43 protein-coding genes are annotated in these 54,503 nt (G+C 49.8%); 15 read left to right on the forward strand and 28 right to left on the reverse strand.

The genetic code is table 11. The annotated features are described in order from the left end of the window. The 9 genes from ACYVGR_RS11960 to ACYVGR_RS12000 form a co-directional block, all read right to left on the reverse strand. A partial coding sequence (locus ACYVGR_RS11960) for a hypothetical protein (RefSeq protein ID WP_460956815.1) occupies window positions 1–3,456 on the reverse strand: 3,456 nt, incomplete at its 3' end. Between the two features lie 188 nt (window positions 3,457–3,644). Continuing rightward, window positions 3,645–6,560 carry a hybrid sensor histidine kinase/response regulator transcription factor gene (locus tag ACYVGR_RS11965; protein WP_460956897.1) on the reverse strand — a complete coding sequence of 972 codons (2,916 nt, stop codon included), beginning with the start codon at window positions 6,558–6,560 and terminating at the stop codon, window positions 3,645–3,647. A 401-nt stretch (window positions 6,561–6,961) separates the two neighbouring features. Beyond that, on the reverse strand, window positions 6,962–7,789 hold the full coding sequence (locus tag ACYVGR_RS11970) for a ligand-binding sensor domain-containing protein (protein ID WP_460956817.1): 828 nt from the start codon (window positions 7,787–7,789) through the stop codon (window positions 6,962–6,964). Between the two features lie 74 nt (window positions 7,790–7,863). Further along, the gene (locus tag ACYVGR_RS11975; protein ID WP_460956899.1) at window positions 7,864–8,148 is read right to left on the reverse strand and encodes an integrase core domain-containing protein; all 285 of its coding nucleotides are present in this window, start codon (window positions 8,146–8,148) and stop codon (window positions 7,864–7,866) included. Then, complete coding sequence (locus ACYVGR_RS11980; RefSeq protein WP_460956819.1) at window positions 8,078–8,284, reverse strand: hypothetical protein; 207 nt, start codon at window positions 8,282–8,284, stop codon at window positions 8,078–8,080. The genes ACYVGR_RS11975 and ACYVGR_RS11980 overlap by 71 nt, the downstream gene beginning before the upstream one ends. Next, the gene (locus ACYVGR_RS11985) at window positions 8,253–8,663 is read right to left on the reverse strand and encodes an IS3 family transposase (RefSeq protein ID WP_460956821.1); all 411 of its coding nucleotides are present in this window, start codon (window positions 8,661–8,663) and stop codon (window positions 8,253–8,255) included. Before ACYVGR_RS11985 ends, ACYVGR_RS11980 begins: the two co-directional genes overlap by 32 nt. A gap of 133 nt (window positions 8,664–8,796) precedes the next feature. Then, entirely contained in the window at window positions 8,797–9,030 is a 234-nt protein-coding gene (locus ACYVGR_RS11990; protein ID WP_460956823.1) for a transposase, read from the reverse strand. A gap of 1 nt (window position 9,031) precedes the next feature. Beyond that, the gene (locus ACYVGR_RS11995; RefSeq protein WP_460956825.1) at window positions 9,032–9,355 is read right to left on the reverse strand and encodes a DUF1016 N-terminal domain-containing protein; all 324 of its coding nucleotides are present in this window, start codon (window positions 9,353–9,355) and stop codon (window positions 9,032–9,034) included. Between the two features lie 288 nt (window positions 9,356–9,643). Next, window positions 9,644–11,329 carry a glucosidase family protein gene (locus ACYVGR_RS12000; protein WP_460956827.1) on the reverse strand — a complete coding sequence of 562 codons (1,686 nt, stop codon included), beginning with the start codon at window positions 11,327–11,329 and terminating at the stop codon, window positions 9,644–9,646. A 145-nt stretch (window positions 11,330–11,474) separates the two neighbouring features. On the opposite strand from ACYVGR_RS12000, the gene ACYVGR_RS12005 reads away from it, so the two are divergent. Genes ACYVGR_RS12005 through ACYVGR_RS12020 form a run of 4 tightly spaced genes read left to right on the forward strand, consistent with a single transcriptional unit; the run spans window position 11,475 to window position 17,716 of the window. Then, window positions 11,475–11,936 (forward strand): hypothetical protein, encoded by a 462-nt coding sequence (locus ACYVGR_RS12005; protein ID WP_460956829.1) that lies wholly within the window; start codon window positions 11,475–11,477, stop codon window positions 11,934–11,936. Next, window positions 11,837–12,487: a dienelactone hydrolase family protein gene (locus ACYVGR_RS12010; protein ID WP_460956831.1), complete on the forward strand. Its 651-nt coding sequence runs from the start codon at window positions 11,837–11,839 to the stop codon at window positions 12,485–12,487. The genes ACYVGR_RS12005 and ACYVGR_RS12010 overlap by 100 nt, the downstream gene beginning before the upstream one ends. Continuing rightward, complete coding sequence (locus ACYVGR_RS12015) at window positions 12,484–14,691, forward strand: alpha-amylase family protein (RefSeq protein ID WP_460956833.1); 2,208 nt, start codon at window positions 12,484–12,486, stop codon at window positions 14,689–14,691. The genes ACYVGR_RS12010 and ACYVGR_RS12015 overlap by 4 nt, the downstream gene beginning before the upstream one ends. Window positions 14,692–14,746: 55 nt before the next feature. Further along, a complete protein-coding gene (locus ACYVGR_RS12020) occupies window positions 14,747–17,716 on the forward strand; it encodes a PVC-type heme-binding CxxCH protein (protein WP_460956835.1) in 2,970 nt (989 codons plus the stop codon). Between the two features lie 47 nt (window positions 17,717–17,763). Here ACYVGR_RS12020 and ACYVGR_RS12025 read toward each other — a convergent pair whose 3' ends face one another. Then, complete coding sequence (locus ACYVGR_RS12025; RefSeq protein WP_460956837.1) at window positions 17,764–21,798, reverse strand: two-component regulator propeller domain-containing protein; 4,035 nt, start codon at window positions 21,796–21,798, stop codon at window positions 17,764–17,766. Between the two features lie 84 nt (window positions 21,799–21,882). On the opposite strand from ACYVGR_RS12025, the gene ACYVGR_RS12030 reads away from it, so the two are divergent. Further along, window positions 21,883–25,173, forward strand: coding sequence for a SusC/RagA family TonB-linked outer membrane protein (locus tag ACYVGR_RS12030; protein ID WP_460956839.1), 3,291 nt, complete (start codon window positions 21,883–21,885; stop codon window positions 25,171–25,173). An 88-nt stretch (window positions 25,174–25,261) separates the two neighbouring features. Beyond that, window positions 25,262–26,764 carry a RagB/SusD family nutrient uptake outer membrane protein gene (locus ACYVGR_RS12035; RefSeq protein WP_460956841.1) on the forward strand — a complete coding sequence of 501 codons (1,503 nt, stop codon included), beginning with the start codon at window positions 25,262–25,264 and terminating at the stop codon, window positions 26,762–26,764. Window positions 26,765–27,100: 336 nt separating this feature from the next. Here the strand turns inward: ACYVGR_RS12035 and ACYVGR_RS12040 are convergent, their stop codons facing one another. Beyond that, the gene (locus tag ACYVGR_RS12040; RefSeq protein WP_460956843.1) at window positions 27,101–28,066 is read right to left on the reverse strand and encodes a helix-turn-helix transcriptional regulator; all 966 of its coding nucleotides are present in this window, start codon (window positions 28,064–28,066) and stop codon (window positions 27,101–27,103) included. A gap of 112 nt (window positions 28,067–28,178) precedes the next feature. On the opposite strand from ACYVGR_RS12040, the gene ACYVGR_RS12045 reads away from it, so the two are divergent. The 9 genes from ACYVGR_RS12045 (at window position 28,179) to ACYVGR_RS12085 (ending at window position 38,287) form a co-directional block, all read left to right on the forward strand. Beyond that, window positions 28,179–29,036, forward strand: a complete 858-nt coding sequence (locus ACYVGR_RS12045; protein ID WP_460956845.1) for an SDR family oxidoreductase — start codon at window positions 28,179–28,181, stop codon at window positions 29,034–29,036. Window positions 29,037–29,047: 11 nt separating this feature from the next. Beyond that, window positions 29,048–29,473 carry a DUF6640 family protein gene (locus ACYVGR_RS12050; protein ID WP_460956847.1) on the forward strand — a complete coding sequence of 142 codons (426 nt, stop codon included), beginning with the start codon at window positions 29,048–29,050 and terminating at the stop codon, window positions 29,471–29,473. 46 nt (window positions 29,474–29,519) lie between these two features. After that, window positions 29,520–29,747 (forward strand): hypothetical protein, encoded by a 228-nt coding sequence (locus ACYVGR_RS12055; RefSeq protein WP_460956849.1) that lies wholly within the window; start codon window positions 29,520–29,522, stop codon window positions 29,745–29,747. After that, complete coding sequence (locus tag ACYVGR_RS12060; RefSeq protein WP_460956851.1) at window positions 29,732–30,361, forward strand: hypothetical protein; 630 nt, start codon at window positions 29,732–29,734, stop codon at window positions 30,359–30,361. Before ACYVGR_RS12055 ends, ACYVGR_RS12060 begins: the two co-directional genes overlap by 16 nt. A gap of 322 nt (window positions 30,362–30,683) precedes the next feature. After that, entirely contained in the window at window positions 30,684–31,592 is a 909-nt protein-coding gene (locus tag ACYVGR_RS12065; protein WP_460956853.1) for a helix-turn-helix transcriptional regulator, read from the forward strand. Between the two features lie 57 nt (window positions 31,593–31,649). Further along, window positions 31,650–33,383, forward strand: a complete 1,734-nt coding sequence (gene ilvB / locus ACYVGR_RS12070) for a biosynthetic-type acetolactate synthase large subunit (RefSeq protein ID WP_460956855.1) — start codon at window positions 31,650–31,652, stop codon at window positions 33,381–33,383. Between the two features lie 130 nt (window positions 33,384–33,513). Beyond that, window positions 33,514–33,711 carry a hypothetical protein gene (locus ACYVGR_RS12075; RefSeq protein WP_460956857.1) on the forward strand — a complete coding sequence of 66 codons (198 nt, stop codon included), beginning with the start codon at window positions 33,514–33,516 and terminating at the stop codon, window positions 33,709–33,711. Window positions 33,712–33,733: 22 nt separating this feature from the next. After that, complete coding sequence (locus ACYVGR_RS12080) at window positions 33,734–34,768, forward strand: GntR family transcriptional regulator (protein WP_460956859.1); 1,035 nt, start codon at window positions 33,734–33,736, stop codon at window positions 34,766–34,768. 21 nt (window positions 34,769–34,789) lie between these two features. Beyond that, window positions 34,790–38,287, forward strand: a complete 3,498-nt coding sequence (locus ACYVGR_RS12085; protein ID WP_460956861.1) for a VCBS repeat-containing protein — start codon at window positions 34,790–34,792, stop codon at window positions 38,285–38,287. Window positions 38,288–38,504: 217 nt separating this feature from the next. On the opposite strand, the gene ACYVGR_RS12090 is transcribed toward ACYVGR_RS12085, so the two are convergent. The 17 genes from ACYVGR_RS12090 to ACYVGR_RS12170 form a co-directional block, all read right to left on the reverse strand. Continuing rightward, on the reverse strand, window positions 38,505–39,053 hold the full coding sequence (locus ACYVGR_RS12090) for a bifunctional nuclease family protein (RefSeq protein ID WP_460956863.1): 549 nt from the start codon (window positions 39,051–39,053) through the stop codon (window positions 38,505–38,507). A 4-nt stretch (window positions 39,054–39,057) separates the two neighbouring features. Further along, window positions 39,058–39,276, reverse strand: coding sequence for a hypothetical protein (locus tag ACYVGR_RS12095; RefSeq protein ID WP_460956865.1), 219 nt, complete (start codon window positions 39,274–39,276; stop codon window positions 39,058–39,060). Then, window positions 39,276–39,923: an urease accessory protein gene (locus ACYVGR_RS12100; protein ID WP_460956867.1), complete on the reverse strand. Its 648-nt coding sequence runs from the start codon at window positions 39,921–39,923 to the stop codon at window positions 39,276–39,278. Before ACYVGR_RS12100 ends, ACYVGR_RS12095 begins: the two co-directional genes overlap by 1 nt. 88 nt (window positions 39,924–40,011) lie before the next feature. After that, window positions 40,012–41,130: an NHL repeat-containing protein gene (locus ACYVGR_RS12105; protein WP_460956869.1), complete on the reverse strand. Its 1,119-nt coding sequence runs from the start codon at window positions 41,128–41,130 to the stop codon at window positions 40,012–40,014. A gap of 75 nt (window positions 41,131–41,205) precedes the next feature. Next, entirely contained in the window at window positions 41,206–42,258 is a 1,053-nt protein-coding gene (hypE, locus tag ACYVGR_RS12110) for a hydrogenase expression/formation protein HypE (RefSeq protein ID WP_460956871.1), read from the reverse strand. Between the two features lie 103 nt (window positions 42,259–42,361). Next, window positions 42,362–43,462: a hydrogenase formation protein HypD gene (gene hypD, locus ACYVGR_RS12115; protein ID WP_460956873.1), complete on the reverse strand. Its 1,101-nt coding sequence runs from the start codon at window positions 43,460–43,462 to the stop codon at window positions 42,362–42,364. Beyond that, window positions 43,459–43,734 (reverse strand): HypC/HybG/HupF family hydrogenase formation chaperone, encoded by a 276-nt coding sequence (locus tag ACYVGR_RS12120; RefSeq protein WP_460956875.1) that lies wholly within the window; start codon window positions 43,732–43,734, stop codon window positions 43,459–43,461. Before ACYVGR_RS12120 ends, hypD begins: the two co-directional genes overlap by 4 nt. Next, a complete protein-coding gene (gene hypF / locus ACYVGR_RS12125) occupies window positions 43,712–46,051 on the reverse strand; it encodes a carbamoyltransferase HypF (RefSeq protein ID WP_460956877.1) in 2,340 nt (779 codons plus the stop codon). The genes ACYVGR_RS12120 and hypF overlap by 23 nt, the downstream gene beginning before the upstream one ends. Before the next feature lie 44 nt (window positions 46,052–46,095). Next, window positions 46,096–46,818, reverse strand: a complete 723-nt coding sequence (gene hypB, locus ACYVGR_RS12130; protein ID WP_460956879.1) for a hydrogenase nickel incorporation protein HypB — start codon at window positions 46,816–46,818, stop codon at window positions 46,096–46,098. Window positions 46,819–46,897: 79 nt separating this feature from the next. After that, a complete protein-coding gene (locus tag ACYVGR_RS12135) occupies window positions 46,898–47,239 on the reverse strand; it encodes a hydrogenase maturation nickel metallochaperone HypA/HybF (RefSeq protein WP_460956881.1) in 342 nt (113 codons plus the stop codon). An 81-nt stretch (window positions 47,240–47,320) separates the two neighbouring features. After that, window positions 47,321–48,817 (reverse strand): hypothetical protein, encoded by a 1,497-nt coding sequence (locus tag ACYVGR_RS12140; RefSeq protein ID WP_460956883.1) that lies wholly within the window; start codon window positions 48,815–48,817, stop codon window positions 47,321–47,323. A 9-nt stretch (window positions 48,818–48,826) separates the two neighbouring features. Then, window positions 48,827–49,132 (reverse strand): hypothetical protein, encoded by a 306-nt coding sequence (locus tag ACYVGR_RS12145; protein WP_460956885.1) that lies wholly within the window; start codon window positions 49,130–49,132, stop codon window positions 48,827–48,829. A gap of 93 nt (window positions 49,133–49,225) precedes the next feature. Continuing rightward, on the reverse strand, window positions 49,226–49,711 hold the full coding sequence (locus ACYVGR_RS12150) for a hydrogenase maturation protease (RefSeq protein ID WP_460956887.1): 486 nt from the start codon (window positions 49,709–49,711) through the stop codon (window positions 49,226–49,228). A gap of 101 nt (window positions 49,712–49,812) precedes the next feature. Next, window positions 49,813–51,408 (reverse strand): nickel-dependent hydrogenase large subunit, encoded by a 1,596-nt coding sequence (locus ACYVGR_RS12155; protein ID WP_460956889.1) that lies wholly within the window; start codon window positions 51,406–51,408, stop codon window positions 49,813–49,815. A 108-nt stretch (window positions 51,409–51,516) separates the two neighbouring features. Next, window positions 51,517–52,497, reverse strand: a complete 981-nt coding sequence (locus tag ACYVGR_RS12160; RefSeq protein WP_460956891.1) for an NADH-quinone oxidoreductase subunit B family protein — start codon at window positions 52,495–52,497, stop codon at window positions 51,517–51,519. Window positions 52,498–52,705: 208 nt separating this feature from the next. After that, entirely contained in the window at window positions 52,706–53,326 is a 621-nt protein-coding gene (locus ACYVGR_RS12165; RefSeq protein ID WP_460956893.1) for a TetR/AcrR family transcriptional regulator, read from the reverse strand. Between the two features lie 6 nt (window positions 53,327–53,332). Next, entirely contained in the window at window positions 53,333–53,692 is a 360-nt protein-coding gene (locus tag ACYVGR_RS12170) for a hypothetical protein (protein ID WP_460956895.1), read from the reverse strand. Window positions 53,693–54,503: the final 811 nt, after the last annotated feature.

Raw genomic sequence — 54,503 nt, forward strand, 5'->3', positions numbered from 1 at the left:
CTCCTGGAGTTTCATCAGCAACCCCTTGGTCTCTCCGGCCGCGAAGTTACCCTCCGGCATTAGGATGATGGGCGACAGATCGGGACCGGCCAGGGCTGTCACACTCACCAGCGCACTCTGGGAACAAATTCCGGTCGTGCCCACCAGGGTAAAGGTCTGCACCCCGGCCGTGGTCAGGCTGGCCGACAGGGCCGAGCCGGTGGTGGGGCTGGTCAGCAAGACCGTCGAAGGGGCGCTCCACTGGTAGGAGGTGGCTCCAGTGGCTGATAGGCTGACGGTCACCCCCACATTGGCCTGAGGTAAGGTCGCTCCCGCCGAAAGATTCGGCTCTGCACTGATCATTAGGGATGTAGTGACTGCGCTGGAAATACCGTAGGTACTGACGATCAGGGTAAAAGTCTGGGTACCGCTGCCAGTAGCGGTCAGGGACAGACTCAGGGCGGAAGAACTGGACGTACCGCTGGTGGTGCTGCTGCCGTTGGTGAGGGTGTAATTGTAGCTACCCGTCAGGTTGCCGATGCTGGCGGAGAAGCTGGTCCCACTCCCCACACAAATAGTGGCCGGACTGGCGATAAAGCCCGAAAGACTAATTCCGGTAAACGCGAAGAAATAGGCAGAACCCGCATTGGTAAGTGTATTGGCTCCGGTAGCATCTTTATCGTCCTGGTAGGCTCCCACCACAATTTGATCTTCACTGATGGCCACTGAGCGCCCAAACTGATCACCCAATCCCCGATCAGCAGCCACCAGCTTTTTGACCTGCCCCCAGTTATCGGTTCCTCCCTGATTTCGATTGAATACATAGGCCGAACCCGAATTACTGAGTGAATTGCCTCCCGCTGCATCTTTAGAGTCTCCATTGGCTCCCACCACAACCGTTCCCCCGCTGATATTGACCGAAACACCAAAATAAGTATTGATGGCCCGGTCCGAAGCCACCAGTTTTTTAACCTGACCCCAATTGTCAGCACCGCCCTGGTTCTGGCTAAACACATAAGCCGCACCCGCAACCGTGAGCGTATTGCCCCCTGCTGCGTCCTGGCCGTTCTGGTAAGCACCTATCACAATCGTACTACCGCTGATGCCCACTGACTGACCAAAATAATCATTGGCTCTCCGGTCAGCAGCCACCAGCTTTTTCACCTGGCCCCAGTTATCGACTCCCCCCTGGTTCTGGCTGAACACATAGGCTGAACCCGAATTACTAAGCGTATTATCTCCCGTAGCATCCTGGTCTTCCTGATTGGCCCCCACCACAATCAGACTTCCACTGATGGCCACCGCAACCCCAAACTGATCATTAATGGCCCGATCCGAAGCTACTAGTTTTTTAACCTGACCCCAATTGTCAGTGCCGCCCTGATTCTGGCTGAATACATAGGCCGAACCCGCACCGCTCAGCGTGTTGCCTCCTGTAGCGTCCAGATCGGCCCCACTATCGCCTACCACAATCAGACTGCCGCTGATGGCCACCGAAAAACCAAACAGGTCATTGGCAGCCCGGTCCGAAGCCACTAGCTTTTTGACCTGTCCCCAATTGTCAGTACCGCCCTGGTTCTGGCTGAACACATAGGCCGAACCCGCACCGCTCAGTGTATTCCCTCCCGCAGCATCTTCATCCTCCCCGTAGGCACCCACCACAATGTTATTGCCGCTGATGGCTACTGCACCGCCAAAAAAATCATTGGCGTCCCGGTCAGCAGCTACCAGCTTTTTGATCTGGGTCCAGGTGCCATTCTGGCGTTTGAGCACATAGGCCGAGCCTGCATTGAGTAAAGGCTGCCCACTGCTGGCATCCATATAATCCTGATAAGCCCCCACTACCGCATAATCGCCATCGATGGCGACTCGATAGCCATAGGCCATAGTACCAAAATAATCATTCAGGATTACTTTCTGTACCTGTCCCCAGTTGTCAGTCCCCCCCTGGTTCTGGCTGAATACATAGGCCGAGCCCGCATTACTCACCGTATTGCCTCCCGCTACATCTTCATCTTCCAGATAGGCCCCCACCACGATGGTACCACCACTGATGGACACCGAAAACCCAAAATAATCACTGGCAGCCAGGTCAGCAGCGACCAGTTTTTTGACTTGTCCCCAGTTGTCCATCCCCCCCTGATTCTGGCTGAATACATAGGCCGAACCCGCATCATTCAATCTATTCCCCCCGGCAGCGTCTTCATCTTGCCAGTAGGCCCCCACCACGATGGTGTTGCCACTAATACTCAACGAAATACCAAACAGACCAAAAGAAGTTCGGTCAGTAGCCATCAGTTTTTTGACCTGCCCCCAGTTGTCGATGCCCCCCTGATTCTGACTAAATACATAGGCCGCCCCCGAATTACTAACTGTATTTCCCCCCATGGCGTCTCCATCGTTAAGAATGGCACCAATCACTACAAGGCTACCGCTAATGGCCACCGAAAAACCAAAGTTATCCCCACCTTGCCGATCAGTGGCTACCAACTTTTTAACCTGCCCCCAGTTATCGCTCCCTCCCTGATTCTGACTAAATACATAAGCTGATCCGGCATTCGAGAGCGTATTGCTTCCCGCAGCATCTTCAGACTCCTGATAGGCACCCACCACAACGGTACTGCCACTGATAGCCACCGAGTACCCAAAATAATCATTGGTAGCCCTGTCGGCAGCGACCAGCTTTTTAACCTGCCCCCAGTTATCCGCCCCCCCATGGTTCTGGCTGAATACATAAGCCGAACCCGCTTCGAACACCATATTGCCACCCGTTGCATCCTGGTCTTCCTGATAGGCACCTACCACAATCAGACTTTCGCTAATACAGACTGACCTGCCAAACCGATCATTGGCTCCTCGATCAGCAGCCACTAGTTTTTTAACCTGCCCCCAGTTGTCAGTTCCTCCTTGATTCTGGCTGAATACATAAGCTGAACCAGCCTCACTAAGGAAATTACCCCCCGCAGCATCGTGGTCTTCCTGAGAAGCACCTACCACAATCAGGCCACCACTGATGGCCACCGAAACGCCAAAGGCATCTCCATCTCCCCGGTCAGTGGCTACCAGCTTTTTAATCTGGGACCAGATACCATTCGTCCGTTTAAACACCAGGGCCGATCCCGCATTACTAATCGGATTGCCCCCCATTGCATCTTCATCATCCCCGAGCGCTCCTACCACGGCATAGTCGCCATCAATAGCGATCGAATAGCCAAAATTATCACCAGCCGACCGACCTAAGGATGTAAGTACTCGTCGGTCCGATGCCGCCGTTTTAATAATCTGGTTCCAGTTCTGTGCCAGTAACGGTTTTGATAATAAAAGCAGAAACGCCACTTGCCAGAAAACTCGCTGGCAAGTGGCTCCAAAGGAGTACCAGATAGCCACCTGGCAGGTAGTGTCCGGTTGGTTTGAGAAAAAAAATCTGGCCCGAAAAAGGCCAACCCAATGGGTTTGTTGTGAGTAGAAACGGTTCATAAACGGATCAGAGGCTTGTGCTGGTTGTAGCCCATTTAGACTACCTCAAAACTCCCGTCTATCCCACCTTCGCTATTAATCCATTTTCGACATTCTTTTGCTCATTTTGGACATTCTACCCTATATCACAAAAAAATAGGCCCCATTTGGGGCCTGAATGAAACGAAAAAACCAAAAATAGCGCCTTATCAGGTCTTAGCCTGATCGTCGACATAGGCAGAGGGTAGTACACCAAATTTCTCCTGAAAGCTTCGGGTAAAGTAGGAAAGGCTTTCAAAACCGACCTGATAAGCGGCTTCGGAAACACTCAGTCGGCCCTCCTTAATCAGCTTGGCCGCCCGCTCTAATCGATAGTTTCGGATAAACTCTACGGCCGTTTGACCTGTTAGGGCTTTCAGCTTGCGTACCAATTGGCGCTGACTCAGATTCAGCCGTTCGCAGAGTTGTTCAACATCGAAATTCTGGTCGGTCAACTGGGCTTCCACAATAGCCTGAACACTCTGTAAAAAAGCGTCTTCCTTTCTGACCCGTTCGTCATTCACCCGAGCTACAGTGGGCGTCAATCCCAGTCGCTCCTGAAAGTACTGTTCCAGTCGTTCGCGTTGCCGAAGCAGGTTTCGGACACGTACCTGAATTTCGACCTGATTGAAGGGTTTGGTCAGGTATTCGTCGGCTCCTAGCTCAAAGCCTTCGATGCGATCTTCGATAGTCGCTTTGGCCGTCAGCATGATCACTGGAATGTGGCTGGTTGCTGTCTGTGATTTCAAGGCCCGGCAAAAGCCAAAGCCATCCAGCCGGGGCATCATCAGATCACAAATTACCAGATCAGGAATCGATTCCGTAGCCATATCGAGCCCCTGCTGCCCATCGCCCGCTTCCAGAATCTGGTAATCCTGCTCGAAAATCCCACGCACATAGGTACGAATGTCGGGGTTGTCGTCGATAATCAGCAGAACGGGTTCCGATGCTGCCGTCTGCTTACTTTCCAGTCCCTGTTTCACATCACCCTGCGGAGCTAGTCTGACGTTATTCTCCGGTTCTGCGCCATCTGTCGGTTGATCGTATGCGTTCACTGCACGCTGCCGAAAATCAGCTTCTTTCTGGCTATCTGATAGTTGTCTAAACTCCGATGCATCAATCGGTTTTAGCGGTAACTCCATTCGGAACGTCGTGCCCACTCCTTCCGTACTGTCGACCGAAATAGTGCCGCCCAGCACCTTTACCAGTTCTTTGACCAGCGATAGGCCGATGCCCGTGCCTTCGTACGAGCGATTCACCTGACCATCGACCTGATAGAACCGATCGAAAATGCGAGACAATTTCTCCCACGCAATGCCAATGCCTGTATCCTTGACCGAAATAGAGACTCCACCGTGTTGATAGGCCACCGCCATCAAAACATGCCCCCCTGATGGCGTAAACTTGAAGGCGTTCGACAACATATTGGTGACAATTTTTTCCAGTTTATCCTGATCGTACCAGGCCCAATAGTTTTCTACCTCCTGCCGAAACACAAACTCAATCTGGCGACTCTCGGCTAACGAAGTAAATGAACTGGCCATAAACCGCAGAAAGGTTGCTACATCGCCCGAAACCAGCTCTGGTTTTAATTGCCCGGCTTCCAACTTACTTAAATCCAGCAACTGATTAATCAAACCCAATAACCGGGTAGCGTTTCGTTTTAGCAGCGAAAACCGGGTATCGAAGCTAAACTCCTTAGCCATTTGTTCGAGAGGCCCAACAATTAAGGTTAAGGGGGTTCGGATTTCGTGGGAAATATTGGTAAAGAACTGGGTTTTCAGGGTATCCAGTTCGGCCAGTCGGCTGGCCTCCTGCTGCTCATAAAGCAACTGCTGATGGAGCAGCAGGCGTTGTCGCTGAAACCGATAAAGCTGCCAGAAAACAATGGTCAGCAGGATCATATAACTCAGATACGCCCACCACGTCCGGTAAAACGGGGGGTGTATGCGAATTGGCAAGGTCACCGGATCGCTCCAGACTTCACCGTCTGTGGAGCCCATTACGGTCAGCGTGTAGTTTCCATCCGGCAACTGGGCATAGTTGGCAAACCGATTGGTTCCGGCTTCCACCCACTCATGGTCTATACCGTCGAGCCGGTATCGGAATCGATTTTTCCCCACGTTGGTATAATCCATTACGGCAAACTCGAACGTCAACAGATTCTGGTCATGTTTCAGGTCCAGTTCGTGCGTGTACTCAATACTCTCCGACAAGATCGACGAGGGATCGCCTGCTGCTACTACCTTATTATTCACGTTCAGGCCGATAATCGTCAGTTTAGTTCGCTGGTTGCCACGCCCTTGCAGGTCCGACGGACGAAAGCGAGTTAAGCCATTTACCCCACCGAACAGCAATTCTCCCGTTGCGCTTCTGAAAAATGAACTGGTATTAAATTCATCATCCTGCAAGCCATCGGCCTTGGTATAATTTCGAAACGCCAGGGTTTGGGGATTGAATCGCGATAGTCCTTTGTTGGTACTGAGCCATAGATTTTTGCGGTCATCGTTCAAGATACCATACACCACTTTGTTGGGTAAGCCCTGGGCTTCGGTAAAATGCGTAAACTGGCCGGTTTGCTTATCGAGCCGCTCGAGTCCTCCGCCTTTGGTGCCAACCCATAAATACCGGGCAGGCTCATTCGGGTCATTAGCCAGACTTGATACAAAATCATTACTCAGACTTTGCTGGTTGGTGGTTGAGTTTTTGTAGTGGGTATAGGTAGGTTTTGTGGGCAGATGCTCGGCTTTAATCAGCCCCTGTTGCGTACCGATCCAGAAGGTGCCATTGGGCTCGCGAAACAGGGCATAGGTTTCGGTTTCGTGGTTGCTGCCCGATAAGTAGCTGAAAACCTTGAACGTTTCGGCTTTGGGATCAAAGCACAGTAGTTTTCCTTTCATGGCGCCCATCCACAATTTACCGTCGGGGGCTTCCAGCATTTGGTTCGCCCAGTAACCAAAATCAATTCCGGCCGGTAACGGATACTTCTTGAGGAGGTTCCAGTTGTCGGAAAACTTGAGGAGGGCTGGCTTGTGGGTTTGAAAATTGGTATGCGATACCCAGAAAAAGCCCTGGTGGTCCTGCATGATGTAGGATTGCCTTCGATCGGCTTCGGGCAGTTTATTATCCAGAAAGGGCAATAATCGATCCGATTGCCGGTCAATGAGCCCATAGGCATCCTGATTGCGTCCATAGGTGCGCCCCTGCCGGTCGACGATAAGCTGCGACAGCGAGGTTCGGGGCAGGTACGACAGGAACTGGTTGACGCGTGGATTGAACTTGCGGAGGCCATAACCACTGGTTCCTACCCAAATGTTGCCCGTTTTATCGCGTAACAGCTTCGTAATGGCGTACAAATTTGGAGGAAAGGTCAAAAAAGCGTTCCGTGTGGTCAGGCTGTCCTGGCGAAAAAGGTCGGCAGGTGAAAAGAGCCAGAGATGACTCGCTACTGAAAGCGCAATCGTGTTGGCATCGATCGGTTTAATTTTTACGCCCTGACCGCTACTGAGGGGGAGATCAATCGTTTTCTGAACCCCCTTATACAAGCATTTGAGATGATGACTGGTGCTGATGACCAGAAAATCCTGCCGGACATCGTGATAGAAGTCGAAAATGTTGGCGGAATCCTGCTGAAACAGGTTAAGTTTGGTAAGCCCAATTGGTTTTTCCAATTGAACGCGTAAATGCCGTTGTTAAGGCCAGTAAGGCCTTCGCCATTGGGTTTAAAGCTGAAATCCAGGTTAAGGCTGTTGTATACCTTGGTGGTAAGCTGGAGCTGAGTAAGCTGAATCTGATCCGTAAAATCGGGCTGGTCAGGAAAGCCCTGCTGAAGAGAAGCCGGCAACGTTATTTTGATGGGTTGGCCTGTTCCGGTGCCTATCCAGATATTCCCTTCGGGATCTTCGGTCATTATTCGGATTTCATAACTGGCACCACCGGGCACTTTTTGATCCCGGATAGCGATATGGAAAAACCGCTGCGTACGCTCGTCGTACAGATTAAGGCCGTTATTGAGGGTACCAATCCAGAGCCGATTATGATGATCGATTAATAAAGCCGAGCAGGCATTATCGGAAATGCTATACGGGTTGTAGGGGTCGTGGGTAAATACTTTAAAATTGTACCCATCGTAGCGATTCAGGCCATCTTTGGTCGCTATCCACATGAACCCTTTCTGGTCCTGTGCTAGATCAAAAACCATCCCCTGCGACAACCCCTCGGAAATAGTCAACTCCTGCCAACCCTTTTGTTGAGCAAATACAAACTCAGAATAACTAAACAGAACTAGTAAGAGACTAAAAAAGAGGGTACGCATACCAAACAAATTTCACTCTAAAGTATATAATATGCTCATTACTTCAACACTAAAGCATACTGAGGTGGGTCGGTTTAGCCGGACACTTGTGATTGAGAGTTATGAGTGAAATTAGCTTGGTAATACTGTTTTTCAAAGTTGATCGGTGATAGGTATCCTAAAGAGGAGTGTATGCGCCGAATGTAGTAGTAGCCTCCCATATAGTTAAGTAGCTCACTATTAGCATCTTGTATGTTTTCGAAACACCCCTCTTCCAGAAGTTCTGCCTTTAATCGGCTCCATAAAGACTCAGCGTGAGCGTTCTGGTAAGGATTTTCTTTCTCTGCCATACTCTGCCGACACCGCACGGGCGGCCCCATTCCATTTCTCAAGTCGTGCCCGAAAGGTTTTACCAAAATACTGACCGCCTTGGTCTGAATGAGCAATCAAACCTAGCTGTGGTCGTCGCAACCTTATTGCCTGATCAAAAGCCCTGATAATCAGACTCTCTTCCATTGTTAAATCGACACACCAGCCAACGATCCGGCGCGAGAACAACCGCGGTGGCGGGCCACTCTAGCCAACTGGCTAAGTAAGCCCAACTACCCCCTACCAATGGCAGGTAAGTGATGTCGCTTACCCAAGCCTGATCAGGCCTGACTGGTTGGCCCAGTTCGAGCAATAGATTAGGACAAGCCCGTAGTCCGTGGCTGGAGTCCGTGGTACGCGGCACAAAACTGCGTGGCTGGATGGCCCGCCAGTTTTGCAATTGCATGAGTCGTCTAACTTGGTACCGACCTACTTTAATACCTTGCTCTTGGAGTGCCTTCTGAACTCGCCGACTACCGTAGCGTCGTCGATTTTCCCAGAAGACTTCTTGGACATTACTGGCCATTTGCTGTTTGGCTATGGAAAGGTTACGCCTGCTCGATATTCATAGTAGCTACTTTTACTGACTTCCAGTGTATTACAAAGTAATCTGACTGCAAAGTGTGGCTCTTCCTGTTTGATGAACTCGTAAATTAGTCTCAGGTCATGCGGCTGAAAATGGCGACAGCTTTTTTTAAAATATCGCGTTCTAACTCCGTTTGACGGAGTTGCCGACGAAGCGATTCAACCTCTTCTTCCAAAGTAGATGTTGATTTTTCACCCCCTTTGTTCTTTTTATCAGCCGCCCGCCAGGCATGGATGATGCTATCACTAATCCCCATTTTTCTAGCTACAGCGAGAATGGACTCCCCGTTGGCAACTAAGCGGAGCACGTCAGCCTTGAATTCGGGGGTGTACTTTCGTCCAAGTCAATTGTGAACTCAGTGAGTTCACAATTAGATAAGTAAGGTAAAACTGTCGACTTAACTGGAGATTTCGGCTAGAAAAGTTCTCACCATATTCGGTAACTAATTGACTTGAGAGGTTCTTAATCAACCCTTTACCATACGTGCCCCGGTCTTGCCCTTGCTGCTCATCCTCGACAATAACCCGGCCAATATGCCAGTACATAAGGGCTAATGCATGATTGATAGAGCGAGCCGCGCTATCTTTTGATTGATGAATAATCTGCCGAACTTCAGAAACTAATTGATCCATTTAACGGGAAAGCGAAGACATCTTTTTGAGTAAAATGGGATCGTAACAAATACGATTTCCCATCGGCGAAGTTACTCAATAAAGGATGAAGGAGTAGCGACCAGGCTGCATAAGCAAGGTATGCAGATGGCGGTCATCCGTTCACAAAAACCAAACCTTGGCTAAAAATGGTGAACCATTAAATTGAACGGGTTTATTGAACGCAAAAAGGATCGTTTCCAGCCCCTTCCCTCCTACCCGACTACTGTTCAGAAAACCCTCCGCTTAAAACCAGGACAAGACAGCGGCCTATCGATACGTTAGTTCAATCCGATGGTCGCTACCGGATATAGTCGGAACAACCACATACTGACTGGTTAACACTTTTTCAACCGTAGCCGTTACTCTTTTCCCATCAACGGTAAGGCCCTTAACCTGCTTGCCAGCAGGTAAAAGCTGACGAACAGTGTACTGTTTAGGATCCCCTTTGATCGAAAGTGTAATGGTCTTCGCTTTGGGAGTATGCTGGTAAACATAACTGACGGATTTGCCGGAAGGGCCATAAGCGATGGTGACAGATGCGTCATTTTTTCCAGCGGCCAGCCATCGCGGGGTCAATTCAACTTGTTCGAACAACGCCCCCTTATCGACTACACCGGCCAGCCCTTCTACCATCGCACTCATCACAGCAGCCTGGCCCCAGTTGTCCGGAATGCCAGCATCTACGGTGCCGTCGGGCTTGTAGGAAACGGGTAGTTTGCCACCATGCTTTTCGTTCAGCTGTATCATCCGATTCAGGATATCCACCCCGTACGTTTCGTAGCCGTGCTGAAAAGCGGCTTTTGCCAACTCCCCTCCCACAATGGTATTCACTCCGCCATTCATATACGATCCCGGCAGATAATCGGCGTAACTTGGTTCAACGGGCGGATAAACGCCAAACCATTCGGCAAAGGCATTTTCTACATTTTTACCCTTCAAACTGAGGTAAGTCTGAATGATCGACTCGGCCATGGATTCAGTCGGCAAGCCCCGGTTTATATCGTAAGGATTCGACAGACTCAGCGTATTCTTCTGATCCATGTTAAGGTAGGCCGGTGTTGGATCATCGGGAACGAAATGGGCATAAAAACGGCCATTCCAGCAAAGCTCATTCGTTCGTTTCCGAATCCCGTCCGCCTGCTCGTTCCAGTGGGAGGCTTTGGCTGAATTTCCCAAAACAGCATACAGTTGGGCCAGTTGCCGACAGGCCGCATATAGACCGCTGTTATCACCATGCATGATTCCCATGGGCGTTTTCTCGTCGATGTCAAAAATACCGGTCTGTACATCGTTCCCCTGCCGAACATATTCGGCCCGAGTGGTGGGTAGTTGCATAAAATCCCAGGTATCGAGCGTATAGCCGCGTTTCATCAACTGGTATTTCTTCGACCAGCGCAATGGATCGGTCATGTCATACATCAGCCCTTTTTCCAGCTTGCTAATCCATTGGTGTATGTAAGCCGTGTCGCCGGTAGCCTGCCAGATGTAGTGCCCGCCTTCGACCATCAGGTATTCCAGATCAGCTTCCACCGGCAGGCGGTGCATTTGAATGGTATCTCGCGCAATGATCTTCCAGTATCGTCTGTCGAACAGATTCATGCGGTGACTTTCGCGGGCCACCATGGGATAATAGTAGTCGTAATATAGGCCCTCACGAGTCTGGTTTTCCATAAAGAATTGCCAGAAACTGCTGATGTCCGGTTCCAGATATTTCATCGCCTTCATCACATGCACATTGTCGCGTATCCACTGCACAAACTGCTTGCGTTCCTTCCCGCCAAACCGGACCGTTTTTCGGTATTCCGTATGGATTAACTGCGTTTTAAGGCTGGCAAAAAATTGTCCATACTCACCCGTGCCTTCCCCAAGCTGGGTTTGCGGTTGGCAGAAACTTACAGACAGGCTATGAACAGATAAGGCAGTAAGTAGAAGGACTTTAGAAAACGATTTCATAGTTCTTGACAGGACAATACACGAATGGTGGGCAAGAAAATCAATTTCCAACGAGGCATTGTCCTGCTTTGTCGACTGTCAGGATAAGGCAGGATAAACAAACCCTACAAGACGCGTTGTTTGCAACCGGAATTTACTACATCGAATGAATACGTTCGCTTTTGTCGTCAAAAAATACGCTCTGCTGCTCATTATGGCCGTTACGTGCCTCGCTGGGCATGCGCAATCGGCCGCTACAGGCAGTGTCAGCGAAACGCCTAGACTACCACTGGCCAGTGATCGGGCTGAAATACAGCAATTGGTTGCTTACCTGCGGACGTTAGCCGCAAGTGAGAAAAATCCACTGTTGAAACGCCACTTCGAGTCAGTTATACAGATGAGCTTAGACTCAACGCACGGGCTGCGTCCTGATGACAAACACGTTAAGGCCGCCGTGGGGACCCTGACCTTTTTTCAGGGCGAGGGCGCGAAGTGGGAAACGTATTTACAAGGAACCCGCCCCTCATTATGGCTTTCAAATCGAAAGCCGATGGAAAAAATAGCTATTACTGGTTGTTTCTGCCAAATGGTTTTGGGGCTAAGAAAACTGGTTTCCCTTTTTATGTAGAACTGCACGGAAGTGGTGGCGGCACCAACAATCCGCCCTGGCATATGCTCTACGATTATTTACAGCCAAAACCTGCGGGGGCGACCGCCCAGATGAGCCGCCGGGAAGGCTTTATGATTCTTCCCTGGGGACGGGGCGACAAAGGCTATCGCGACATAGCCGAGACCGATATTTTTGAGTGCCTACAGGATTTCGATAGTCAGTTCAAGACCGACCCGAAACGGCAATACCTATATGGATTCTCGATGGGGGGCGGTGGTACGTTCCGCATTGCTCAGAAAACAATGGCTCGCTGGGCGGCCGTTGGGCTGTATTCAGCAGCACTGGGCAAAAACGTGACCTATGAGGAAGCCGCCAAATTTAAAGATATGCCGGTCTGGATGGTTTGGGGCGAAAAAGAGTGGCTGAACGCCGAGAATCGTAAACTCAAAGATGATTTTCTGAAGGCGGGGGTAAAACTGTGGTGGAAAGAAATTGAGGGAGTCGAACACAGTTACCTCGGCGAGTATCAGGAACAATTGATGGATTGGCTCAAAACCAAAACGAAATGACAATCTACAGAGGTCGACAATGGCGCGTAAAGGACATTTATATCCTTTGTTTACTTTTTTGCTGTCAATCACTACTGGCCCAATCGCCTAAATCGGCAGAGATAAAGTCGTTTAATGGTCGACCCACCTTGTTTGTAAACGGGAACCCGCAAACACCAACGTTTTACGCGCTCACCCATGCCTACGGCGGACGCTGGTCGTGGGAGGAAGTGCCCGCCCGAAACCTGCATAATTTTTGTCAGATTGGGTTTCGGCTGTTTCAGGTCGATTTATGGTTCGAAGACATCTGGGCTAAAAACATCGATACGCTCGACATTCGGAAGGCACAGCGACAAATTCGCGGAGTACTCGACCAATGCCCCGATGCGGGTGTCGTGCTCCGTATTCACGTCAACGCGCCCTTTTGGTGGAATAAGGCGCACCCAGAAGAATGCACGCAATTCGCCGATACACCCGTGGATACCACCTTGCGGGCTGGTCCTCCGTACCACAATGAAGAACACGACATTCATGCGGCTTTACGGGCAAGTCTGGCATCGACTCGCTGGCGGCAGGAGTCTGGTCAGAAACTCGTTGAGTTGTGCCAGAAACTTTCGAAAACGCCAGAGGGTAACGCCCTGATTGGCCTGCATGTAGCGGGCGGCATTTATGGCGAATGGCATTATTGGGGCTTTATTGAGCATGACCCGGATACAGGCCCGGCCATGACGAGCTACTTCCGCAACTGGCTTCGAACCAAATACAAAACGGTATCGGCACTTCAGAAAGCCTGGCAATCCACAAGCGTTACGTTCGACAATGCAACCGTGCCGAACGTAGCGGAACGACTCAAAACGCAGGACGGTTTTTTCAAAGATCCTGTTCAGGACCAACGCACCATCGATTACTTTACTGCCCAGCAGCAGGTCGTAGCCGACGATGCCATTTATTTCTGTCGGTTAGCGAAGGAAAACTGGCCTCGACCGCTTGTTACGGGTATTTTCTATGGCTACCTGCACATGACATTCAATCGGCAAACCGTTGGCGGTCACCTGTTTATTCAGCAGGTGCTCGATAGCCCGTACATCGATTATCTGTCGGCACCCCAGACGTATTGGTCCGATAGTCGCAAGGCGGGCGGTTCCGGCAATTCGCGCGGGATCATCGAATCGACCTTGCTGCACGGCAAACTCTGGTTCGACGAAATCGACAACGGCTATCTGTTTAAAAACGATTTTGAAAATATCCGCTATACGTCTCGCTACGACACGACGTATGCGAACATCATGAAACGGTGTGCGCTCTTACCCCTGATGCGGGGTATTGGTTTCTGGTTCTATGATTTTGGCCCGCAGAAAGGCTTCGGCTGGTGGGACGATCCGAAGTATCTGGCGGCCATGAAGGCTGAAAAAGAACTGTTCGAAAAGCGCCTGACTGTTCCGTATCATTCGGAAGCGGATGTGCTGTATGTCTGGAGTCAGGATGTGTTTTATTACCTGAAATCAGCCCCATTGCCCATCACGGTCAACGTACTGGATCATTCCATCGAGCAGGCCATGCGCTCCGGTGCGGTCGGCGACCATGTCTACGATTTCGACCTGAACCGGGTCAATCTGGCCCAGTATAAAGCTGTAGTTTTTATGAATGTCTATAAACTGACGGATGCGCAGCGAGCCTTCATTCAGAACAAGGTAGCCAAAGAGGGCCGTACCATCGTCTGGAATTACCTGACGGGTTATACGAACGGCGAACGGCTCGATTTATCCTTTGTCAAATCGCTGACCGGCATGAATCTGGAACGTATCGACGGGAAGCAGACCCCAGGCGTTACGTTCTTCAAACCTGCTTACGACTACAAATTCAGCGGACCCGTAGAGCCGCTCGTGGGTGTAAGCGATAAAACAGCCGAATCGCTGGCTGAGTTGCAGGGGAGCAAACAGGTGATTATGGCCCGTAAGAAAACGAAAGAGTTTACATCCATTTTCTGTGGGCTCCCGCTTAACGGAACCGATGGCTTTCGCGAACTATTCCGGCAGGCCGGTTGCCACATTTATAATGAACGGAACGATTTCACCTACGCCAATTCAGGGTTGCTCCTGCTGCATACCAAAGATGGTGGCACACGAACGCTTCGGCTCAGAAGTGGAAAATTGGTGACCCTTCCGCTGGAACGTGGATCAACCTTACTGTTAGATGCCCAAACGGGTGAAGTAGTATTGAAATAAAGAAACTGTTTTGTCAGACTGAGGAACGAAGCATCAGGTTGGTAAAAGAAGGGGTATGAAACGAGGAATATTGACGAGTCTTGTCGTAGCTATAATCATGGCCAGTGGGTTCATCAGCGTATTACCTGACCCACACGACCCACGAGCCGCGCTGGCCACGATGCAGGTGCCCAAAGGATTTATGGTTCAGCAATTTGCCGCTGAACCTATGGTAACGAATCCGACCAATATGGACGTGGATGAGCGCGGACGGGTCTGGGTGACTGAATCCCATAACTACGACGTAGCCCCCGCTGAATTCGACAAAAAAGGTGATAAGGTTGTAATTCTGGACGACGTTAATGGCGATGGCAAAGCCGATAAACGGACCGTTTTTTTTGAACATCCGGGCATGAAAGCCCCAATGGGTCTGGCCCTGGCCGAAGACCGAATCTATCTGGCGCAAGGCCCAAACTTGCTGGTTCTCTTCGATACCAATCACGACGACCACGCCGACCGCATTGATACGTTGTTTTCAGGGTTTGGAACCCGTGATCATGGTATTCACGCGCCTTTCTGGGGACCCGATGGCAAGCTGTATTTCTCGATGGGTAACAACGGTGGTGAGGTGCGTGACCGATTCGGGAAACCAATACGCGATGTAGCTGGGAATCTCATAAATGGCAAAGGGAACCCCTACCGTAATGGCCTGATCCTACGATGCAATCCCGATGGCAGCCACCTGGAAACCATTGCCCACAACTTTCGAAACCATTACGAACCCACGCTGGATTCGTTCGGTAATCTCTGGGTATCCGACAATGATGACGATGGCAACGAATCCGTTCGGATCGACTACGTGATGGAGTACGGGAATTACGGTTTCGCCGACGAAATGACTGGAGCAGCCTGGACAACCTCGCGCACCAATCTGGAGAAAACCATTCCCGAACGGCACTGGCATCAGAACGACCCCGGCGTTATTCCGACGATGCTCATTACGGGTGCAGGTTCTCCAGCGGGCTTGTGCGTCTACGAAGGCAAGCTGTTTCCGGCTCTCTATCAAAATCAACTCTTGCATGCCGAAGCGTTATACAACGTTGTGCGATCCTACACAACACAAAAGCAGGGTGCTGGCTATAAAGCCAGTATTCATACTGTATTGAAAAGCAGCCAGCAGTGGTTTCGTCCGGTCGATGTCAGCGTGGCTCCCGATGGTTCGGTCATGGTGGCCGACTGGTACGATCCGGGTATCGGTGGTGGAACGGCTGCCGATGCAACTAAAGGCAGGATTTATCGAGTAAGCTACGGGGATAAGGCTGCGTATCATGTACCAACGCTCCGCTTCGATACACCTGAAGCCGCTACGGAAGCCTTGAAAAATCCGAACTGGGCCACCCGTCGGAAAGCCTGGGCCAGCCTTCAAAAAATGGGCAGCAAAGCCGAAGGTAATTTGCTGAAAGTATATCAGTCGGCTAATCCGGTCTGGCGAGCAAGGGCGTTGTGGTTGCTGGCTCAATTATCAGCAACCGGCACATCTTACCTGAAACAAGCACTTCATGACCCGAACCCTGACCTACGCATGACTGCTTTACGAGCGGCCCGACAACAGCCGACTTTCCCGTTTGCTCTGTGTGCTCCGTTGGCGAGCGATCCGGCTCCCGAAGTCCGCCGGGAGTGGGCCATCGCGCTCCGCTTTCTTAAAACATCCGAAGCGGCTGAGTCGTGGGCAACGTTGGCCGTACAGCATACGGGCAACGACCGCTGGTACCTGGAAGCGCTCGGGATCGGCTCCGATCTTAATGCCGATGCCTGTTTCGATACCTGGCAACAAAAAGTAGGCACCAACTGGAATACACCCGCCGGGCGCGATATTGTTTGGCGAATTCGTTCGGCCAAAGCCCTGCCCCTACTTGGTCAACTGATCCGACAAACGCCCGAAGTGAATGCTACGCTACGGTATTTTCGAGCCTTTGATTTTCACCCGTCGGCTGGTAAAAACGACATATTGGTTTCCTTGTTAAACGACCCACGTCCTGATATTCAGCGATTAGCCCTGGAGCACATGGACGGAAGCAGTCTGATACGTAACGAAACGTTGAACCGGGCCCTCGAAACAGCCCTGACCACGGCTGGTCAACCGGAGAGCTATGTTCATCTAGTTGAAAAGTTTCGCCTGACGGATAAACGAGAACAATTGCTTAATCTGGTACGTTGCTGCGCCACCCGACAGGTTGGCATTGAAGCGATGCAACTTCTCTGGCGATTCGGAGAAAAAGAATTTATTCGACAGCAACTGCAAGACGATAAAACCGCAGAAGCGATCATGACGGCACTCAAAGGAAACGGAAGTCCCGATGCACTGGCCCTGCTCAGTGGGGTCATGCTCGATGATTCGCGCCCGGTCGAACTGCGAAAAACAGCCACCCGCTTACTGGGTAGTAGTTGGGTGGGCGAACGCGCCTTGCTGGATGAGGTCAAGAAAAAAATATTTCCTGATGTACTGAAACCAACGGCCAGCAGCGTCTTATTCGGTGCTTTTCGGAACGAGATCAAACGTGAAGCGGCTGACTATCTGCCCAAACCTGCCGGAAAAAACGGTGAACCATTGCCACCTGTCTATTTACTTGTGTACGAAAGCGGTCTGACGAGCCGAGGAAAAACAATTTTTGCACAGAATTGCCAACCCTGTCATCGGGTGCAGCAGACAGGGGCTTTATTCGGCCCCGAACTGTCGAAAATTGGCGCAAAACTCTCCAAAGAAGGGCTATTTCGCGCCATTCTCTACCCCGACGAAGGCATTAATTACGGATACGAAACCTATCAAATTCATACCCGCGATGGTAGTCAGTTAATGGGGCTTCTGGACAGCGAATCGAGCGATGAAGTAATCCTGAAATTGCCGGGAGGGGTTAAACAAACGCTGCGGAAAGCCGACATTCAGTCAAAAACAAAAGCCTCCCAGTCGATGATGCCTTCTTTTGGCGAAGCGCTCTCGAAACAGGAACTTGTCGATCTGGTCGCTTACCTGTCAACGCTGAAGTGATCAGCTCAGTACAATTCAGCCTTTGAGCTATCGTCTCAAATAAATGCTCATGCCTTGGTCAAATACTCCTGCGGAGCTTTGCCAAACTCTTTTTTAAAACAGCGGCTAAAGTAGGCGGGATCGTTGAAACCTACTTTCCAGGCAACTTCCGATACGTTGTAGTGGCCACTTTCAAGCAATTGAAGAGCCCGTTTCAGCCTCACCTGCCGGATAAACTCAGCGCCCGACAGGTTGAGGACGCTCTTTAGCTTACGATACAATTGCATCCGACTCATATTCATGGCTTCTTCCAATTGTTCCACATCAAAATGAGCATCGTCGATGTGGGCTTCAAGGATGGATACGGCTTTCTGAACAAACAGTTCTTCCATTGGTGGCAGTTGGACATCAGACGGCGAAGCCAATAACTTTTTCTGCCATTTTTCACGTAGCAACTGTCGGTTCTGAATCAAGCTTTTGACTTTGGTTTCCAGAATCGACAGGTTAAAGGGCTTGGTCATGTAATCGTCAATGCCTGTACCGAAGGCTGTAATCTGACTCTGATTAGCCGCCCTCGACGTCAGCAGCAGAAACGGAATATGACTTGTTTTCTCGTTAGACCGGATTGCCTCACAAAGTTCGGTACCATCCATCTCTGGCATGAGCCAGTCGGACAAAATCAGGTCAGGAATGTGCTTCTGAGCCAGCGAAACGGCTTGCTGGCCGTTGGCTGCGGTCAGGACGTGATAGGCTCCCGAAAAGCTTTCCTTCAAATATTGGCGAAGTTCCTCATTGTCTTCAACCACCAGCAAAATTGGCAGCGCTTTGGCTGGTAGCGTAGTAGCCTGTTCGGGTAGGATGACGGGCAGTAATGGCAGTGCAGTTTCTGTCAGTACCTCCGGCGATTGCGAAAGCCACTCGGCAGGAAAGACCTGCGCATCGAGCGGCAACGTAAGAGTGAAGGAAGTACCCACGTTTTCTGCACTTTCAACCGTAATACTTCCTTTATGCAATTCGACCAGTTCGCGGGTGAGGGCCAACCCAATGCCACTGCCTGATTTCTTTTGCGTATGCTGTTCGGCCACCTGATAAAACCGCTCAAAAATATGTCCCTGCGCTTCCGGCGAAATACCAATACCCGTATCGGCAACGGAGATTCGTACCTTTTTTTGGTCTGGCACCAGCATCAGATTCACCCGAACTTCTCCAGTCGGGGGCGTAAACTTGAACGCATTCGAGAGCAGATTATAAATGGCTTTCTCGACAATATCAGCATCAAAAAAACCATCGAATGCATCGTAATTGCTTCGAAAGGTCAGCGTAATTCGTTTGCTTTCAGCCAGCTCATCGAAGTAATGAACGATACGGTCAACAAACGATACAATATCATTACGGCTGATGTCGGGTACTAAGCTCTGACTTTCCAGCTTCGATAGGTCTAGCAACTGGTTAATCAGGCGTAGCAGCCGCTGAGCGTTTCGCTGGATGGTCTGGAACTGGTGCTGAAGCCGACCACCAAAGGAAGGCTCCGAAACGAGTTTGTCTAAAGGCGTCAGAATGAGTGTCAACGGTGTTCGGAACTCATGCGAGATATTGGTAAAGAAACTGGTTTTGGCATCATCGAGCGCTTTTATCGACTCGGCTTCCAGTTGTTTGATCCGTATATCGGCTTTCAATTGCTCCCGAATCCTGACAATTCGCCGGAACGTAAGGAGTGCGCTCACTAAAAGCAGTCCGTACAGCAAATAAGCCCACCACGTCCGATACCATGGAGGCAGCACCGTTATCTGCACGGCTTTAGGCTGGCTCCACGCGCTGTTGCCAATGGCAGCTTTGACTAAAAATTGATAAGTACCTTCGCGCAGATTCGTGTAGGTAGCCGATCGTTGTGAACCAACATAGCTCCAATCGTCATCAAAGCCAACGAGTTGATACGCGTACCGAATGTTACGGTGCGGCAGAAAGGATAAAGCCGTAAAATCGATGGTAAAAACCGACTGAAAAGGTTGGAAAACCAGTTTCGTCACATCGGTCATATCCAGGTGCGTCGGTGCCTCGCTATCGGCTAGATTGACGGGACGATTAAAAAGCTTTAAGTCAGACAGATAAACATCAGGAGGTGTTGTTTTCGATCGCACGCGCTCTGGATTAAAAACGACTAACCCCTGCATATTGCCAAATGCCAACTCCCCCGAGGGAAGCTGCGTACAGGCATTAGGTAGAAACTCTTTGCCAATGAGCCCGTCACTCTGGTCATAATTTTCGATCACATAGGTCGTCGGATTGAAGCACGAAATACCGCCGTTCGTTGACAACCACAGGTTGTGCTGGTCGTCTTCAATAATTCCTGCGATAAAGTTGTTTGCCAGCCCGTCTTTGGTTGTCCACGAACGAAACGTTTCGGTACGGGCGTCGAACAACTGAAGTCCGCTGCCGCTAGTGCCCACCCAGAGCCGTTTTTGCCTGTCTTCGTAAAGCGCTGTGATGCTGTTACTCCCCAGCGCTCCTGGTTTGTCGCTACTGGCAAAATAGCGAATCTGACCCGTTCGCTGATTCCAGCGTAGCAAACCGGAGTTGTAGGTGCCAATCCACAAATTGCCCGACGCATCTTCGAATAATACGTTGAGATCGAATTTTTGAAAGAGTTGGGTTAACTCCTCCGTTCTGACCGCTTCCATCTGCCCTGATTTCTCGTCGAACAGATACAGCTCCCGCTCATGGCTCCCGATCCAGATACGACCTGATGGCGAACTGGCAAACGCCTTCACCGACTTACTTTTACCTGGCAATAAGAATGGAGTAAACCGATCCAGATCAGGATTATACAGGGAAAATCCGGCCGTCCAGGTACTGATCAGTATATTGCCCGTTGGCGTTCGAAACAACAGGTTAATGTCATTCGCCTTTAACGGTGAGTTGGCCGATGTAAACCGATGAAATTGCTGCCGGTTCGGAGAGAGAGCCGTTAATCCTTTGATGGAGCTTGCCCATAGATTACCCCGCCGGTCATACGTAACAGCCGTGACCCGGTCGGCCAGCAAGCTTTGCGGATTGTGGGGTTCATGCCGAAACGAGTTAAATCGCTCAGGCTGGGCGTAGTGAATGTTAATCCCACCCTGCCACGAGCCAATCCAGAGATTCCCATCCGCATCGCAAAGTCCCCGTTTTAAGGCATGCGTGCTCAGACTGTGGCTGTCCTCGCTGTTGGGCAATAGATAGACTTTCCTGGCGGAATTACCCTGCGGATAGAACCAGGCTCCATAATCGGTCAATACCCACATGTTACCTGATTTGTCGTCGATAATATCCGTGATGACATTTACCGTTTCATACACACCAGGCTTGATTAATTCCTGCCTAAACTGTTTTGATTCTGGCTCAAACTGGAAAAGTCCACGTCCACTGGTCCCCACCCAGAATCGTCCCAGATAGTCTTTTTTGATGACACTGATTGATCGGTGATGAGCGGCTATATCGGCTGTAAACGGAATGGCATAGGTCGTCAATTTACCTGTTTCGGGTGTGAAGGCCAGCAACGTTCCTTTGGCTGTACCGATCCACAGCAATCCGGTTTTATCCCGATATAAGGCTGTGACTGACGTGCCAATGCGTGAATCCGTATAACGACCAATTTTTTGCGTCGTATACTCATAATAGAACAGCCCATTTTCGGCCGTACCGATCCAGAGTCGATTATGGGCTTCCGCAAAACAGGAAATACTGACCTGCCCGCCTGAGGCTCCTGGCGTCTGTAACGGAAAATGGTCGAATGTTTCGCCGTCGGGCCTTAACCGACACAGGCCGTTGTTGCGCGGCCCTACCCAAATGGTGTTTTGCTGATCAGCATAAAGTGCTGCGATGTTGCTGATGGGTAAACTATTTTTCTGCCCCGGCTGGCGGCGAAAGACTTTAAAGCTATATCCGTCGTAGCGATTAAGCCCATCGGACGTAGCCATCCAAACAAATCCTTTTTTATCCTGCACAATAGCCCATACCGTACTCTGCGACAGCCCGTCAGCCGTAGTCAGGTGTTCAAATGAAACCTGGCCATTCGCCTGTAGGCTCAGAAAAAGAAGAATGAGAAGGGGCTTCAAAATATCCATACCTATGACAGAATAGGACAAAGGTATCTTTTAATGATACCAATTTTCGTGTCAGAAAGCTAAATATTTACCATAACGACACGTATGAATCAGCTTTACTCTATTTCCAGAAATCTGGTAATGGTGGTGACTTTGCTACTTGTTTTCAGTAGCGCACATGCGCAAACCCGAACCATAAAAGGGAAGGTTCTTGACGCGGGCAACAACACTCCTCTACCGGGTGCCAACATTGTCGTGGCGGGTTCGATACAGGGCACAACCAGCGATGCCAACGGTAATTTCAGTTTGTCAGTACCCAACTCGGCGCAGCAATTTGTGGTTTCCTTCGTCGGCTACATTCGACAGGAAGTTCCGATTACCAATGCCAACGACTACACCGTTTCGCTACGTGCCGAAGAAGGTTCGCTGAGCGAAGTGGTGGTGATTGGGTATGGGTCACGCGAAAAGAAAGATCTGACGGGAGCAATCTCGACGGTATCCTCCAAAGAAATCAGCAAGAGCGTAGCCCAGGCTCCAGAATTAGCCATGCAGGGACGAATGGCGGGCGTGTACGTATCGACACCGGGCGGTAGCCCACTGGCCCGCCCGCAGGTGCGTATCCGTGGGGTTAGTACGTTCGGGAATGCAGAACCGCTCTATGTCGTGGATGGGATTCCATTAACGGAATATGGTTCAGGAACCGACAACGCCAGCGGCTCAGTGACGCGTGATATTCGGGGGAATGTGAACGTACTGTCGATGATTAATCCCAACGATATTGAGTCGATGTCGGTGCTGAAAGATGCATCGGCAGCGGCTATTTATGGCGTGCGGGCGGCCAACGGTGTCGTACTGATAACGACCAAGAAAGGGGCGCGTGGTACGCCGAAAGTCGACGTATCAGTTACCCATAGTATCCAGAACGTAACGAAGAAATTGAGCATGCTGGATGTGCCGCAATTTGTGGCGCTTTATCGCGAAGCCTACGCCAACAACCCCAACGAAGCCAAGAATTTACCCGTTCAATTCGATCCCGGCAACGCAGCTTATCTGGGCAACAAACCGACCACAGATTGGCAAACCCCGTTGCTGAACAAAAACGCACCCAATACCGACTATAGCCTTCGGGTATCGGGCGGAAACGATGCCACGCGCTACTATGTGTCGGCAGGCTACACGAATACCGAAGGACCGCTGATTCAGAATAATTTGAAACGATATTCGCTGGCTACGAACGTCGATACAAAAGTCTCGAAATACCTGTCGACGGGATTAACGTATCGGATGGCTTATTCCGAAGCGGTTGACAACACGCCGAGTGCGTTACAGTATGCGGCCGATACATCGCCCTGGCAACCGATTTACGATCCAAATGGTCCGTTGGGTTTCGCTCCGTCGGTAAACCTAACCTTTAAACCAAACCCCGAATTAGGAACGCCCGTTGCGTCGCGGCCGCAGTATCTGCCTTCTATCCCCCCCTACGTTGTCGATGCCACTACCTTGCTATGGGGGCCAGAAACGAACAACAACCTCTACGGTATGGTCGCTACCTCCGACCGGACCTATACGCTGCTACGGAATATAGGGACCGCTTTCGTGCAGGTTGAGCCGATTCTGGGTCTGAAATTCAAAGGGACGTTGAGTGTGGACTGGTACTATAACCGTCGGAACGACTGGACAGCGGTGAACAATTATCTCTTCCTGCAAAATCCGGGTAATCCATATGCTGTGGGCGATGGCACTTCCAAAGGAACCTACGGCGAACGGCATTCGCGCAACGCCAACATTGTTAAGGAGTTCAGTATCAATTACACCAAGTCGTTTGGCGATCACAATGTCGATGTGTTGCTGAATGCCATGGATCAGAAATACACCTATGAGTTTTTGCAGGGTGGTGCCTCGCAGATTCAGTACGCACAGCCGGAGTTCCGCAGCCTGACCAACATTCAGCCTTACACTAATGTCAGTTCGTTTCGTGACCAAAACGCATTGCAAGGGTATCTGGGTCGGTTGAGCTACAACTACGCCAGCCGATACTACGTCGATGCGACCGTACGTCGCGATGGAGCGTCACGCTTTGCACCGGGTTACAAATGGGGAACATTCCCGGCTGTCTCGGTAGCCTGGCGCATTAGTTCGGAACCGTTTATGAAATCGGCCACGTTCATCGACGACCTGAAAATTCGCGGGGGCTGGGGCAAACTGGGCAATCAGGAAACCCGTTCGTTTGCGTACCTCTCTCTTGTTTCGGATGCACCTGATTACGCCCTAGGCTCGGGCAATGGAAACGGGATCGGGACATTGCTGAACGGTACATCGCTCCCCGATTTTCCGGTGCAGAACCTGACCTGGGAAATTGGCAAAACGACCAGCCTGGGCTTTGATGGAACATTCCTGAAAGGCAAACTGACCGCTACCGTTGAATACTATAACCGCCTGACTTCCGGCATTTTGCAGGCGGCAAACCTGGCCGCCAGTGTGGGCAACCAGAACCAGCCGATTTTGAACATTGCATCGGTACGGAACAGCGGCATGGAATTTCAGATTGGCTACAACGGCTCGGTTGGCAAAGATTTCCGATACAATATCTCGGGGAACCTGACTACCGTAAAAAACCGGGTTGAATCGACCTTCCAGAACCTGCCGTTTGGGGGTGAGTTCGGACGTATCGAAGTAGGTAAGCCCATGAATTACCTGTGGGGCTATAAGAAAGGCGGCATTTTCCAGAATCAGGCGGAGATCGATGCCTGGAAAGCCAAATACTCCGATGCCACCAACAACAATAATTTCGCTCCGGGCGACATGTATTTCCAGGATGTGTACGGCGACCCAAAAGACGCAGGTCAGACACGCTCCGAAACACCCAATGGCAAAGTAAACACCAACGACCGGACCTTCCTGGGAAGCACTATTCCAGGATATTATTACGGATTCAATCTGGGTGGTAGTTTCAAAGGCTTCGACCTGTCGATTTTCTTTCAGGGTGTGGGCGACATTTACCGTTACAATAACTGGCGGGCGGCTGGTGAAAATATGAGCAGTACGGGTACAAACCAATGGACAACCACGCTAAACCGCTGGACACCCCAAAATCCATCGACCACCATGCCCCGCGCCGTTCGGTCGGACCCGGCCAACAACAACCGAATCTCCGACCGCTTTGTGGAAAGTGCGGCTTTCCTGCGCCTGAAAAACGTACAGGTAGGCTATTCGCTTCCCGCTTCGCTGACACGCTCACTTGGCTTCGTGAATGGACTACGGGCTTACGTAGGTGCCACGAACCTGTTTGTCATTACGCCCTGGACAGGCCTTGATCCTGAAGATATTGACCGGGGAGGAACGGATTTGATTCCGCCCGTACGTTCGATCACCCTGGGTATTTCGGCCACTTTCTAATTCCTGAACATGAAATAGGCTTGAACGAAATGGATCGGAAACGAAACCACTCTTTCGCTCATTCACTCTTTCGCTCTTTAAGTTTGAGATGAAAAAATATTCACTAATCGTTGTCCTGACCGTCGTCTTTACAACGCTATTCTACGCGAGTTGCAGCGAGAAAAACCTGGACCTGCAACCGCTCTCGCCAACCGAAGCGTCGTATTTCACCGAAGAGTCCGATTTCAACAAGACGGTGCTGGGTGTATACGCCAAGCTAACTGATTATTACTGGTTTAATGCAGGTTCGCCTATACAAGGTTTCTGGCAATTACCGGGTGATGACATTACCTCGACGGGCACGTATGCCTTCGAGATATTTGGTACATTACAACCCTCGACGGGCCAGAATCAGGTTTTCTACCGAACGGCCTATCAGCTCATTAACCGGGCGAATACAGCTCTGCAAAAGTTAGATGCAGAAAATGGGGTTATCAAAACGCCGAACCTAAAAAACTGGCTACGTGGCGAAACCCTTTTCCTGAGAGGCTATACCAACCTCCTGCTTTGGAGTTACTACGGCACATCGCCCCTGATTACCGAGCGGATTCAGTCGCCGGATAAGATTACCCCGCCCAGCTCGAAAGATACTGAGCTACTCGATCAGGCCATTAAAGATTTGACCGATGCTGCTACGTTGTTGCCAACCACCTGGGATGCGGCCAATCGGGGGCGGGTAACGAGCAACTCGGCCAATGGTATGTTAGGGAAAGCGCTGGTTTTTAGGGGGTCTGCCAAGAAAGCTACGACTGATTTTACGGCCGCCATCACAGCGTTTAACAAGATTTCGGGCGTTAGTCTGGTAGCAAACTTCAACGATAATTTTGATGTCAAAACAGAGAACAATGCGGAATCGCTGTTTGAATTTCAGGCATCGCAGCCCGATTTCGATAACGTGTGGCTGGCCAACGATTTTCAACGAAACGGGGTTGGCTCTACGTCGGCGTTCTGGGGTTGGTATGAGGGCGTCTCTCAACTGGGGGGGCAAGCACCTTATATCGCTACGCAGAAATTAGCGCAGTCCTTCGACGCGGGTGACCCACGGATTGCCTCTACGCTGGACCCACAAACGCTTAAATTTTACAAGTACTGGCACACGGGCGATCAGAAATCGCAATCGGGCGTGGCCTCGGTGAATAACCCGCGTATTCTTCGGTATGCCGACGTACTACTGCTGAAAGCCGAAGCGATTCTGGAATCGGGCGGTTCGACGGCCGACGCCATTGGGCTGATCAATCAGGTACGTACCCGCGCTCGCGAGATGGTTAAAGGGGGCACGTCGCCCGCCAATTTCGCCACCACCGAAACCGACAAAGCTAAAATTTTCGACTGGGTCATGGGCGAACGATTGCGTGAGTTGGCGGGCGAAGAAGGTAGTCGATGGCTCGATTTGCGCCGGTGGCATATGGCGGGTAAAATCAACCTGGCAACCTGGAACTGGAGTTCGGCCCGCACCGACGTTGCCTTCAACATACAAAAAAATCTGTACTACCCTATCCCTGATATTGAAACGAACCTCAACCCGAATGTCAAGCAGAATCCGGGGTATTAAACAAATGCCTATTCCTCGTTAATCCGGCCTCTCAGCTCGTCCGCGATACAATTGCGGACGAGCTGAGAAATAGCGACAACCCGAATGAACGTCCGCTAAAACAAGCCAACATAGGATACCCAATAGTGGTCAACCAACTGTTTGTGACGTCTTGTTGGATAAGAACAATGAATGCCCAAGTAGATATACTTCATTGGCTTACTAGAATGTATAGTGAATTAGGCCCGTCAATCTATCAAAATTTAAGATTCTCAAAAACCGCTCCCACTTCAGACGAGGTAACGTTCATCTAGTTGGCTCGAAAATACGGACGTTTGAAAAGACAGCTATACCCGGCTATGTGGCTGAAAATTTCTTGGGCTTTAGGCCAATGTGCTCTTCAAACACCCGGCTGAAATGACTCAGATTGCTGAACCCCAGCGCATAGCCTACTTCACTGACCGATAGCTGTCTCTCCTGCAATAAAGAGGCTGCTTTTTTCATCCGCATCGTTTGGTAGTAGCTGTAAGGCCCGCAGCCAAAGACCTGTTTGAACAACCGCTTGAGCTTCGACAGACTCATACCCCCTAACTCGGCCAATTCAACCAGCGGTGGAGCCTCGACCAGATCGGCAATCAATCGATCCCGTATCCGATATAACGCTTTCAAATCCGTAGCGTTGATCGAATGCAGGCTGCGATCCTGGCGTTGTACCAGTTCCATCAACAGGCAACAAATCAGCTCTTCGGCTTTCACCTTGTAGTAAAAACGTTGCAAAGAAACAGGTACAGATCTGTCCATCATCTCGTGAACGATTTCCCCGAGCCGTACCGAAACCAACTCGTCAAACACCAGCGGCTGACGGTTGTCAAGCAGCGTTTTCACCACCAGACTCTCCACTTCTCCAGCCAGCAGTTCCCTCAGGTAAGCCGGGTCCACAGCCAGTTTGATAAGGTTGAACTTAACACCACGGGGAATATGGATTTCGGCATCTAACCCCTGGGTGCTGATGGTGACCGATGGGAGCGGCTTTTGGAAGACCTCGCCCGCAACCGCTTCTGACGGATCTTCTTTTAGCAGACCGCTGATCCCAATTTGAATCATACTGTCTGGCATCGGAAAGCTTTGCCGTTTCACCAGGAGATCATCGTCCAGCCTATAATGCCGTACAATCAACCGAAGGTGGTGGCCAAACATAAAACCCATCACATAGCCGCTGCCATATTGGGCAGGAATGATGACCCGGCCATTTTCGACCGGACTGCCAACGGTTTGGGCAAAAGCCGCTAGAAAATTAGCACCATCACGAGCGGTTATTTGCATCGATAGAATTGAGCTTTTACAACTATTCTTGTGGCTAAACTAGGTATTTTACCAGGAAAGTACAAGCGACCTTTGTGTTGTTCTTGAATTACATACGAAAACAGACACAACGATGCTATTTATCACAGGGGCTACCGGCAGTATTGGTTCTGAATTGTGCCGTTTGCTGGCGGCTGACCGCATTCCTGGCCGGGCTATGTACCGAAAAGAGAACCAGCAAACCCGCTTTCAAGCGTTAGGACTGGAAGCCGTTCGTGCGGATTTCAATGACACGAATTCGATGCGGCAGGCCATGCAGGGTTGCGATCAGTTATTTCTGCTTACCTCGCCCGACCCCTGGCACGCCGAACGGGAAATGGCCATCATCAACTTAGCCATTGAGCTGGGTATTCAACACATCGTCAAAATTTCAACGGCGAATACCAATCCGAGTTCGCCACTAGCCTATGCCCGATCTCACGCCCAGATCGACCAGTATTTACGCAACCAACCGATTGATTGGACCATCTTGCGGCCCACGGGCTTCCTGCAAAATTTCACCGAGTATGCCCACCCGATCAGCCAGGGTATTTTACCCCACATGCTCGGAGATGGACAGATCGGTTATATCGATCTACGCGATATTGCCCTGGTGGCCAAACACGTATTAACCCAACCCGGCCACGCCAAAGCAACCTATTACCTGACCGGGCCAGCTTCATTGACCATGGCGGAGGTAGCCGCCGAACTAACCGCTCGATTAGGTCATGCGGTACGGGCTGTCAACCAGTCAGAGGCCGATACCCGGAAGGCATTGGGCTACGGGGGACTGGATGCCTGGCATATTGATGCGTTGATTGAGCAATTCAAGATTGGGGCGATCGGTGGTGAAATTGACGTGACCAGCGAAGTGGCCCGGCTAACGGGGCAGGCCCCAAGAACACTCACCCAGTTTGTGAACGAGTATCGAAATCACTTTTTAACCCATTAACACGTACAGCTATGAAAGCCATATCGATTGGTAAATTTCTGATTACCCTGGTGGCCATTTGGGCTACGGTCGGTTCCTACATCTTCGACTGGAATCACACCCATATTTATAATCCGGCCTGGCCTCCCCATGCTAAGTTTCACAATGCCCAGACGATGTTGTTGGGTACGGTTATCGGCTTAACGGCCCTTTGGGTGCTGTGGTGGCCCAAAGGGGAGTATTCCTATCGCCTTCGGGTTGCTTCAGCTTTAGCAAGCTACTACTGGATCACGCAGGCGGGGTCTCTTTTGTTTCCAGGCACGGCCTTAGTCGATCCGCAGTTCGCCTACCCCGGTCAGCCACCTGCTCAGCTCATCGTCGATGTGGTTATGCTGGTGCTACTGGCCATCGGTTTCGTAGGGGAAAGAAGCCGACTCAAGCGTAATCCGCAGCTATAGAACCCCTTACTTAGGTTAGTTACGTTACTAGTTTAATCGTTGTTTTATGGAATCGAATCAAGGGGTTGCCAAACCTAAAATCTGGAAGATGCTGCTCATTGCCTGGCTATTTGCGTATGTGGTCGTTAACGTCGTATTCGCCCTACTCGGCCCTTATCTAAGTGAATTACACCCGTTGGTGCGAAGTGGACTTATTACGACCATTCTGGTCCCCACCTTCGGGCTAGCCTTACCCGCCATCCAGCGAAAACTGTATCCATGGACAATCCGCTAATGGCTATCTGCTTACAGACGGCACAGACGGTCAGTCCCGAGTCGGCGCACCGACTGCTGACACCCCGCTATATGTACCTCACCGAAAACGTACTGACTTTTTTATTGGCGACGGTAGCCACTCTAGTAGCTACCTTAACAGGCTTGATTGGTGCTTTTTCGACCTTTCGACTGCAGGAAAGCAACCGGGAAATTAATCTGCTGAAGAATTTGGTCTTGAGAAAGCCCGTAGGCACGAATCAGGTGCTGGTTGATGTGATCAAAGCCAATACGTACGAATCACTCGAAAAGGTGTATGATCGTAACCTGGCCAGTGTTGAGCTTTTACATCAGGCCATAGTAGATGGAACGCCATCCGCTTATCAGGCTGAATTGCTAGCCGATATTGATAACATCCGGCGTAACCAGGTTATTCATGACCAGAAGAAGTATCTTACCCTGAGGGGTTTTCAAACTTCGCTTGCCTTTGTTTTTATAACCCTTCTACTGCTCGCATTAACTAATTGGCTGCTCCTGCTGGGTTCTTATTTATGGCCATCGCTAGGGGGCTATTTGGTGGCTGTGGGCTATTGCTTATGGCTATTTACAGACCAATTAAAAAAGTTAATGGCCTGATCAACTGGCAATAAGGCGCTTGCCCCATCAATCAAACAATCTCCAATAAGGCTCCTCAACGGGAGACTGCATTTTGCGTTACTTGAAGGAAACGCTCGGCAATACTACTACAAGTAACGAATTTGATGGGCCTGCATCGGCCGCGATCCATTTTTTTCATTTACCCTACTCGACCACATTCACTATGCTGAAAGATCGACTAGCTTACCAATTAACCCGAAACCGGAATTATCTCTTTTCATCTATGGAGGTTTTCCGATTTATTAAATAATTTCATCGTCTATGAGTAGGTAAGTGGCCCAATTAGTTCAACCATGAGACGATGAGAATCATACATGACACCACTCCTCTTTCCAGTAGTAGTCACGGAAAGAACACACCGGGTCTGTATGCCCGATTTAGCTGGCAGCATTGGTCATTTGAACAAGGACTAAGTGCTCATTATTTCACGTTTCAAACGCAGTCTGCGCACCATTTGACGACGCTCTATGGCGAAGAGTGTTTCAAGATTGTGCTTTGTATTTCAGGGCAAGCCAACATAGATTCCCTCCAGCGACGGTTTTCGTTTCAGGCAGGCAAACTTTACCTGTACAAAGCCTTAGCGGTATCTGAATCTAATTTGCAGGCTGGAATGGCTTACGAGCTGCTCCATATACATTTCCCTGTATCGAAGCTGCAAGCAGTGATCGCGGACACCCCGCTCCATGATATGCTTCTGAACGGAAATCAAGTGCTTTCCTTATCGTTAACGCCAACGATTTTTGGCCTGATTCTAACCCTTATTAATTCGGAGTTTCAGGGGGCGTTACGTCAATTACAAGTGGAGAGTGTGCTGTATCAGCTCTTGTTTGAAATTATCAAAACAGCAGACAGCACCTATCCACCTGTTCGTCACGCTATATCGACAAACCAAACCAGGCTGATACAGGAGGCTAAAGAACTACTTGATACCCATACAGGCTACATATCGATACGTCAGCTCGCGAAAGAGGTGGGCACGAACATGGTTTCGCTTAAAACGGGCTTTAAAGCGCTTTACAAGACAACTATTTTTAGTTATCAGCAAAACAAAAATTTACAAAAAGCCTATGAGCTGCTTTTGGCGGAGAATATGACCATTCAGCAGGTCAGCGAGTGTTGTGGATACCAAAGTCTTGGCAGTTTCTCGAATGCGTTTCTCCGACGGTACGGCCATCGACCCTCAGCGTTGCGGAAACGACCGATTGAATAAAACATGTTTCTTATCGGATAAGAAAACTAGCCTGGTGATGCCCCATTTTTGCTTGCCATGAAACAAGCAACTAATGGTTTACCGACACCAACGTTTCAAGGCGATGCGATTGATCAAACCGGCGCACAAGCAGTCCTTGAAGCACTCTTAGAGGAAGGAGTCAATACAATTTTTGGCTACCCCGGTGGAGCAATCATACCGGTTTACGACGCCTTGTACGATTATACCCCCTTCCTGACGCATATTACCGTAAGGCACGAACAGGGAGCTATTCATGCGGCCCAGGGTTATGCCCGGGTCAGTGGCCGAACAGGTGTTTGCCTGGCGACTTCGGGCCCCGGTGCGACAAACTTAGTGACAGGCATTGCTGATGCCATGATGGATTCCACGCCCGTTGTCTGTATTGTCGGCCAGGTGAATTCAAACCTGCTGGGAACAAACGCATTTCAGGAGGTCGATATGATTACCCTAACCCAGCCAATCACTAAGTGGAATTATGAACTAATTCACCCAGATGAAATACCCGGCATCATCGCAAAAGCATTTCACATCGCCCGCTCAGGACGCCCTGGTCCAGTAGTAATCAGCATTACCAAGGATGCGCAGCTCATGCCGTTGCAAAGACAGGTTGAACGCAGGCTTACTTTTACCTCAAAAAAGCCACCGTTACCTGATCCAACACCGCTACAGCGCGCGGCCGATTTCCTGAACGAGGCCACATTTCCGTTCATCCTGGCCGGTCAGGGAATATTGTTGGCGAAAGCAACCAACGAACTTGTCAATCTTGCCGAAACAATGGGTAGCCCGGTTGCTACTACGTTACTGGGTCAATCTGCTTTCCCGACTGACCACTCACTGTACACTGGCTGGCTGGGTATGCACGGTACGTATGCCAGCAATATGCTAACGACAAAATGTGATGTTATCATTGCCATCGGGATGCGTTTCGACGAGCGTGTTACGGGAGACCCGAATGCGTTTGCCACTCAGGCTAAAATCGTTCATATTGATATTGACCCCGCCGAAATCGGCAAAGTGATTCAACCCGAAGTTGCGTTGGTGGGGGATGCCAAAGAGATTTTACGTCAACTGATACCGCTGTTAAAGGCGCATCCTTCCTCTAATTGGCAATCGCATTTTACCAGGTACCAATCACTCGAAAGCGAGAAGATCACCAGGCGGGAGCTGGCGCCAACCACGCAGAAGATAAAGATGGCTGAGGTTATCGCCATGCTTTCCGACAAGACGGCGGGTAATGCCGTGCTGGTCACTGACGTAGGCCAACACCAGATGAAGGCGTCACGTTATTATCAATTTCGCCGAACACATAGCTTAATAACGTCCGGAGGCTTTGGCACAATGGGGTTTGCGCTCCCGGCTGCCATTGGTGCCAAAGTGGGCGCGCCGGACCGTGACATTATAGTCGTTGTTGGCGACGGGGGTTTTCAGATGACTCTAAAAGAGTTGGCAACAATAGCGCACTATGGGTGGCCCATCAAGATAATTCTGCTAAACAACAACTACCTAGGCATGGTACGGCAATGGCAACAATTGTTTTTTGACCACCGGTACTCGTTTGTTCATTTACAAAACCCAGACTTTATGACGATTGCTCGTGGGTTTGCTATCGATAGTAAACAGTGTAGCCAGCGTGAATTACTTTCAGCCAGTTTAGATGACGTATTGGCTAGCCATCAACCATTCTTACTGGAAGTGATTGTCGAACAGGAAGAAAATGTATTTCCAATGTTCCCCGCTGGAGGGCGAATGGATCAGATTCGTTTGGAGTAGAGCGCCAATTAATACATTGGTCAAGGCACATCGAACCAAGTCAACAAATTAGATAGAATAACAGCCCAGACACCTCGTTTCTGGGCTGTTTTCATTATAAAGGCATTTTTTGCAATTAACATCCAAGTTTTTGCACAAATTATCCAAGTCGATCCTTGCCCATTCGCCTACTTTCGCTTCATCATTCGCCTATGTTTTTACCCGATTGAAACGACAGTATAACAGCAAACTCAGGCAATCGATGAGCCATAAGCAAAGCTATTTGTTCGAAGCGTTGATTGTCCTGCTGATCCTATTATTACTCGTACTGGGTATCGGCTGGATGTAAGTAAACACGAACCGACACGATTATGATTGGGGGAACTGCGCTTCGAAATGCATCCTTTTTACGGATTGACGAAAACGGAAAAACACCCAAATTCCAACAAATTGTCAACGGCATTATTGCCCAGATTGAAGCGGGCATTTTTAAACCCGGCGACCGATTGCCTTCCATCAATGAAACCAGTGCTGAGTATTATCTGGCTCGCGCTACGGTCGAGAAAGCGTATTGCAATCTGCTCAAAAGTGGTCACATCACCTCCTTATACCGTAAAGGCTTTTACATCTCGCAGGGCAAAATCGTCAAACGCGTACTGTTTCTGACGGGTACGATCAGTGAAACGAACCGGGCGATTTTTAAGGTAGTAAGCGAACAGCTTGGTAAAACCTATAAAGTCGATATTTATGCCTACGAATATCAGCGCGATTACCTGTTGGATGAGCTGGAAAAGCAAGCGGGTAATTACCATTATTTCGTACTGATGCCGCACCATCTGGGCGAAATCTGCGACCTGACCGACCTACTGAAGAAAATTCCATCGGATCGGCTTATTTTTCTGGATGGCTCAACCGTACCATCTCTGCGCAACTGTGCGTCGGTGCGCTTTGGCTGTGGCGACCATTTTCGGGCCGTTCTCGAAGCGAATGCCGCTACGTTCCGCAAGTACCACACGCTCAATTTCGTTACAACCGACAACGAGTACATCCCCGCCGACTGGTACAGCACATTTCTTGATTTTACGGAATCGCATCATCTGACGGGACAAGTACTGGACGACGTTTGGGAGGTGCCTTTGCAAGCGGGTGCGGCTTATCTGTTTGCCGACGATAACGATTTGATAACCATCATTCAGGAAGCAAATCAAAAGGGGTTGATGGTGGGGCACGATGTGGGAATTGCGTCTTTCAACGATGCTCCTTACAAAGCGGTGCTGGGCGGTGGCATTTCGGTGATACAAACCGACGTAGCAGCGATTGGGCGGAATCTGGCGAGCATCGTTAGGCAGAACCAGAAACAGACCGTCCGCATTCCGATGCAGTTTATTGATCGTGGATCGTTGTAAAGCCCTTCGCCTGTCTGATTCATGCAACGACTTGTATTTCTCCTGATTCCTCTGGTAGCCTCTCTGGTCTGGGCCGTCGGGCACAATCCATCGACGCCAAAACGATTCCGACGGCTGCCCTCCTCGCAAACGGGTATTACGTTCAACAACCGGATTCAGGAATCGGACTCGGTGAACATTTTACGCTTTGAATACCTCTACAATGGAGGGGGCGTTGGTATTGGCGACTTCAATAACGACGGTTGGCAGGATATTTTTTTTACGGGCAATCAGGTTTCTTCCCGCTTATATCTGAGTACAGGAAAGGATGAAGAACCCCCATTGCATTTCGAGGACATAACGGAATCGGCGGGTGTAACGACGCATGCCTGGTGCACGGGTGTTACCATTGTTGACCTGAATCAGGACGGCTGGCAGGACATTTACGTGAGTGTGGCTGGTTACGACAAAGACACGACCAAACGGGCTAATCTGCTGTTTATCAATCAGACGAAAAAGAAAGGCGATCCGGTTCGGTTTCGGGAACAAGCCCGCGAATATGGCCTGAACGACATGGGCTACAGCACCCAAACTGCTTTTTTCGATTACGACCACGACGGTGACCTGGACGCTTATGTACTGACCAATGCCCTCGACCGCTACAATCGCAACGCCCTACGCCCGAAGATGGTGAACGGCGAAGCCCCCAGTAATGATCGACTGTACCGGAACATGAGTGCAGAAAGAGCGAAAGAGCGAATGAGTGAAAGAGTGAATCGGAACGCCGAATCGCTCTCTCACTCATTCGCTCTTTCGCTCTTTAAAAACGTTACCCGCGAGGCAGGCATCTTAACGGAAGGGTATGGACTGGGTATTACGATTGCGGATCTGAATAGTGATGGCTGGGAGGATGTCTACTGCGCGAATGATTTTCTGTCTAATGATTTGGTGTGGGTTAATAATCAGGATGGTACGTTCACCAATAGAACGGCTGACTATCTGAAGCATCAGTCTCACAACGCGATGGGCGTCGATATCGCTGATATCAATAATGATTTGCTGCCCGATATTATGGTCGTTGATATGCTGCCCAATACGAACCAGCGGCAGAAAATGATGCTCCCCGGCTACAATTACGACCGTTTTCGTATGGATTTGCAGATGGGCTACCAGCCGCAATACATGCGGAATACCTTGCAGTTGGGCGTGGGTCAGGGAGCATTCTCCGAAATTTCTCAACTGTCGGGTGTCGATAAAACGGATTGGAGCTGGGCACCGCTATTCGCCGATTTTGACAATGATGGCTACCGCGATTTACTGATTACCAATGGCTATCGACGTGACGTAACAAATCTGGATTTTACCACCTATCTGGCTGATTTACATGCCGGAGGGTTTGGTGATGAGCAGGAGAAAAATAAAAAAGCCTACAAAAAACTGATGGAACTGCCAGACGTAAAACTGGCTGATTTCTGCTATCGCAATCGAGGAGCAGAAGGAAATCTAACGTTTGAGGACGTATCGGAGCAATGGGGTTTCGAAGCGCCCAATTTCTCAAATGGGGCTGCTTACGCCGATCTGGACAATGACGGTGATCTGGACATAGTCATTAACGCCATCGATGACGAAGCCTTTGTCTATGAAAATAGCTCGGAGCGGGGAGCAGGGAGCCGTATAAGTAAAGGGCACGAAAATTCGTGGCTACGACTGGCCCTCGAACGAAATCCGTCGCAGGGAACACGGGTGAATGTCTACTCTGGGAATCATACGCAAACGGCCGAGTTTAACCCAACCCGTGGGTATGTATCGTCAGTAGAGCCGTATCTGCATTTCGGCCTCGGCACTACTGCGGTTGTTGACTCTGTGGAGATCATCTGGAACGATGGTACGTATCAGGTACTACGTACTGTAATACCGAATCAGTTGTTACGTGTTGCTTATCAGCCAATTGGAAAATACAAATCACGTAGTGTTTCGACACCCACTTATTTTCAGGAAATACCCGCAACTGATTTAGGGCTGGATTATGTCCATGTCGAGAGTGAGTTTAATGACTTTGCCCAGACGCCTTTACTACCCCACAAGCACTCGCAGAATGGACCACCAATGGCCGTAGCCGATGTGGATGGAAATGGGTTGGAAGACATCTACATCGGCTCGGATTTTGGTCAGAGAAGTTATCTGTATTTCCAGCAGTCCAACGGTCGTTTTGCGAAAACCGAACTTCTAAAAGGGCCGAATCAGGAGGATACCGGCGCTTTGTTTTTCGATGCGGATCAGGATGGTGATCAGGACCTGTACGTCGTCAGCGGGGGAAGCCACGCAAACGCTCCTTCAGACGCCTATCAGGATCGGCTTTATCTGAACGATGGGAAAGGCCATTTAACGCTATCCAAACAGGCATTACCCATCACCAATATTAGTGGTTCCTGCGTTAGCGCCTGTGACTTTGACCACGACGGTGATCTGGATTTGTTTCGAGGTAGCCGACTGATTCCGGGTCAGTACCCAATGCCCGCCAGCAGTTTTCTCTTCAAAAACGAACGTGGTCGGTTTATCGATGTAACAGCACAGGTCGCCCCTGAACTACAAAACATTGGTCTGGTTACGTCAGCCGTATGGACCGATTTCGATAAAGATGGTTTGCAAGACTTAGCCCTTTGTGGCGAATGGATGCCTGTGACTATACTGCACGGAGCGTGGAGCAGGGAGCAGGGTCTGAAGAACTATGTTTTGCGATCCCAGCCCCATGCCCCTCGCTCCATGCCTCCCGGCTGGTGGAATACGCTCGCTACTGCCGATTTTGATCATGACGGCGATATGGATTTGCTGGCTGGAAATCTGGGATTGAATACCAAATACAAAGCATCACCCCAGGAACCAATTGAATTATATGCCGCCGATTTTGATAAAAACGGACGTATCGATCCAATCATAACCTATTACAATGATCGACAGCAGTGGATACGCCAAACACGCGATTTGTTAACGGCGCAAATTCCATCCATGAAACGCCGTTTCCCCAATTTTGATACCTACGCCAATACTACCTTCAACGAATCGTTTACTGAAGAGGAACTCAAATCGGCTTACCACCTAACGGCAACTGAGTTTCGTAGCCTATACTACGAAAACGTCGGTAATGGGTTTAAAGCGCATCCGCTTCCTGTGGAAGCCCAATTTGGCCCTGTATACGGTGTTGTGGTCGATGATTTTAATAGGGATGGGTATCAAGATGCTTTCCTCATCGGTAATTCTTATGCATCAGAAACGATCGGCGGCTGGTATGATGCCTCGAAAGGCACCTTATTGCTTGGCGGTAAACGCGGTGGATTTGTGGTTAGCAACCTGAAGGGGCTGACTGCCGATAAAGAAGCGAAATCGATCGTGCAACTTCATCGAAAGAATGCAGCTTCCATGATCATAATTGGTAATAATAACGGCCCGCTTCAAGTGTTTAGCAGGGTCAATAACGATGAACGATATACTAGCCTAAAACGGCATAACAGGTCTACATATACCCGAAATAGATATCCATAGGTTTATTGACAAGGCACGAACAATTTATCCAATAAAAGGCTACCCCTACTATTTAACTAACACACTATCTTGCTATAAATGAACATTTTACGTTGATTCGATTAACGATGAAAATCGTTCACGAAAACGTCGGTATATTTTCAGGACAAGGCAGAAATTTTAATATCTGTCCAACTCTATCAGTCGCATACGCTTAACCCTCAGGCTTACGGAGTTTTTAATTTCTTTTTCGCCGATCAATGGCGTCGCGCACACGGGCGGCACTTTCGTAGTCTTCTTTCTTGATGATTTTAGCTAATAGTTCTTCCAGCTCAGCCAGGGTGTACTCGGCGTATGAGCCTTTTTTGTCACGGGTTTTATCGTCAACGAAATAGCCTGATGTATTCACCACCTCCTCGCTGGCACGAAGTGGGCAATCGAAGCGAACAGCTAAAGCGATGGCATCGGATGGGCGGGCATCCAACTTGAGAGTTTCTCCGTCGGGTTTCAGGACTACAATAATGGCATAAAAAATCTCGTCCTGAACACGTGTAATGACAGCCTCTTTCAGGAGAATACCCGTCTGCTTTAACGTCCGATAAAACAGGTCATGGGTGAAGGGTCGAAGGGGTTGCATCTTCTCCATCGCTACGGCAATAGCCTGCGCTTCGCTGGCGCCAATGATTAGCGGTATGCGTCGTTTCCCGACGGTGTCTTCAAGGATAAGAGCATAATTGCCGGGTTTCGACAAGCTTTCCGAAAGGGCAATAATCGACAGATCAATCATCAGCCTAGGCGTCGTTTCGTTGAATAAACTGGCACAACGCCCCCATATCATCAAAAGGAGAAATCACAAAACCATCGACACTTAGTCGGTATAGATCCCGTTTTTCGACTTCAATCTGATAGCCATTGGTCAATGTGATATGCTTACCAGTATGGTTCTGCACCGGAATCTTCATTTCTGCCAGGGCATATAAGACAAAGTCAGTTTCGTTGTATGTCTCCATTAGGCTAATGCATTTTCATAAACAACTGTTGCGCCAAGGCCAATACAAACCATTGACGACATTACGACCAGCGTAGTCCGAACCATTGGATTCGTTAATAGCCGCACTGAAAAAGGCACACTGAATACACCAGCCGCCACCATCATACCCCCAATAGAGCCAACGCCAAACAATACTAAATAAAGCAGACCCGCCCCTGTTCCTTTAATCTGAGTCAGCACCGAAAGTATAAGAGCACCACTACCTGCCAGGCCGTGAATAAGGCCCACACCATAAGCCAACCCGTGATCGTGTCTTTCGTGTGCGTGAAATACTCCCGTCGGATGTGAATGTGCCAGTACCAAATTCGGCGGGACCACCAACTTGTACAGCCGTATACCACCAAGCGTCATGAGCATAACGCCGACGCCCGCTTCTAGAAAACGAAAGTCAGATTCGTGCAGGGCAAACTTTCCCAGCATAAAAATGCTGCCCACGATCAGGATTGTGGAGGTATGTCCAAGCCCCCAGAATACACCGTCTTTCAAAGCCAGCCGGATGTTATTTCGACGGGTCACAATATTGCTCACCGCCACTAAATGATCGGCCTCATACGCGTGGGTAAAACCGACACCCAAAGCCAATAAAAGGGGAAATAGCGTTTGCATATTGGTTATTGAGTTACTCGTTTATTAGTTATTGGCAACGAAATCAATGGATGAAAGTCTGAGGTCTATTGACTGAATTAGTGGACCGCTATTCGCTATTAACGAATAACAAATGACCAATAACAATCCGGTGGTTGCCCGTGTCGGCAATGACGAGCTGACCGTCATCCGTGCTGATCGAAAATGGCCAATAAAGTTGCTTGTCTGTACCGAAACGCGTGTTGGCATTCTCGCTTCCTGTCTCGAAACTGGCATGGCCAATCAGGTTATCGGCGGATTGATTGTGTTGCGTCGGCACGCTATCGAACCATAGAACCCGGCTATTACCTGTGTCGGCCACCAGTAGGCCATCGCCGTAGAAATGGGCATCATACGTCCAGCTCAACGTTTGTTTTGCCGGGAACAGGCTATATTGGTTTTGACCGTTACTATCAAAATCAGCCTGACCAATCAGTACGTCGGCGGGCTGGTTGGGGGCAGTACGCCAGTCATGCCAGATCAGCGTTCGGTAGTATTGGGTATCGGCTACGGCCATCTGCCCATTCGGCCCGATTTTGACAGAATATGGCCAAATAGGATTTACTGACTCGTAATCCCGTTCTGTGAAATCGGTTTGGCCGATAACTGCCGTAGCTGGGGCAGAAGATTCGCTTGGGATATGATCGTAATACAACACCCGGCGATTACCTGTATCAGCAATCCAGAGCTGTTCACCGTCGGAGGTCACGCCATAGGGCCAGTTCAAGGTTCGTTCGGTAGGCAGGGCTCCGATCCCTTTCCCGTTGGGCTGATTGCAGGTAAAATCTTCCTGACCCAGCACGGTATCGGCGGGTTGGCCATGCTGCGTTGGAAATTGGTTCCAGATCAGCACCCGGTGATTCCAGGCATCGGCTACAATCAATCGCTCTCCATCCGACCAAAGCCCCGATGGGTATTGCAGGGTATCGGCGGCAACATGTCCACCCGAATTTCGTCCTGTTTCTTCGGTGTCTAATTGACCAAGAATAACATCGGGTTCAGCGAACTCCGTTGTGGGTAGCTGGTTCCAGATAAAAACACGGTTCTGCCCCGTATCGGATACCATTAACTGTCCGCCTACCGTCCATACACCACGCGGAGCCAAAAAAGGATGCCCCGCACTTCCCCGAAAAACGGCATTTAACTCCACCAACGGGGGAAGGCCGGGTAAGGATTGCGTTAGGGACATAGTTGGTTAATGGTTATTGAGTTATTGAGTGTTAGTTACTGAGCTGTATAGGTAATTCTGATAACTGATAACCAATTAACAGATTCTTGGCAGTTGCTCGCCGACCAGCATATTCACCACCCGGCGACCGCCGATGCGACTTGTGAGCACAACCTGACCGGGATGTTCGGCAACGACTTCACCAATAATGGCTGCCGAATGGCCGTAGTCGAGTGTGTGTAGTTTTTCAAGGAAAGCACCGGCTACTTCGGGCGCGACGATTGCCAGAAAAACACCTTCGTTGGCTACGTAGAGAGGGTCAAGGCCCAATAATTCGCAGGCACCCGCTACCTCATCGAGCACCGGAATAGCCGCTTGTTTCAGGTCGACTCCCACACGGGTCGTGCCAACGTTTCGATCGCGAGCAATTTCGTTCAACACGGTTGCCACGCCACCCCGAGTCGGGTCACGTAAGAGGTGAATATCTTGGCCAAACTCGTCCAGCAATGCCAGAACAGTATGGTTCAACGGAGCGGTATCGCTCTCTAAGGTCGTTTCAAATTCCAGTCCTTCCCGCACCGACATGATCGCCATACCGTGGGTAGCAATGTGCCCGCTAACGATCACTTTATCGCCCGCTTTAACGTTTTTTATGCTGATGTGGGCCTGTGAGTGCAGTTCGCCGATGCCGGAGGTATTGATAAAAATCTTATCCCCTTTTCCGCGTTCAACCACCTTAGTATCGCCCGTGACAATATGTACGCCAGCCCGTTCGGAAGCGTCTTTTATACTGACCAGAACATCCCAGAATTCGGCCATCGTCAGACCTTCTTCCAGAATAAACCCCAGCGATAGGTATTTAGGAATAGCCCCGCACATCGCCAAATCGTTGACGGTTCCGTTAACAGCCAATTCGCCAATGTTGCCGCCGGGAAAAAATACGGGCGAGATGACGTAACTGTCTGTCGTGAAAGCCACGCGGCCTGTCAGGTTCAGTATAGCCCCGTCGTGGTGAGCATCGAGCAACGGATTACTGAGCAGATCAAAAACCCCCGCTTCGAGCAATTTATTGGTCAGAATGCCCCCGCTGCCGTGACCGAGCGTAATAATGTCGAAATCGAGTTTCGGCATAGGACAGTGAAGTTGCATAGCGATTGGATGAAAGAGTGAATGAGCGAAAGAGTAAATGAGTGAATGGGCGAATAAGTGAATTTCGATGCGAATAGTATCCGCTCTTTCGCCATTCGCTCTTTCACCCGTTCACCAATTCACTCATTGAAAAATGATAGTAAGCCGCACAGGCACCCTCCGATGACACCATGGGTGCGCCCAGCGGACGCTCAGGTGAGCAGGCACGTCCGAATTGACTACATTCATTCGGTTTTTTGATGCCTTTCAAAACCAGACCCGCAATGCAATCGGGGCATTCGGGGGCTTTGGTAATCGACACCGAAAACTTGCGATCGGCATCGAAGGCGGCAAGTTCAGGGCGCACCGCCCAGCCACTGCCGGGAATGTTTCCGATGCCCCGCCACTCGCGGTCTACGACTTCGAATACTTGTTCGATAATGCGCCTGGCCTCGGGATTCCCTTCTGGCCGAACTACGCGGGCATACTGGTTTTCAAGCTTGTATTCACCCCGCTCCAGTTGCCGCACCACCATCAGAATACCCTGCATCAGATCAACCGGCTCGAAGCCCGTTACAACCATGGGCATTTTATAGCGCTCAACCAATGGGCTGTACTCGTTGATACCCATAATGGCACAAACATGACCGGCCGCCAGAAAACCCTGAATATGGGTATTGTCATCCTGAATGACAGCATCCATAGCGGGCGGCACCAGTACATGAGACGCTAAAATCGAATAGTTTTTAAGCCCTAGTTTTTGAGCCTGTATGAGCGAAAGTGCATTGGCGGGCGCTGTCGTTTCGAAACCAACGGCGAAAAACACGACCTCGCGGTCGGGGTTTTCGCGCGCCAGCCGAACGGCCTCCAACGGCGAATACAGAATCCGGACGTCGGCCCCACCCGCTTTAGCATCGAGCAGGCTTTTGGTCGAACCCGGCACCCGGATCATATCACCGAACGAGCATAGAATTACACCCTTTTCTTCGGCCAGATACACTGCCTTGTCGATCAGATTAACGGGGGTCACACAAACCGGGCAGCCCGGCCCGTGTACCATTGTAACGAGGTCAGGCAATAGGTTCAGAATGCCATTTTTAACCAGCCCGTGTGTTTGTCCACCGCACACCTCCATGATTGTCCACGGGCGAGTGGCAGTTCGATGAAGTTCCTGAATGTACAGATCTACCAGTTCAGGGTCGCGGTATTCGGTGAGGTGTTTCATACAGCGGGGCAGTCTAGTTGGCTACTTTCTGTTAATTCGTCCAAGTCTCCTATCTCCCGGAGATAGGCAAACGTTTTCTCGGCTTCTTCTTCGTCCACAATGCTGATAGCGACGCCCACATGAACCAGCACATAGTCACCTATCTGCGCGCTTGGAACCATATCCAAACTAGCGTCTTTAATGATACCCCCGAAATTCACGCGGGCCATACGAACCAATCCATCGTACTGGCATTCGATGGATTTTATTTTACCGGGAATAGCTAAGCACATGGCAGGTTTCAGCTTTTAAACGTGAATTATTTGCAGTAGTCAACGCATAATGGGCCAATTGCCCAAACGAGATGCACTCGTCATTAGGTGAAAGCTGGCGATGAAAATAGAGTTGATAAGTTGGTTCCAGTTCGTACCGGAGCCAGTCTACGAGCAGCGCATTTTGAAAAACGCCACCACTAAAGGCCAGTTGTTGAATGCCCGTTTGCCGGGCAATAGCGGCTACAGCCTGCACCAGCGTGTAATGAAAGTTGGCCGCGATCTGGTTTATTGGCAGTCCAGCCAGATTATCCCGGACAACACCTGCTACGATAGCCCTTGTGGGTATCTGGGTTGTCATTAAAGCGTCAGGCAAATAGCTTTGGGACGCTTCATAACCGTTTTCCAGAACGTATTGAGCAGCTGTAGTTTCCAGTAGTAGTGCAGCCTCGCCCTCATAACTTACCCGGTCAACTAATCCCAGAAGGGAAGCAACGGCATCGAAAAGCCGTCCGACGCTACTGGTTTTCAGTCGGCTTTTGCTCAATTCGAGAAGTTTTAAATACAGAGACCATTCTTTATCCGTGAATTTTAACCTTAGTAGCTCATCAGCATCCGAAATAGTAAAAGCTAATGACAGTGCTGATAATCGCGGTTCGCGGGGCATTTTATCGCCTAGCAGCGCGTCAAAATAATCGAAGTGCCCTACCCGATCAAAGGTGCCGTTTTGATAGGAAATAAACTCACCACCCCAAATTTGTCCATCAGTACCGTAGCCCGTTCCATCCCAAATAATGCCCAAAACAGGCTCATTTTCGTTGGCTAAATCGTTTTCGGTCATTACCGCAGCCAGATGAGCTTCGTGATGTTGAACCATCACAAGTGGAACACCCCAGGCAGTCGATAAGTCGAAAGCTAACAGGCTTGAAAAATAGCCTTCGTGCATATCAGCCAGAATAACCTCGGGCGTTGCATCGAACAGATGTAAAAAATGATCGAGTGTAGCCCGAAAGCTGGTCTGCGTATCGTAGCTTTCCAGATCGCCGAGGTATTGACTAACATAGGTATTGCCCCTTACCTGCCAGGCAAACGTACTCTTGAGCGATGCGCCGAGCGCAAGAATATTGGCATTTCCCCCCCAGGCATTGAAAGTAACTGTCGGCGCCAATCCCCTCGAACGACGCAGTACAATAGGCTGGCGGTAAGTTGGCGACAACCGCATGACCGAATCATCCTGCGGCACAACTATGTCCCGATTATGGGTCAGGATCAGGTCGGCAACGGCGGATAGTTGCTCCAGCGCCTGCTTGTTGGTGTAGCAAATCGGTGAGCCACTTATGTTACCGCTGGTTGCCACTAATGGGGTATCAAAGTGGCTGGCAATTAACGCGAGCAGCGGGGCATAGGGTAGCATAACCCCCAATTGTTTCAGACCCGGTGCGAGCTGGTCAACGGCCAGCCTGGAGACGGATTGCGGTCGTAGATCCAGCAGCACGATGGGCGATATCGGACTGCTTAGTAGCGCCCGTTCATCGTCGGTCAGAAAACAATCCTGCTGTACGCTGCTCAGGTCCGGATACAGAACCGCCAGGGGCTTGGTGGGGCGATGTTTGCGTTCACGAAGCAGGCTTATGACGTTCTTGTTGGTTGCATCGCACACGAATAGATAGCCACCTATGCCTTTAACCGCTACGATACAGCCGCCCCGAAGACTGGAAACCACAGTTCGCAGGAGAACATTTTGGCTGGCCTGAAGGCAACAACCAGCCGAATCGTATACCTGTATCTCAATGGGGCAGGTTGGGCAGGAGTTGGTCTGGGCGTAGAACCGCCGGTTGGCCGGGTCGTTGTATTCCCGTTCACAGTCAACGCACATACCATATCCGGTCATGGTAGTGGTTGACCGGTCGTAGGGTACTTGGTACAGAATGGAGTAACGCGGCCCGCAATGCGTGCAGGTCGTGAAGGCGTAGCCAAAACGCCGATTGGTTGGATCATTTATTTCGGCCCGGCAGGTGTCACAAAGCGCCAGATCGGGCGTTAACAATAGTGATGCCGGACCTTTTACCTGACTATCAACAATCGAAAAGTCATCGAAATGAATCGGCTCAATCTCACGCAGTTCCACCGACCGAATCCGGGCGATTACGGGTGCTTCGGCCTGAACGCGGCTTGAAAATACCTGCGCCGTAGCAGGATCAGTAGTGATGTAAATATGTACCCCATCGGCTCCATTACGCACAGAACCTGGCAGTTTCATTGCCCGAGCCAATTGCCAGACGAAAGGCCGAAAGCCCACGCCCTGCACTTGTCCGGTAAGGTGAAGATGAAACGTCATGGGGTAGTGAATGAGTGAATGAGCGATATAGGTGTAAGCAACTTTCACTCATTCACTCTTTCGCTCTTTGAATATTGCTTTTGCTCTACCTTGGCCAGCAACCAACCGCACCACGCATCGAGGCCCTCGCCTGAGGTGCTGGAAATAGTCAACACCTCAATATCGGGGTTCACGTCGCGGGCGTCCTGGGTTACGTTCTCCACTTTGAAGGGTACATAAGGCAATAAGTCCGCCTTTGAGACGACCATCAGTTCGCTGGTCAGGAACATGCGTGGGTATTTTTTGGGCTTATCGTCGCCTTCGGTTGTGGCCAGCAGGGTTACACGCAAGTCTTCGCCGAGGTCGAAGGCGGCCGGGCAAACCAGATTGCCTACATTTTCGATAAACAGCACGTCTACACCCGTCAGGTCGATATGGTCGAGGGCCTGGTAAATCATTTGCGCTTCGATATGGCACATGCCCCCTGTCACGATCTGCAGGGCGTTGATTCCCACGTCGCGCATCCGAATGGCATCGCGTTCGGTTTCGGGGTCGCCTACCAGCACGGCCATATTCAGCCGACCGGCAAGTCGTTTACCGGTTTCCTGCATAAGTGTGGTTTTACCACTACCCGGCGACGAGCAGACGTTAATGACCAGTACATCGGGCAACCGATCACGAATGGCTTTTGCCACAAAATCATTGACCTTTAGCAGGTTCAGCGTGGTATTTTCGCACTGCACGGCTCCTACAGAAGCCTGATTTGATTTGGGTTTGGCAGTTATCATTGGTTAGTGGTTATTCGGTTATTGGTTACTGGTTATTCGGAGATCCAATCAACAAATAACCAGTAACCAATAACCAGTCTCAATCACAAAACTCTACTTTGCTTATCAGTAACTCTTCGCCTTGCACGACGTTTCGGCTGGGTTTCCCGCAGGAACAGACAAATTTGTAGTGCTGCACTTCGGTCGTTTTATCGCAGTCATCGCAATGGATCAGAATGGGTAGCACTTCTACATGCAGGCTCGTTTGCTGATACTTCGGTTCATCTTCCAATACAGCCGCAAATGCATTCTGCATCAGGATGGGTTGCACGTTCGAGAGTAACCCTGCTTTCAGATAAATACCCCGAATCCGATTTATATCGGCAGGAAACTCATCTTCAAGTGTTCGGAAAATATTACGGACTAATGAGATTTCATGCATTTTGGTTATTGGTTATTCGTTACTAAACTTCTCCGTAAGCCATTCATAACTACCGACACCATTTCCATGACCGAATAACCATTAACCAATAACCAATTCATCCAGGCGTTCCAGGTGCAAATCGGCATCCCGAATAAGAGCTTCATCGGCCACCAATGTCCGTATTTCACCCGCTTTTTTAACCATATCGTCGTAGAGTGCCCGCTGGTTTTGGGGGTCGTCTTCACCTACATACCAGCCCGCTTCGAGATAGTTCAGGATGGTTAACGCACGTTCGTACGGATATGCATCGGCAGTACGAACCCGTAGAGCATCACGATAATAGCCAATAGCTCTGGCATAATTATCAGATTTCCTGGCCAGTGGATACTTTGTCAGCGCATTAGCGTAGTGGTTGCAAACCGTGGCATACTCATAAGGAAATTCTTCCCGAGTAAAATAGGCCAATGCCTGTTGAAACGAACTTGACGACACGGCGGCCCAGATACTTTTCTTCTTGACTTCATCAGGAATTTCGGAAAAAATGACCCCGAGGTGGTGCTGAATTTCGGCAAAAATAGCGGGAGCACTTTGCTGTGTAAACACCTTAAGGGCTTGCTGATAGGCTTCCATAGCCGGACGGTAAAATTGCGGATTACCGTTCTGCGCCCAGGTATAGAGCAATATACCCTTGCGGTACTGCGCGTTGGCTAGTAGTTCGGGGACGTCTTCGTTGTCAAAGATGGTCACCGCACGACTGATATAGCCCAGCGCTTCAGAAAAACTGTTGGAAAAGGTGGCAACCTGTGCAGCATCGACCAGCAACAAACCCACCTGAATAGATCGTTGTTGGGCTTCGTAATATTGCAGTACCTGCCAGAGCGCCGTTTTCGTTTTTTTCAGCAAATCGGCATCGTAGGGAACCACCAACTGTTGAAGCCATACAGCATATTGAACAGCCAACAACTCGTGTTTGGCCGTATCACTTAGTTCAGAAACACTCGCCTGTTCCAGTACGTGGTTAGCCTCGGTTAGTTGCCCGGTGTCGAGCAGCAGCGTGGCGAACTGTTTGGTTGTGTATGCCTGATACTCGGCATCGGGTGCGAGATCTATGCCCAATCTGTAGGCTTCTGCCACGTCGTCGGTTGCATCGCTTTCGAGATTACCGTAGTGCAACGCGACAGCCCGGTTGTGCCAGCGCCGGTAGGTTTCAAACGTACCTACCCCGTTAACAGGCCGCACGGGTGCTACCAGCGATACACCCGACTGCAACCGGTTCGTAAGGTCGATGGTATCGGCGAGCAGGCGATCATGTCGGGCGTAGGTATACGCTTTCTCCCAGTTCCCTAACCGTATAAACACGAACGACAATAGATTGTCGGCTGAGAAAGCTAGTGGATGTGGGAGTAAAACTGGGGGTAATGTTTCACCCCAATCGAGGGGTAATTGGATAACTCCCTCAATAACGAGTATCGCATCCGCGTTAGGTGTTGTATCAGTTATCGGACTTATCTGCACCAGCTCATCAAGCCGAAATTCAGTTTGGATGGCCCACGTAACAGAATCTATATCGTCGGTTTGTATGGTTAGGTAATACATAACGTGTGGTTAGAGCGTAATGCTCAGAATACCGGTAGTTTTCAATTCGTAGGCTAAGTCACGGTCAGCATCATCAAGGTCGTTATCAATCAACAGTTCACGGATGTTTACTGACTTGTCGCCCAACAGATTTCGATCTTTCAGGAGTAGCCAACTGGTTTTGTGTAGCTTCTCAAAAAACGCTTTCGACTTACCCGCCACCAGCAACGTTTGTCGGTCGGGGTAATACACCATACTTACCTGTAAATCGTCGCCCAAAGCAACTTTGGCGATAGATGCCTCGATGAGCAAATAGCTATTCTTCAGGTAAACCATTGTTGGTTATTAGTTACTGAGTTATTCGTTATTAAGTTATTGGGATTCGGTTTGGCAATTCAGGTAATAAATTCACTATTAACACAATAACCATTAACTTAATAACGAATAACCAATAACCTCTTCCCGCATTAAAGCCGCGACACGATCACCGGCCTCTTTCACCACGTCGGATAGGTTCACTGCCAGCTTCGTATCATCGACTGCAATCAGGTAAATCTGGATATCGTCGGGATAATCCTTGAGCAAAATTTTACGGGCATACGATAGTGCCTGACCCCATTTCAAACTGTGCAGAAACACCATCGGGTCGTCTTGAATAGCCGCTTCCACTTCGTGAGCCGGTAGTTTGTAGAGCGTGCCGGGAGCTTCTCCCGTATTGATCACCGCATCGACAATCAGAATTCGTTCGTGCCCACGCAACTGAAACAGCACCTCAAACGCCGACGTACCCATATCAAACAAACTAACTCCAGGTTGCTCACCAAGTGATTCTCGGAGTTGATCGATTACATAACAACCCACGCCGTCATCGCTACGAACGGGATTGCCAAAACCCATAATGGCGGTCTTTTTCATACGAATGAGAGAGTGAATGAATGATAGAATGAGTGAATAAATGAGTAGCCTATTCATTGCGCAGGTGACCCAATCATTCACTCACTCTACCATTCACTCATTCATAATTTAAACTTGGCCATTTCCTTGCCCGATTTCCCATCGTGGGCGTGGACGGTACAAACCAGACAGGAGTCGAACGAACGGGCTACCATGCCTACTTCGACAGGATCGTGCGGATCTTCGATTTCGGTACCTTCAAGGGCGGCTTCAATCGGACCGGGGTTACCCCGGTCATCGTTCGGGCCAACGTTCCAGGTGGTGGGTGCCATCACCTGGTAATTTTTGATAACCCCATTTTCAATTTCAATCCAATGAGCCAGTGAACCGCGGGCGGCTTCAGTAGCGCCAAAGCCTTTACCATCACGTTCTTCAGGCTTGATGTAAAATTCACTATTGAGGTCTACCTGACGGAGCCACTCATCAATTTGTGTATACAGTCGGGCGGCTTCGTGAACGCGGGCTAACGTCCGGGTAAATACGTTCGTTCCTAATTTTTTGATCACATCACCAAACAGCGGGTCAAAGACCTGATGCGGCAACAGATTGTCAGGGTTAGCGTTCATGAGCACGCGCGCCAGCGGACCAGCCTCAGCTGCCATGTCCATGTAGCGAGGTGCTTTTGCCCAGCTATATTTTTCGTTGAAATTCGAGTCAGCCAGGGTGTGCGACTGTAGGGGTGTTGGCATAGGTTCATCCCAAGGGTGAGCTGCCGGAACGTCGGCATACCAGGCATGACCAACGTGTTCTTTGATATTCAGGTGGTCGAAAACGTGGTATTTTTTACCATCGAAAAATCCGCTTCGGTTAATCAACGCTGCGTTACGGCCCTCTACGGTCGGTTTCTGGTAATGGTCTTTATGCAGGTACGTTCCATAAGCGATAAACTTGCCAACACCCTGACCGAACTTGTGCAGACCAAATTCCAGACTGGCCCTGATGAACAAGCCCAGATCAGAATTGCGCTGCGAATCGTTTTCTTCTACCCAGGCCATCAAATCATCCCAGGTTTTGATCTGCATATACCGCTCAATCGAACAGCCTAGCCAGAGTGATTCGAGCCAGTCTTTGCGGAACTGGTTCATGATGGCGTGCGCGCGGGTGATGTCTTTAAGCGTTGGCGCACACATAACGCCCCCCGGCACCATATAGCTCGAATGCGGCCACTGACCGCCAAAAAGTGCATACACCTCCACCGGACGACCGCTAGCCGAAACACCCTGTTGAAAGGACGTACCCACATAAGCCGCAAAGCGTTTTACGACTTCATCGTAAAGAGGCTTGTTAGCGAACTTTTTATTCGCCATGTCGGTAGCGAAAATGGCATAAAACCAGCGCGGTATACTCTGGATGGTTTCGGTAGCCTGCCCGATGGCCCGCAACAACAATGCGTTAGGTGGCAGGGTTGTTTTCCAGGCCGTATCCAGTGCCGATGAAGCACAATACAGGTGAGAACCTCCGCAAATACCACAAATACGGGGCGTTACGATCAGACCCGCCTGTGGGTCTTTGCCCTGCATGATTTTTTCGAAGCCCCGGAACATGGCCGCCTGCGTATGCGCCCGCGTCACGACACCGTCTTCCATATAAACCTTAACGTCGAGGTCGCCCTCAACCCGCCCAACCGGCGATATATTTAATTCTTTCTGAGTTGCCATGTTTCGAATGGTGAAAGAGCGAAAGAGTGAATGAGCGAAAGAATGAAACCATACCACTTAGGCAATCTGGTTTCGCTCATTCACTCTTTCGCTCTTTCACTCATTATTTTATTTGGAGGAGGAAAACTGGGGTTGTTCAACACCGACAAGACGTTCACTGCCGGAAATGACTTTCTCGAAGCCTGCACGGAGATAATAGCCTAGCTTCGACGTACCTTCTGGCGTTTCCTTAGGCAGGAAGCCGAGATAATGCATCGTTTTAAAGATGCTGCCTTTTTCCAGGTCATGGTGCGGGAAACCCGGCTCCGTACAACCCAGACACGGGTGATTGGCGCGGGTCTTACTCGAATGCCGATTCCACAGAATCCGGTTGCAACTGGCGCGGGTCATTGGCCCACGGCAACCTACCTCATAAAACAAACAGCCGCCCCGCTTACCAAAGCCACCATCGACTTTTTGAGCGAAACTGATCACGTTAGTACAACCCGTTTGCACGAAGTCGGTGAAGAACGTTTTGGGACGATGGTATTCGTCTATCAATATATCACTGATTCGGCCGGTGGAAATGGCCACCAGGATTTGCGTAATCCAGTCGGGGTGAGCCGGGCAACCGGGAATATTAATAACAGGCAAACCGCCTTTCGATACATAATCAGTCCCGAGAAAACCACCTTTGGCCTTCCGCAAAAACTGCAAACCCGTCGACTCGCTGGGGTTGGGAGCCACAGCAGGAATCCCCCCCCAGGTGGCGCAATCGCCGATAGCCACCACATAACCAACTACTTTCGAAAGATCCCGAACCCAATCCTGCATGGGACGATCGGCAAAGTAATTCATGGTACCACTCCCGTGGGGCCCTTGAATAATACTGCCTTCGTACACGAGTATGTCGCATTGAGTACGACCGCTTAGAATATCGTTGAGCAGATCGGTGACCTGTTCACCAATTTCAAGGCCAATAGAAGGGTGCCAGAGGATGTTGACACCAAAATCGGTCACTAATTCGACAACGGTGGGCTCCTCAGCATTGAGGAACGACATCGTGTTGCCGCTGCACGCTCCTCCCTGAAGCCATAATACGTTAGCCATGCGATACGGGGGTGTTAGGGTTCGGAATTTTGAATTATAAGAAGTACAAATATAATTATAATTCTTAATTAGAAAATTTTTTCTAATTTTTTCTAAGGATATAGCAAGATCCAGGCCATTAGCCCAAAAGCCAATGACCTGGATCAATCAAACAACTGATTAGTAGCAGGGAATGACAACTAGTTGCAACTAGGCCCCCCTTTGGCTACTAAGCCAGCATAGGCAGTACCAATGTTTCGAATTCGGAGATACCTTCTTCGGTGAAGTAGGGGTGCAAGTGTCCCCAAACGGCTTGTTTGTAGCTTTGTTCGGTGGTCGTCTGCCCGCGCATGGCAGCAAATGCGGGGAAAAATACCAGTGTCATCCAGAGTGACTGCGCCAGTTGATCATACTGCTCTGGATTAGTTTCGGGACGCAACCTATTCCGCTGAACATGAAAATCGAGCCAGCTCCGCAGTTGCATCAGCATTTTATTAACTACCCACTGCCATTGACGCTGCTGCTCTGTTTGTTCGGGATTGGTTTTGAAAAATTCGGCCAGGTAAAACCGGTAGTTCTGGAAGAATTGGTAGTACAAACTGATTTGCTGATCGAAGTCAGCTAGCTCTGGTGCCTGAAGATATTGGCGGAAAATATGGGTGAATTCATCGAGAACCTGCTCATATACCGACTCAATGATAGCATCTTTCGTTTTAAAATGATAGGCCAAATTTCCTACGCTGATACCTATCTCTTCGGCTATCTGTTGAAGACGCACGGCATCAACCCCATACTCGTTGAAGAGTCGGACTGATGCGTTCAAAATACGTCCTTTAGTCGAGCCAGGCATAAGAAATTAATTCAGACAGACATTTAGTTGATTGGCCGAAACGGTGAGCGTACCCCGTTGATCTTTGGCAGCTAACCGGCGCATGTAATGTGCTTGCTGCGCGGCTCGTTTTGGACAAGAATTGGACGTAATCCGGCGCTTAATGAACTTGAGCGGATCGGCCGCATAGGCAAAAATCAATTCTACCTCCCACTCACCCCGGTATAAACGCAGATTTTCGATCACGGCCGTGTCAGACAGCCATAGGTCATCATAGTACAGCCGAAAGTCGGTCAGGTTCCCTTTCCGCTCCGTAAAATGTTGGCTGTTCAGGCCAGCCAGCATATTGGCATAGGCTGTCTTATCCATTGTAAAGAGGGGTTTCATAACGTTTTTAACAGGAGTGGTTCAGAATTCGATAGAACGAATGTATACTATTTGGGTATTAAAAGCCTTTATTTATTAAAAAACTATCGTTTAAATAGTTAACACTGCTCCTGTGCTTATGTTAACTTCCCTACCGGAAAAAGTGTAGGCGTATTCTACTGCTGAAAATCGTTCACGAAGTGGTCCAAATGATTGCAGGCCAAGACAAGCTTATGGAACGATCGAATAAATTTGATATAAAATTAAGGGAAGTAATCGTCAATGTGACGACTTGAATTGGCCGGTTACTAAAAGCAGCCAAGGCCTCAACACTTCCTTCTAATCTCACTTGTCGGCATAATAACTCTTCCATTGATCTTTCTTGGTGAGTGAGACTGATGAAAATCAGTATATATCCCTGACGCCTAACAGATTGTGGGAGCTAAAAGCAATGCATCTTTACTTTCGGTTTTAGAAACTCGATCTATAAGTCTGTCCATTTAACCTAGATTTATTCTCCGCTTATTCCAGAAAAATTGCAACGTCCCATTATCAAGACAGCGATAAACTTATTACCAACCTATGATGAATCGATTCATGGGATAACCTTCTGGGGCTAACCCCCTGAATCAACCGTTCGGTAGCAGCAACGCACCGAACGGTTTGTTTAGCAATCTTTTGATAAGGAACGTTTTATGGTCATTTCCATTAACTAATCGTGATTTCATTCTTGAAGGCGTTACAACTAGTGCTCGTCCAAAATAGATTCTATGGTAGTTCTAAACTTGTAATGATAGGTTGTAGTTTGTGACCACAAATCTGATTGATTTGA

It is taken from the genome of Spirosoma litoris (assembly GCF_054776755.1).

Excerpts from the sequence above, each read along its gene's own strand:
- hypB (WP_460956879.1), bottom strand. The coding sequence starts at position 46,818 with ATGATAACTGCCAAACCCAAATCAAATCAGGCTTCTGTAGGAGCCGTG.
- ACYVGR_RS12095 (WP_460956865.1), bottom strand. The coding sequence starts at position 39,276 with ATGGAGACATACAACGAAACTGACTTTGTCTTATATGCCCTGGCAGAA.
- ACYVGR_RS12135 (WP_460956881.1), bottom strand. The coding sequence starts at position 47,239 with ATGCATGAAATCTCATTAGTCCGTAATATTTTCCGAACACTTGAAGAT.
- hypE (WP_460956871.1), bottom strand. The coding sequence starts at position 42,258 with ATGCAACTTCACTGTCCTATGCCGAAACTCGATTTCGACATTATTACG.
- ACYVGR_RS12105 (WP_460956869.1), bottom strand. The coding sequence starts at position 41,130 with ATGTCCCTAACGCAATCCTTACCCGGCCTTCCCCCGTTGGTGGAGTTA.
- ACYVGR_RS11980 (WP_460956819.1), bottom strand. The coding sequence starts at position 8,284 with ATGGAAGAGAGTCTGATTATCAGGGCTTTTGATCAGGCAATAAGGTTG.
- ACYVGR_RS12065 (WP_460956853.1), top strand. The coding sequence starts at position 30,684 with ATGAGAATCATACATGACACCACTCCTCTTTCCAGTAGTAGTCACGGA.
- ACYVGR_RS12050 (WP_460956847.1), top strand. The coding sequence starts at position 29,048 with ATGAAAGCCATATCGATTGGTAAATTTCTGATTACCCTGGTGGCCATT.
- ACYVGR_RS12000 (WP_460956827.1), bottom strand. The coding sequence starts at position 11,329 with ATGAAATCGTTTTCTAAAGTCCTTCTACTTACTGCCTTATCTGTTCAT.
- ACYVGR_RS12025 (WP_460956837.1), bottom strand. The coding sequence starts at position 21,798 with ATGGATATTTTGAAGCCCCTTCTCATTCTTCTTTTTCTGAGCCTACAG.
- ACYVGR_RS12090 (WP_460956863.1), bottom strand. The coding sequence starts at position 39,053 with ATGATTGATCTGTCGATTATTGCCCTTTCGGAAAGCTTGTCGAAACCC.
- ACYVGR_RS11985 (WP_460956821.1), bottom strand. The coding sequence starts at position 8,663 with ATGGCCAGTAATGTCCAAGAAGTCTTCTGGGAAAATCGACGACGCTAC.
- hypD (WP_460956873.1), bottom strand. The coding sequence starts at position 43,462 with ATGAAACACCTCACCGAATACCGCGACCCTGAACTGGTAGATCTGTAC.
- ACYVGR_RS12145 (WP_460956885.1), bottom strand. The coding sequence starts at position 49,132 with ATGGTTTACCTGAAGAATAGCTATTTGCTCATCGAGGCATCTATCGCC.
- ACYVGR_RS12005 (WP_460956829.1), top strand. The coding sequence starts at position 11,475 with ATGAATACGTTCGCTTTTGTCGTCAAAAAATACGCTCTGCTGCTCATT.
- ACYVGR_RS12085 (WP_460956861.1), top strand. The coding sequence starts at position 34,790 with ATGCAACGACTTGTATTTCTCCTGATTCCTCTGGTAGCCTCTCTGGTC.
- ACYVGR_RS12165 (WP_460956893.1), bottom strand. The coding sequence starts at position 53,326 with ATGCCTGGCTCGACTAAAGGACGTATTTTGAACGCATCAGTCCGACTC.
- ACYVGR_RS12055 (WP_460956849.1), top strand. The coding sequence starts at position 29,520 with ATGGAATCGAATCAAGGGGTTGCCAAACCTAAAATCTGGAAGATGCTG.
- ACYVGR_RS12100 (WP_460956867.1), bottom strand. The coding sequence starts at position 39,923 with ATGCAAACGCTATTTCCCCTTTTATTGGCTTTGGGTGTCGGTTTTACC.
- ACYVGR_RS12120 (WP_460956875.1), bottom strand. The coding sequence starts at position 43,734 with ATGTGCTTAGCTATTCCCGGTAAAATAAAATCCATCGAATGCCAGTAC.
- ACYVGR_RS12020 (WP_460956835.1), top strand. The coding sequence starts at position 14,747 with ATGAAACGAGGAATATTGACGAGTCTTGTCGTAGCTATAATCATGGCC.
- ACYVGR_RS12010 (WP_460956831.1), top strand. The coding sequence starts at position 11,837 with ATGGCTTTCAAATCGAAAGCCGATGGAAAAAATAGCTATTACTGGTTG.
- ACYVGR_RS12060 (WP_460956851.1), top strand. The coding sequence starts at position 29,732 with ATGGACAATCCGCTAATGGCTATCTGCTTACAGACGGCACAGACGGTC.
- ACYVGR_RS11975 (WP_460956899.1), bottom strand. The coding sequence starts at position 8,148 with ATGGGGCCGCCCGTGCGGTGTCGGCAGAGTATGGCAGAGAAAGAAAAT.
- hypF (WP_460956877.1), bottom strand. The coding sequence starts at position 46,051 with ATGACGTTTCATCTTCACCTTACCGGACAAGTGCAGGGCGTGGGCTTT.
- ACYVGR_RS12030 (WP_460956839.1), top strand. The coding sequence starts at position 21,883 with ATGAATCAGCTTTACTCTATTTCCAGAAATCTGGTAATGGTGGTGACT.
- ACYVGR_RS12150 (WP_460956887.1), bottom strand. The coding sequence starts at position 49,711 with ATGAAAAAGACCGCCATTATGGGTTTTGGCAATCCCGTTCGTAGCGAT.
- ACYVGR_RS11995 (WP_460956825.1), bottom strand. The coding sequence starts at position 9,355 with ATGGATCAATTAGTTTCTGAAGTTCGGCAGATTATTCATCAATCAAAA.
- ACYVGR_RS12080 (WP_460956859.1), top strand. The coding sequence starts at position 33,734 with ATGATTGGGGGAACTGCGCTTCGAAATGCATCCTTTTTACGGATTGAC.
- ilvB (WP_460956855.1), top strand. The coding sequence starts at position 31,650 with ATGAAACAAGCAACTAATGGTTTACCGACACCAACGTTTCAAGGCGAT.
- ACYVGR_RS11965 (WP_460956897.1), bottom strand. The coding sequence starts at position 6,560 with ATGCAGGACCACCAGGGCTTTTTCTGGGTATCGCATACCAATTTTCAA.
- ACYVGR_RS12045 (WP_460956845.1), top strand. The coding sequence starts at position 28,179 with ATGCTATTTATCACAGGGGCTACCGGCAGTATTGGTTCTGAATTGTGC.
- ACYVGR_RS12015 (WP_460956833.1), top strand. The coding sequence starts at position 12,484 with ATGACAATCTACAGAGGTCGACAATGGCGCGTAAAGGACATTTATATC.
- ACYVGR_RS12170 (WP_460956895.1), bottom strand. The coding sequence starts at position 53,692 with ATGAAACCCCTCTTTACAATGGATAAGACAGCCTATGCCAATATGCTG.
- ACYVGR_RS12160 (WP_460956891.1), bottom strand. The coding sequence starts at position 52,497 with ATGGCTAACGTATTATGGCTTCAGGGAGGAGCGTGCAGCGGCAACACG.
- ACYVGR_RS11970 (WP_460956817.1), bottom strand. The coding sequence starts at position 7,789 with ATGCGTACCCTCTTTTTTAGTCTCTTACTAGTTCTGTTTAGTTATTCT.
- ACYVGR_RS12040 (WP_460956843.1), bottom strand. The coding sequence starts at position 28,066 with ATGCAAATAACCGCTCGTGATGGTGCTAATTTTCTAGCGGCTTTTGCC.
- ACYVGR_RS12155 (WP_460956889.1), bottom strand. The coding sequence starts at position 51,408 with ATGGCAACTCAGAAAGAATTAAATATATCGCCGGTTGGGCGGGTTGAG.
- ACYVGR_RS12140 (WP_460956883.1), bottom strand. The coding sequence starts at position 48,817 with ATGTATTACCTAACCATACAAACCGACGATATAGATTCTGTTACGTGG.
- ACYVGR_RS12035 (WP_460956841.1), top strand. The coding sequence starts at position 25,262 with ATGAAAAAATATTCACTAATCGTTGTCCTGACCGTCGTCTTTACAACG.